The sequence below is a fragment of the Flavobacterium sp. genome (genome assembly GCF_025352015.1).
Classification (GTDB): Bacteria; Bacteroidota; Bacteroidia; order Flavobacteriales; family Flavobacteriaceae; genus Flavobacterium.
In genome coordinates this window covers 1-50,063 of record NZ_JANXUG010000109.1, presented here as the reverse complement: position 1 = coordinate 50,063, position 50,063 = coordinate 1, and the positions used below count along the sequence as shown (strand labels likewise).

The following is a 50,063-nucleotide window of genomic DNA, read 5'->3' as shown; positions in this document are numbered from 1 at the left end:
GTTCTACTTTTTCTCCATCAATAGATACTAATTTATCACCTGTTTTTAAGCCGGCTTTCTCTACTACTGGATTTGTTATCCAAATACCGTCTTTAACTTCGCTATTGGCAATATATTGTTCGCCATAAAAGAATGTCATCCCGATATAAATAATAAATGCCAGAATAAAATTCACAGTAACACCACCCAGCATAATAATTAATCGCTGCCAGGCTGGTTTTGAACGGAATTCCCAAGGTTGTGGCTCTTTTGCCAACTGCTCGGTATCCATACTTTCGTCAATCATTCCAGCTATTTTTACATAGCCTCCAAGGGGCAGCCAACCGATACCATATTCGGTTTCACCGATTTTCTTTTTTAGTAACGAATATTTGACGTCAAAAAACAAATAGAACTTTTCTACTCGTGTTTTAAATAATTTGGCAGGAATAAAATGCCCTAATTCGTGAAGTATTATTAATATTGATAAACTCAATAAAAATTGAGATAGTTTGATTGCAATTTCCATTTTGTATTGTATCGATTTCTTTTAAACGCACAAAAGTAAGGTTTCCACCTTACGCTCACACATATTATTTGATTAAGATTATTTTTTTATGAATTTTTTATGATACATCCCATCCGCAGTTTGGATGTCAATGTAATGAACACCTATGGGCAAAGCTGCTGTAGAAAAGTCTAAACTAGAATTTTCCATAACTTTCTGACCCATATTGTTGTAAACAATTACCTTTTGCAATGTTGTAGTGGTTGGTATTTGAATGTGCAAAACATCTGAACTCGGATTAGGGTATATCGAAACTAATTTGTCATAATCAAATACTTGATTCCCCAACGTAACCGTCGAAGAAGCACCAGCAATAAGGTGTCGTTGTGGATCAAACGTTACACCTGCAACCAGAAAAGGAACACTTGTTATAATTTGTTCTCCGTTAAAAGTATTGTTCAATACAATATCTGCCTGTTGCCCAAGTGCTCCGTAAATCCGAACGGGTACAGGCATTTTAAAATAAGAAACCGAAGGATCTGACTGTGTTTGAGTTATTACAAATTTAGCTTGTCCCAATCCCCAGTTTTGTGCCGTGATGGTATACGTTGGATAACCTTGATTGTAAATCCAATTGTTAAGAAATTCAGTTAAACTTTGTCCAGAAACGGCTTCTAAATGAGCTTTCAAATTGGGAGTTACCGCATATTTGTATGCCAAATTTTGGTCTGCCAAATAATTTTTTAACCCTTGAAAGAAAGCAGCATCTCCCAGTTTAAACCGAAGCATTTCCAGTACCATTGCTCCTTTATTGTAGCTAAATTGACTACTGAAAATTCTGTCTACACTTGTAGCTTGCGCATCCGTCAAATAAACATTTCCATTGGGAGTAGAGGTAATATAATCGATCATATTTTGTTTTTCAGTGACAAAAGCATCAATACCATCAAAATTTTCTATAACCAAAGTAGCCAAATAAGTAGCAAAACCCTCGTTTAACCAAATGTCGTTCCAAGTTCCGCAAGTAACTTTATCACCAAACCATTGATGCGCCATCTCATGCGCAATCAATTGCCGGTCAAAACCTACCATAAACGAAACCGTAGTATGTTCCATTCCGCCACCCCAACCAAACTGCGCATGACCATATTTTTCATTGTGAAAAGGATACACTTCAAACAACGATTCATACAAATTCAAAATAAGCGGCGTTTGATCTAATTGCGGCTGAACCGCCGCTAAATTTTCGGGATAAATATAATTTACAATGGGGTAAGTATTGGGCGAAGTTCCGGCAGTTTGATTGTAAACACTGTAGTTAGTACAAGCAATAGCTACTAGATAAGCAGGTATCGGATAACCATGATGAAAATGAGTCGTTTTATTCGCTCCTGAAATTACTGGCGCAGTAGTTTCTACACCGTTTGACACACTTATGTACTGTGATGGTGCTGTGATGTAGACATCAATGCTGTTTATTTTGTCATTCAAATCTTGTTTGCATGGCCACCAATCTCGAGCACCAAATGGTTCGGAAAGTGTCCAAATAACGGGGCTACCATTATGGGTTGTTTGCACAAACGAATCAAAACCATTATTAGGCGGCACACCAGAATAATTAATTTCGATAGTTGCCGAGGTGCCAGCTGCCTGTGTGGCTGGTAAGGTAATAATCAACTCATTATTTGTGTTTTCTACAAAAGTCAAATTTGCACTTCCTTTTTTTACAGAACTTACCGTCAACGGATTTGCAAAATCAAACGTTATAGTATTCATGTTTGACAAAGCGGTGTAAGTTGTAGTGACTTTTCCTGAAATAAACTTTACATTAGGATTTATTGTAAATTCCAACTTATGATAGGTTATATCATAATTGGCAGTGTTAGGATTGACTTGAAAATTTAATAATCCAGAAGCCGATTTCAGTTCTGCTTGAGCAATGGTATTTGTTTTGTTAAAATTGTTTTGAGCAAAAACAAAAGAAATACAAAAAAAAAGAAATAAAGTGTAGGCGTTTTTCATAGTATTTTGCATAATTTTTGCGAATATAATAATTCTTGAAGTAAGCTTGTCCCAAAAAAATTATAAATTATAATTCTAGTCCACTGATTTTAATTTGTTTTAAAAAAGTAAGTTTTTTGGTAACCCAAAGGTTTTATCAAACATTTCATTAAATTTGCGCTCTTATATACAAAACGCCATGTTACAAATAAGTTACATCAGAGAAAATAAAGAAAAAGTTATCAAGGCTTTGTCAAAAAAACATATCGATTCTAAAACTATTGTTGAGCAGGCAATTCAATTAGACGAAAGCAGAAGAAATACTCAAGTAGCTCTAGATACTGTTTTGGCTGAAGCCAATAAATTAGCGGCAGCTATTGGCGATTTGATGAAAAATGGTGAAAAAGCAAAGGCAGAAATCCTAAAATTAAAATCGGTACAACTGAAAGAAAGCAGCAAAGAATTTTCAGAAAAACTAGAATCATTTGTAGCAGCATTACAACAAAAAATGTATTTGTTGCCCAATATCCCTGCGGAGATTGTTCCTGAAGGGAAAACACCCGAAGAAAATGTAAATGTTTTTGAAGAAGGAGCTATTCCCGTTTTGCACGAAGGATCGCAACCTCATTGGGAATTAGTAAAAAAATATGACATTATCGATTTTGAATTAGGTGTCAAAATTACTGGTGCAGGTTTTCCTGTATACAAGGGCAAAGGAGCTAAATTACAGCGCGCTTTAATTTCTTATTTTTTAGATAAAAATACCGAAGCAGGTTATCAGGAAATTCAAGTACCACATTTGGTCAATGAAGCCTCGGCATATGGAACAGGACAATTGCCCGATAAAGAAGGACAAATGTATCACGTGGGGATTGATGATTTATATTTGATACCAACGGCTGAAGTTCCGGTGACCAATATTTTTCGTGATGTGATTTTACAGGAAAGCGAATTGCCAATTTTATGCACAGGTTACACACCTTGTTTCCGTCGCGAAGCAGGATCGTATGGCGCACACGTTCGAGGCTTAAATCGTTTACATCAGTTTGATAAAGTAGAAATCGTTCGTATAGAACATCCTGACAACTCTTACCAAGCGCTTGACGGCATGGTCGAACATGTAAAAAACATTATGCGCGAATTAAAATTACCTTTTCGTATTTTAAGGCTTTGTGGTGGCGACATGAGTTTTGCGTCAGCATTGACTTATGATTTTGAAGTATTTTCAATAGCTCAAGACAGATGGTTAGAAATATCATCTGTTTCTAATTTTGAAACTTTTCAGTCCAATCGTTTAAAATTGCGTTATAAAGGTAAAGACGGCAAAATGCATTTGGCACACACTTTAAACGGAAGTTCATTAGCATTACCAAGAGTTTTAGCTGGCATTTTAGAAAACTATCAAACACCAGAAGGCATCTTAATTCCTGAAGTGTTGCGAAAGTACACAGGATTTGATATCATCAACTAAAAAGTTAATCTTTTTTAAACATTGCACTAATTGGACACAAAAAGGGGTACTTTAGTGCATTGTTTTTTATAAAAATCATGAAAAATTTTTTTAGACTTTCATTCTTATTGTTGAGTTTTTTATTAAGTGCTCAAAATGAGCAGTTGGCAAATAATTATTTTGACCGAGGCGAATTTGAAAAAGCTTTGACAAGCTATGAAGACTTGCTAAAATCACAAGAAGGGAATTCTAATTATTTTCAAAGAGTAATCGAATGCTATCAGCAGCTACAGCAATTAGATAAAGCTCAAAAAGCATTAGAAGATAGATTAGACAAGTACAAACAAGGTACTAATTTGGTAGAACTTGGATATAATTATCAACTTCAAAAAAACCAAGATAAAGCAAATAAGTACTATAATCAAGCAATTGATAAAATCAAGAAAAACGCTAATGAAGTATACGGAATTGCCTATGTTTTTGAAAAAAAATCTTTGGTTGATTATGCCTTACTAGCATATAAAACCGCAATTGGAATTGAGCCTAAAATGAATTTCAATTTTCAAATGGCCGTTTTGTATGGTCAACAAGGCAATAAAGATTTGATGATAGATACCTTTTTGGACGAAGCTTATAAAAACCCGCAAAACCTTCCAATTGTTCAAAATCAATTGTCGCGGTTTATGACCGAGTATGTAGATGTAAATTTTAATGAATCTCTAAAAAAAGCACTGCTTGTAAGAGCACAAAAAACCCAAGATATTTTTTGGAATGATTTTTTGAGCTGGCTTTTTGTTCAGCAAAAAGAATATGGCAAAGCCTTTATTCAACAAAAAGCTATTTATAAAAGAAATCCCGAATCATTTGCCAATATTGTGAATTTAGGACAAATGGCAATTGAAGACAATGATCAAGTTTCCGCTGAAGATATTTTGACTTTTGTTTTAGATAACACTAAAGATTTGGAGCTGTTAATTAGAGCACATTCGTATCTTTTAGACATGAAAATTAATCATGCTCTTGAAAAAGATTACCCCGTAATCAAAACAGAAATAAATGGTTTGATAAAAGAATTCGGGGAGAGTCCTTATACACTTTCGCTATTAAAATTGCAAGCCAATTTTGAAGCTTTTCATTTAAAAAATCCTGAAAAAGCCAAAGACATTTTAAAAAATGCTATGGAAATGCCTTTGAATAATTATCAATTGGCCGAGGTAAAAATGCAACTAGCCGATATATTATTATTTGAAGAAAAATTTAATCAAGCCTTAATTTATTATTCGCAAATTAATGAGGACATGAGCGGTGATGTAATCGGTCAGGAAGCGAGTCTTAAAACAGCCAAAACAAGTTATTACAAAACCGATTTTGAATGGGCTTCACATCAATTAAAAGTATTGAAATCGGCTTCATCGCAATTGATAGCCAATGATGCTTTGGATTTATTTTTATTGATAAGCGACAACACCGTTGGGGATTCTTTGCAAGTGGCATTGAAAAAATTTGCGCATGCGGATTTTCTTTTATTTCAAAACAAAAAGCAAGAAGCATTGTCACAATTTCAAGCCATTTTAAAAGACAACAAAGGTGATGCTATCGAAGCGGTAACCTTATTGCGTATAGGCAAGATTTATGAAAAAATGGGCGATTTTACAAATGCATTAGCAAACTATAATGCCATAATTACCCAGCAAAAAGAAAGCATTTATATTGACGAAGCTCTTTATTTTTCAGCCGAAATTTATAACACGCAATTAAACGATACCGAAAAAGCAAAACCGCTTTATGAAGAAATGATTTTCAAACATGAAGACAGCATTTATTATGTAGATTCACGAAATAAATACCGAAAAATTCGAGGAGACACAAATCTCTAATTTCTAAATTTTCAAATTCAGCAAAATGATACTCTACAACGTCACTACCAATATTCATCAAACTATTCATGATCAATGGATGCAGTGGATGCAAGAAAAGCATATTAAAGACGTGCTTGCTACAGGAAAATTTACTTCGGCACGAATGGTAAAAGTTTTGATAGAAGAAGAAATGGGAGGAACAACCTATTCTATTCAATATACTACAGATAGTAAAGAAACGCTACAAAAATATTATGAAGAAGATGCGCCAAGACTTCGTGAGGAAGGATTGCGATTGTTTGGAGACAAAATGCTCGCTTTTCGAACAGAATTGGAGTTGATTAGCGACCATTAAAAAAAATACAGTTTTTGGTTTATAGTTGACTGATTACAAACCCCGAATTACAAACCCAGAAGCCAAAACCATGAACCAAGTAAAAGCCAAAAAACACCTCGGACAACATTTTTTAACCGATGAAACTATTGCTTCAACTATTGCTGACTCATTAAGTTATGAAGGTTACGACAATGTTTTGGAAATTGGTCCAGGAATGGGAGTTTTGACCAAATATCTCCTAGAAAAATCTATCACAACATACGTTATTGAAATCGATAAGGATTCGGTGTCCTATTTAGATACACATTACCCAAAACTGCAAGGTAAAATTATTTCAAAAGATTTTTTGAAATTCAACATCAACGAGGTTTTTAATGGAAAACCTTTTGCGATTATTGGCAATTTCCCTTATAATATTTCAACCCAAATTGTATTTCGATGTTTAGAATTACGCGAACAAGTCCCCGAATTTTCGGGCATGTTCCAAAAAGAAGTGGCCGAAAGAATTTGTTCCAAAAAAGGCAGTAAAGTTTACGGAATTTTATCGGTTTTAGTACAAGCTTTTTATGAAGCAGAATATTTATTTACAGTGAATCCGGAGGTTTTTAATCCGCCACCGAAAATAAAATCGGGCGTTTTGCGTTTGCGTAGAAAAGTTGATTTTCATTTGCCTTGTAGCGAAAAAATGTTTTTCAGTGTTGTAAAAACAGGGTTTCAACAGCGTCGTAAAACCTTAAGAAACAGTTTAAAATCATTTGGTTTATCAGATAATTTAAAAGAAGATACTATCTTTGACCTCAGACCAGAGCAGCTCTCTGTAGAACAATTCATTGAGCTTACTCAAAAAATAGAAGCCAATGCAGTTTAAAATCAGCAAAGAACTTTTAGAGCAAATTGAAGAACTTATTCATAATAAAAACGATCTACAGATTGAAATATTATTGAATGATTTTCATCATGCTGATATTGCTGAAATCCTTGAGGGTTTAGACTTTAATGAAGCTTCCTATATTTTCAAACTTCTTGATAGTGAAAAAACAGCTGAAATTTTATTAGAAATAGATGAAAATCTTCGAGATAAAATTTTAAGCAAATTATCCCCAAAAGAAATAGCAGAAGAATTAGACGAGTTAGAAACTAATGATGCTGCTGATATTATTGCAGAACTATCCAAATCCAGAAAACAAGAAGTAATATCAGAGCTTGAAGATGTTGAACATGCGAAGGATATTGTTGATTTGTTGCGTTATGATGAAGATACTGCCGGTGGAATCATGCACAAAGAGTTAGTTAAAGTAAATGAAAACTGGAACGTTCTCACTTGTGTAAAAGAAATGCGAATTCAAGCAGCTAATATCTCTAGAGTACATTCGATTTATGTAGTAGATGATGAAAACAGATTGCTGGGGCGTTTGTCGCTAAAAGATTTATTGACAACTTCTACCAAGACACCAATTAGTGAAGTTTATATCAGAAAATTAAACTTTGTAAAAGTCGATGATGAAGATGTAGAAGTAGCTCGCATCATGCAAAAATACGATTTGGAAGCGATACCTGTGGTAGATGAATTAGGAAGGCTTGTAGGTAGAGTAACTATTGATGATATTTTAGATGTAATTGAACAACGAGATACAGAAGATATTCAAAAATTTGGGGGGACTGAAGGTTTGGATTTATCGTATACCAAAACAACACTTTTTGAATTGGTTCGAAAACGAGCTACATGGTTAATCATTCTTTTTTTAGGAGAAATGTTAACCGCTTCGGCGATGGGTTATTACGATGTTGAAATTTCTAAAGCTATCGTTTTAGCTTTATTTGTTCCTTTAATTATCTCGAGTGGCGGAAATTCAGGTTCTCAAGCAGCATCTCTAATTATTCGTGCCATGGCACTTAAGGAATTGCAATTGTCTGATTGGTGGTATGTAATGAAAAAAGAGATTTTTTCAGGGCTTTTACTGGGTTCATTTCTCGGAATCATCGGGTTTATACGAATCATGGTTTGGCAAAAAACGGGCATTTATGATTACGGTATTTACTGGGTTTGGATTGCAATGAGCGTTTCCTGTTCCTTGGTTGCAATAGTATTGTGGGGAACATTAACGGGTTCTTTAATTCCTTTTATTTTACGAAGAATAGGTTTAGATCCCGCTACTGCATCGGCTCCGTTTGTTGCAACTTTAGTTGATGTAACAGGACTAATAATTTACTTTTCTATTTCGGCACTATTTCTTTCTGGGAAATTGTTATAGTTCTAACTAGTCCTAAATAATCTGTCTCGTTATTTCTTCACAAAAACAAAATTAATCCAGTCATTGCTACAGGGTCATTTATTATTACAACTAATAATGTTTTTGGTATAATGATTTACTTTTCAATTGCTAAATTGATTCATGGACTTTAAGACTTTACAAAATTATTATTCTGAAAAAACTGCTATAGCTGGTAATACTTTGTTGTTAAAATCCCAAAGTGACTGATTTTCCCATGGTGAACCATTTGTTGATTGAGTACCTCTAAACGCTACCCATTCAGTACCCCAATAACAAAATCCAAACCCCATTTGTGTTTCTTTTATCTTTGATTTTAAAGCAAGTAAATAGGCTTTTTGTCCAAGAGGAGTAGCGCTATACAACGGTATGATTTGATCGTTTGAACCTAAAACATTTGCAGTCAAATCCTCAAAATTTAGCGTAAATGGATAAGCGGTTTCGGCAATAATAACTTTTTTATTATATGCTTGCCCCAATGTGTTGATAATTGATTTAACTTCTTCAAGGTTTTTACCGTGCCAAATAGGATAATATGATAATCCAATATAATCATAATCGATAGCCGCAACTTTGTTGAAAAACAAACTTGCATCATTGCCGATGCCTGCATAATGAAGCAATATTTTTGTGTTTGGCGATTGTGATCTAATTGTATTACTTGCAGCTGAAAGTAGTGCTAAAAAATCGGTTTCATTAGAACTTAAATCTGCTCTTGGCCACATAAAACCATTATTTATTTCATTGCCAATTTGAATAATATCAGGTTTAATTTGATTTACTACAGTTGAAGTGTAATTAATAAAAGCAACCTTAAAATCACTATAGGATAGACTTGCCCATTCCGCTGGAATTGTTTGTGCACTGGGATCTGCCCAAGTATCTGAATAATGAACACACAACCACACTTTCATACCAGCGCTCCTTACGCGTTGTGCTAACAATTTCACCTCATTTATAGTTGAAAGGTTTTGTGGAGAATTTTTCCAAAGTCTAATTCTAATCGTATTACAGCCTGCATTTTTGAGGGTAATTAATGCATCTTCGATTTGATTATTTGCATTATAATATTTTGTTCCTTCGCCTTCAATCAAAGGTAAAAAAGACATATCCGCTCCCTTAATAAAAAGTTCTTGACTTGATTCAATAGGTACAGAATTTTCCTTTGAACAGGAAATGAAAACAAATAATACTAGACAACAAAATACTACTCTCTTTATCATATTTCAAAGTTAAACAAATTTCACAGAAAATCTAAAACAAAAAAGCCTCTCATTTATGGAGAGGTTTTTAAAGTATCCGGAACGGGATTAAATAAAAAAGTTTGACTTCAGCCCATAAAAAAACTCTTCTATTGAAGAGCTTTTTGTACCCGGAGCCGGAGTCGAACCGGCACGGTTTCCCACAGGTGTTTGAGACCAGCGCGTCTACCAATTCCGCCATCCGGGCAGTAATGAATGACTTTCCTTTTGTCTAATTTTTAGAAAAATTAATTAAAGTTATCGCCATCTGGGCTTGACAGACAAAACCAACAACAGTTGGCTTATCGCAAAAAATAAACAACATAGGCACTGCTTATCTTAAAACACGTAGCAAATGTAAAAAATAAAATAACATTTTCTAAAAAAATACTCTAAAATATCCTTTCAGAGTTGGATTTAATTTCTAAATTTGCACCTCGGTAAAACGAAGCACAACTAACTAACTACAAAACAACAAATTACAATGTCGCAATTTGAACCAGAAGCAAAGATATTTGCATGTTCGCAAAGCGTCAATCTTGCGGAACAAATAGCCAAAAACTATGGTGTTCCGCTGGGTAAAGTTACGTTCTCAAAATTTAGTGATGGTGAATTTCAACCTTCTTTTGAAGAATCAATAAGAGGATTACGTGTTTTTATTGTTTGCTCCACATTTCCTAGTGCCGACAATTTAATGGAACTTTTGTTAATGATTGATGCTGCAAAAAGAGCATCGGCCAGACACATTACTCCCGTAATTCCATATTTTGGTTATGCAAGACAGGACAGAAAAGACAAACCAAGAGTTCCGATTGGAGCAAAACTGATAGCAAAATTATTGGAAACTGCGGGAGCTACCAGAATTATGACGATGGATTTACACGCCGATCAAATTCAGGGGTTTTTCGAAATGCCGGTCGATCATTTATTTGCATCGACTATTTTTTTGCCCTATGTTAAGAGCCTCCAGTTAGACAATTTAACAATCGCATCGCCAGATATGGGTGGTTCAAAAAGAGCGTATGCTTATTCTAAATTTTTAGAATCGGATGTTGTAATTTGCTACAAACAAAGAAAAGCTGCTAATACAATTGACACCATGGAATTGATTGGTGAAGTGAAAGGGCGAAACGTAATTCTGGTTGATGACATGGTTGATACTGGAGGAACATTGGCCAAAGCGGCTGATTTAATGATTGAAAAAGGAGCATTGAGCGTGAGAGCAATTTGTACGCATGCGATACTTTCGGGTGATGCTTATGAAAAATTAGAGAAATCTAAATTATTGGAATTAATTGTTACCGATTCAATTCCGTTAAAAAGAGAATCAAATAAAATAAGAGTGGTGAGTTGTGCGCCTCTTTTTGCAGAAGTAATGAATATGGTTCAGCACAACAATTCCATCAGCGGGAAATTCCTGATGTAAAAGTTGAGAGTTTCCAGTTGAGAGAAAACAACTGACGACTAACAACCAACAACTAATTTTTTATTAACTATATATTTTTACAATGAAATCGATTACAATTAAAGGATCACAAAGAGAAAGCGTAGGCAAAGTTGCAACTAAAGCGGTACGTAATGCTGGAATGGTTCCTTGCGTTATTTACGGAGGAAGTCAACCAGTACATTTTGCAGCAGAAGAAAAAGCATTCAAAAGCTTGGTTTACACTCCAAACGCACACACAGTTGTGATAGATTTGGATGGGAAAACTACCAATGCTATTTTGCAAGACATTCAATTTCATCCAGTTTCAGACAGAATTAATCATATTGATTTTTTCCAATTGAGTGATGATAAGGAGATAATCATGGAAGTGCCAGTAAAAGTAACAGGAACTTCTCCTGGGGTACTTTTAGGTGGTGTTTTGAATTTAAATCAACGTAGATTAAAAGTCAAAGCATTACCAAAAAACTTGCCTGATTTTATTGAAGCCAACATTGATGAATTACAAATGGGTAACAAATTATATGTTACAAAATTAGAAGCAAAAAACTTCAAATTAATGCATCCAGACAATACTGTTGTTGCACAAGTTAAGATTTCACGTGCGGCTATGAAAGCTGCGCAAGAAGCGGCAAAAGCAGAAAAAGGTGGAGCAAAAAAGAAAAAATAATTAATTCTTTTTTTTATTACCTAAAAACATCAGTTCGCGCTGGTGTTTTTTTTTGAAATTAATTGAGGAATTGCTGAAGGATTAAAAATTTTAAATTATCTCATTATCTCATTTTCAAATTAGTTTACTTTTGCATCATGAACTGATTGTCCAAATTATTTATTATAAACAAAACTACGGAAAGCGCTGCGGGAATGAAAAAATACCTAATTGTTGGTCTTGGAAATATAGGAGCCGAATATGCTAATACGCGCCACAACATTGGCTTCAAAATATTGGATTATTTTGCTCAAAAGGAAAGTTTATCTTTTGAAACCGCGAAACATGGTGCTGTTACAAACTACACCGTAAAAGGGAAAAAACTTATTTTGCTGAAACCTAATACGTATATGAATTTGAGCGGAAAGGCAGTAAAATATTGGATGGAAAAAGAAAATATTGCAATAGAAAATATTTTAGTAATCACGGATGATTTGAATTTATCTTTTTGCACGATAAGAATAAAAGCCAAAGGAACTGATGGTGGTCACAACGGATTAAAAAACATTCAACTCTTTTTGAATACTGCTGAATACCCACGATTTCGTTTTGGGATAAGCGATGAATTTAAAAAAGGACAACAAGTAGATTATGTACTTGGCGAATGGAAAGATGATGAAAAAGTAAAACTTATGGAGCGTTTTTCAGTAGCTAAAGCCATTATAGAATCCTTTGCTCTGGAAGGATTAAATGAAACGATGAATACTTTTAACGGAAAATAAAAAAGTCCCGAATTTCTATAGTTAGAATCGAGACTTTTATGATATTATTTTTAAAATTATTGAATCACTAATTTTTTTGTTACAAGACCTTTGTCACTTTTAATATTCACAAAATAAACACCACTATTAGCCTGATCAAGGTTGATAGTTTGCACTAAATTTGAGGATTGAGCAAAATTATTTTCATAAATTGTTTTACCAGTAACATCAAATACTTCAACAGAATAACTGTTTAAACTATCTTTAAACGCAATTGTAAAACTACCTTTAGTAGGATTTGGGTACAAGCTGAATTGATTTTGTAAAAATTCTTCGTTAGCTAAAACGTTCGTTTTAAATTGACCTGCTATAGAATTATACCACGCCTGCATTCTGGTCGCTTGACCAGCGGTAAACATGTACATACAAGAATCCTCTGCATAATCCATATAATTCATCGTTAACTGCAGGAAACCGCAAGTAGTTAAAGGTGGATTTCCACCACCTGGAGTTGGAGGATTATCTGCTGCATTGCAATCGTATCGTGGTTGATTACAAGAAGGTGTGTCGCAAACTCTGTCTCCGGATGTATTACAATCGGCGCCATCACAACTAACAAAAGGGTGATCTAAATTGAAGTAATGACCCAGTTCATGCGTTAAAGTTCGTCCTAAATTATAAGGAGCTGTGGGAACATATCCTGTGCAACCACTTCCTGAACCGAAAGAAGCTTTACTTATTACCACACAATTACCTGCTGTAGGCGAGCCGCCAAGAGGAGAATAACCTAAAATCCCACTTCCTGCATTTCTGCATACTAAATTCAAATAACCAGACCACGTACTATCGGTATCGTTTGTGCCCAAGAAATCAGTTCCAAAGGTTACTGCCACAGTTCCTTCGGCTATGCCAGAACCAGCTGGATGATTTTGTGTGGCTAATACAAACTGTACTTGTAAATTTCCAGTATTAGTATCAGGATAATTCGCACTTACAGAGGCCCAATTAGAGATATCAGCATTTGCGCCATTATAATCAGCATTTAAAACATTAATTTGTGATTGTGCCAATGCTCTAAAACAAGCTTTTATCGTAGAAGTTGTTGCAACAGCAGGAAAGTGAACTGCAACAGGAATTATAATCACAATATTCGCATTTCTAAAAGCGTTGGATTGTATTTTTTGCAGTTCAACGTCAAACTTATTTTGCTGGTCTAAATAAACTTGTCTTTTAATAGGATCATTCATTATGGCCTGCAATTGTTGTTGCATTCCACATGTTCTATGTTGTGCAAAACTAACTTGAATAGCAAGCAGTACAAAAAGTAATTTTAATTTCATTTTTTTGGAGTATTAAATTTTAGCTAGCTCAAATTTAAACAAATGTTTGGCATAATATAATTTTTAACATAAAAAAAAGGAAATCTAATAATAGACTTCCCTTTTTTTAACTACTTATCTTTCAATTGACTATTCAATGGCAATTCGTTTTACAACTTTTCTATTACCATCCGTAACGGTCAACAAGTATATTCCTGTTTGAACATTACTCAATTGAATATTTTCGTTGAAAGTGGCTTGGCTAGAATATGTGTTTTCAAATAATGATCTTCCTCTTATGTCAAAAACACTCACTTTAATTTCGTTTGAAATTGGATTACTAAACTGTATATTAAAACTTCCGTTGCTTGGATTAGGATAAACCGAGAAATCAGCGAGTTGATCGGAAGGAGTCGATAAAGAGGCTGTGAGTCCACAAATTTCAATTGACCAATTGTTAATTGTTCCCGTATCACCGTTATAATTATCGGTAGCTTTTAAGGTCCAAGTTCCGTTCATGTCTTTACCATTAAATGCTGCTAATGCTTGGTTTGGCGCATAGGTACCGCTTAAAAAAGAAGCACATACAATGGCTGGAGATCCATCATTAAATAAAATATTAAATCCTGTCGAAGCTTGATTACAATTTCTATTCAAAAGTTTTGTTTCTGTTCCATCTGGATGCACCAAGGTTGTAATTAAGTCCCAATTGTAGGGATGTACTCCTACAAGAGTAACATTTACATCAGAAATTGTACCTGAAGCGGGAACTGATATCGTTTTTGAAACTTCAGCGCCAGGAATATTTGCTCCAGCCCCATCTGGAACTGGTAAAGGCGTATTGTTTGAATACGTTGTACATGTAGAATTAAAAGTATATCCTAAACCAATATTTTTAGAAACAGCATAGAATATATTCCCAACGGCCTCAATAAGAATTCGACAAGAAGGCGATGGAAAGGTAGGTAACGTTACCGTTTCTGTACCATCATTCGCTGTATTAGAAGCTAATACCGTTGGAAATGTAGCACCGCCATCTGTAGAGAAAAGTATGTTTACATTAGAAGTATTAATTCCATTGGCAGTTGTACCAGCAACATTCCATGTTATTGTTTGGGTAGAGCCTGTATTCCATGAAACATTATCTGTAGCTGGGTTTGAGATTGCAAATGCACCTCCGCCATCTACTACAGTAACATTAGTAAGGGCACTATTGGTTTGTCCTCCTCCGAGTACGTTATCCCTTACAGTCAATACAAAGCTCAAAGTTCGTGCTATAGAAGAAGTGGTTTCCCAAGCTGGGGCTAAATTTCCGTTTAAAACGTCTGCAAATGGGGGCATGTATCTAACCGGAGAGGTACTTGGTGGACGAGATCTCCAGTTTGGGCCGTCAGTTTTTGTTGGAGAAGGAATACTAGCTGCTGGACTTATTATCGTAGCATCATCATTTTCTTCCCAACAATAGGTTAATACTTCACCCGAAGTTCCTGTTCCTGTTCCTGTTAATTTGAACGCAGTACTAACAGGGATTGTGTAAGCTGAACCTTGTACCGCCACTCCTGGTTTTGGATTGGTAACAGATATATTTGTACTTATAGGACATGTTTTGGTTGCCATGTTTGATTGTATTTGTGCAATACTTTTATAGGCAAAATAATCATCAGAATGCGCTTGTATATCGGTGCCGTTGCCTCCAATACCTGCGTAACTCATAATTGTTGTTCCGGAACCTGGTTCAACGTTTACAGCATTGTCTTCTGTGCCGTTAACTCCACCATAAGCAAATGTATGATTTCCTCCCATTTGATGTCCCATTTCATGAGCAACATAATCTATATCAAAATTATCTCCTTGAGGTATGCCATCCGCGGGTGAGGTAATACCGCTTCCTTTTGAAGCATTAACGCAGACACACCCAATACAACCCGCATTTCCTCCGCCACCAGTAGCTCCAAATAAATGTCCAATATCATAATTTGCGGCACCAATTACGCTCGTTAAAGTTGCTTGTAATTCCCCATTCCAGTTTGCCATATTAGCCGAAGGCGAATAAGGATCGGTCGATGCGTTAGTGTATATTACTAAATTATCATTGGCAATGATTAATAATTTAATGGCTAAATCTTTTTCAAAAACACCGTTACATCTAGTCATCGTGGCATTCATAGCCGCTAACGCACCACTTACGGTGCCTCCATGATACACGCCATATTCACCAGTACAAGATAAAGCCAGTCGCATCGTTTTGTATGATTGAGCGCTAGATTGCATGCTGTTTACAAGTTTATGAGATAAAGTTTGACCTATAGAAAAGTCTTCAGTACTGCAAGTAAAAGGTAATTGACCTCTGAATCTTGTTGCAGAATCAAAAACAATATAAACTGATGCATCTTTAGTATAAGGTTCTATAAATTCTGTTCCTGTTTTAGATCTAAAAATCATAGTCTGAATGCCTTTTGGATCCACACTGAAATTTAAAATCGCTGAAGGATCTGTAATTCCTTTTCCAATATAAGCTCTAATTTCAGGAAATTGAGCTTGCAACGCAGGTTCAAAGTTTGAAGATTCCCAAACTAGAAATTTTTCTAATTGTCCAGTTACGTTCGGCAACTGAATTTCAATTCCCGCTTTTCCAGATGATTTTTGAGCAACGTTGACAAGTTTTTGACTGAATTGGGTTGCGTTGAACTCAATTAATCTTTGATTTTCAGAATAAGGAGTTTGTCTTATTTTTTCTGAATTAATAGTTTTTCGGGAATCCCAAAGCTTCCAAACACTGTTTTGTGCAAATGAAAATGAAGCCGAAAGGATAAAAACAACTACAAGTAAATTTTTTTTCATGGTATTGTTGGTTTGTTATAAGTATGTAAAGATAGTTATGTTTAAATAATCTGCAAATCATTAGTAGAAATATTAAATAATAACTACTTAATTTTGACATAGTAGCGGTTTTTCTTCGAGCTCAAGAACCATTTTTGTAATTTTTTATTTATAAGATATATTACATAATTAAAAAGTGGCATGGTCTTTTCCTATATTTGTTATAACTTTTTAAATACATAAACATGCGCTTTTTTAAAATCTCCGTATTATGTTGCTTGTTTTTAGGTTTATCTTTTTGTAAAACGGCTACAATGGTAAGCCAAGAAAAAACACTTTTGAAAGTAGATTCTTTGCCCAATGGCTCCAAGAAATTACATTTTTTTAAAAACAAAAAGCTCCAGGTAATGAACGCCAATGGTTTCTTGTCTTACACCATGCTTCCCAGCGATTCGACAAATGTTGTACAGTATGTATATGCCATAAATCAAGAACAAGCAGCTTATGACGGTGGTTACAGAGAAGAAATTCTTTTTGAAATTCCTGCTGACACGTTAGAACAAAACTACACTAATAAAGAATTGCAAAAGACCAAAATGCTTTTTGGAAGGTATTGCTTTTGCCGAGGTAAAACAGGATTATATAAAGTTAATGAAGGAAAATTGCATGTAAATGCATGCAAAAAAGAAACTCACTTTGATTTGCAATTTAAAATAAATGAAGTCCCGCAGGTTACTACTAAAATAAGTTACTAAAGACAACTTTTTACATCACCGAATTTAAATCGTAAAAATTATTATTTTCAATATGTAAAACATATTTTTGCGATATACATTTTACACATCTTTGAAAATTTTCCATTCCATACCGTCATTCTCTTCCCACAATCAAACCGTGGTAACCATTGGTACATTTGATGGCGTGCATCTTGGACATCAAAAAATATTACATCAAATTACAACTAGCGCGCAAGAATTAAAGTGCGAAAGTTTGGTGCTTACTTTTTTCCCGCATCCCAGAATCGTGTTGCAAGAAGGCACTGAAATGAAACAGTTAAACACGTTAGACGAAAAAAAGCAACTTTTAAATAATTTAGGCATTGATAACTTGATAATTCATCCCTTTGACAAAGATTTTTCACGTTTAACTGCTGAACAATTTGTCAAGAATGTTTTGGTCGACGTGTTTAAAATCAGGAAAATAATTATCGGTCACGATCATCGCTTCGGAAGAAATAGAACCGCCAACATTGATGATTTAATTTCTTTTGGAGAAATTTATGGCTTTGAAGTCGAACAAATCTCGGTACAGGAAATAAATGCTGTTTCTATTAGTTCTACTAAAATTAGAAACGCACTTCTAGAGGGAGATGTTGAATTAGCGTCTAATTACTTAGGATATGATTATTCTTTAACGGGCATCGTTTCCAAAGGGAAACAATTAGGGCGAACTATAAATTTTCCGACTGCAAATATTACAATACAAGAAAGCTACAAACTTATTCCTTTAAACGGAGTTTACATAGTTAAAAGCATTTTTGAAAATACAATTGTTTATGGCATGATGAATATCGGAACGAGACCCACCGTGGATGGAACAACTCAAACTATTGAAATTAATTTTTTTGATTTCGATAAAGATTTGTACACTATAGAAATTACAGTTTGCTTGCTGAAGCGAATTCGTTTTGAACAAAAATTTGAATCTGTGGAGGCGTTGAAAAATCAATTATCTTTGGATAAAATCACCTCTCATGACTACATTCGATTACTGAAATAATTATTTTTTTATTTATCAATTTGTTAATAATGAATTTTCATTTTTTTTCTAAAATGATTTATTTATCGAAGATATTTTCTTAAATTTGGTACTATTCGTTAAATAATCACCAAATTTTTTTTAAGATGAAAATAGCAAAAGAACTTTCAAACGGGATTATAATTTTTGTTGGTATTGGCATTTATTTTTTAATCATTGAATTTTTCGGATTATCACACTTACTTTTTTTAAAAATGTTGAACACGCTATTTGTTTTTTATGGTGTTAACAGAACTTTACAAGCCAATTTTGCATCGGGAAAATCAGGTTATGTTTCTAACTTGCTTTCGGCAGGAATAACCGCAATTTTAGGAGTTGTATTGAGCGTAGGGGGTTTGCTTTTTTACATTTATTTGAGAGGCGGCGATAGTTACCTTGACACACTATCAAAAGATTTTTTATTTGGCGGTAAACCTACAGCTAATCAATACTGCATAGGAGTTTTATTTGAAGGCTTAGCATCGGCTTTAATTGTAGTTTTTGTAAGCATGCAATATTGGAGAATAAAAACATCTACTGCCGATTTATAAAAGTTTCATTAAAGGTTCACAAAATTGTAACTTACATACAATTTAACTACTTTTGGTTCACTATAAAATTGTACCTATGAGTATCACAAAACATAATTGGACCAAGGAAGAAATAATTGCTATTTATAACAAACCTATGATGGATTTGCTTTATGAAGCAGCAACAATTCATAGAGAACAACACGATCCAAACGTAGTTCAAGTTTCTACATTATTATCAATAAAAACAGGGGGATGTCCAGAAGATTGCGGGTATTGTCCGCAAGCCGCTCGTTATCATACTAATGTTGAAGGTAACGATTTAATGACCGTTAGTCAAGTGAAAGCACAAGCTTTGCGAGCAAAATCTAACGGTTCTTCTAGAGTTTGTATGGGTGCAGCTTGGCGTAATGTAAAAGATGGCGAAGATTTTGATCAAGTTTTAGAAATGGTAAGAACCATAAACAAACTGGATATGGAAGTTTGCTGTACTTTGGGTATGTTAACCGAAAATCAAGCCAAACGATTAGCCGAAGCTGGATTATATGCCTACAACCACAACCTAGATACCTCCGAAGAATATTATAAAGAAGTCATTTCGACTCGTGGTTTTGAAGATCGCTTAAATACTATACAAAATGTTCGAAAAACCAATGTAACAGTTTGCAGTGGTGGAATTATTGGAATGGGCGAAAGTATTGAAGACAGAGCAGGAATGCTAGTGGCACTTTCTACTTTAAAACCGCAACCAGAATCAGTACCAATAAATGCTTTAGTCGCTGTTGAAGGCACTCCTATGGAAAATGAAAAACCTATCGAAATTTGGGAAATGATTCGGATGGTTGCCACAACCAGAATTGTTATGCCCAAAACGCAAGTTCGACTTTCGGCCGGACGAACAAATATGTCTCTAGAAGGTCAAGCGATGTGCTTTTTTGCTGGCGCCAATTCTATTTTTGCTGGCGATAAATTATTAACGACGCCAAATCCTGATGTAAACGAAGATATGAAGATGTTTCAAACGCTTGGATTGGTCGCTCAAAAACCATTTATAAAAGTAATGCAGCCCACAACAGTTGAAGCTAAAGATTCGGAATATCAATCATTAGGAGAAAAACCAAAATGGACAAGGCCAAGCCATAGTATAGAAAGAAATTTAGAGGCATCAACAAAAGGAAAATAGGGAGTACTATTTTACTAAATGAAGCAAAAAAAGGCTGAATTATCAGCCTTTTTTTTTAGTTCTAAAATCTAAAGAATAATCTTTCTAGTGACGATTAGTCCGTTTTCCAATTTGATTTTCACAATCAAAGCTTGTTGACTATTAGTAATATTAGAAATTTTAAAGTCATTGCTGCCAATTGATTTGGCTTCAAACAATTGTCTTCCTAAAATATCAAATACAGTTACATTTTCAAGCAATTTGATATAAGATTTAATAGTAATTTGACCATGATTAGAGGTTAAAATTACATTATTATCCACTACTTCAAAATCAGGATTTTTTAATGTGCTTCTGTTATATCTTAATACAAATCGATCGTTTATGATGCCTGCTGTTGCATTAAAAATATAGGGGTTCTGTCTTAAGTCATAAATGACTCCTAATAATTTGTCTTCTAAATAAATGTTTTGAGTTATTTGAGAAAACAAACCATCAACTGCAGCAATGGCTATTTTATATTCTCCATTCTGCATGATGCGAACACCAATCGGAACTTGATCATCACTGTCAAATGGCACTGGTCTTCCTTGTATGGTAAGTGTTTCATTTTGGGCAAGAGAATAAATATTTAATCCATTTGCAGTATTTTTATACGCATCGTACAATCTGTCGAGTCCTAAAGTAGCTTCGGACACATATCCTACGAGTGTTCTTACCGTTTGATTGCTTGCATCGAGTATATCTAACCAAATTCTATGCTTTTCGTCTGTAACTTGCGAAGTTCTGTAAAACTGACTGTTAGCATAAGTTTTATTACGCATGCTGTTTTTAAAATTCACATTTTGAGTTGCAGTAGGATCGGGAGATCCGGGGCCATCATTCATCGACACTAAAAATCCTTGTCCTGAAGCAATATAACCATTAAAACCCGCAGGACCGCTTGTTGTACCAGTTCCATTATAAGCTATATAATCATTGGTGGTATAATTGTAAGCAAACGAATTATAAAACGAATTAGTTGTAGAAACAGGTGCTGTGCCATGAGTCCATAAATAAACAAAACCTTGTATATTGGTATTAAAAGTCAAAAAGTCTAAAGCTTTTATAGACGAGGGATATGGGTTTCCCACTAAATTCCAATTGTCATCAAATTTTGTAACAGTTACAGTATTGGCTCCAGCATAATTAGCTCCCGTGTAAGAACCTCTGCTAATGGTAGCAGGGACAATTCCGCTATTGACAGCACCAGTAAAAATGCTAGGAATAGGGGATGCAGCCATAGTAAAGGTGCTCGAACCTCGAACAATATAACCAGTTCCAGCAGCCATTATTCCCGTTGCAGGTTGCCAAGTTCCCGAACTTGTAGGGCTATTAATATTGGGAGCCAAAGGATTCCATTTATAAATTGGGCCAGGAGCTGGACTAGAGTATATAGTATCTACAAATTGTCCTGTAACTGGTGATGACCAATAAACATAGTCATAGCCTTTTATTCCGGCGGCGGTTCTTTTAACTTGAGTAGTACCGGTATTCGTCACAACTCCATTGTCATCAATCATAACTAAAGACCCGTTATTTTCAATGTTTAGGTTTCCTGTTACGGTCAAATCATTCTGAATGTTGACATAGTCATTGGCCCTGATGGTTACTGTTTTTCCGCTATTGATCGTTAAACTACAAGCATCAAAGCTAGGGGAAAAACCATTTGCAGTATCATAATCATTATTAATAATAACCGCTGTGTTTAGGGTTGGAACCAAATTAGACCAAGTGTTTCCAGCCTGCCATGTGGTACTTATAGATGAGGTAATTTTAACTGCATTACTGGCTATGTAGCAGGTTGCAGTGTTTTCTCTTACTTGACAATAAAATTGATAATTAAGCAGTGTAGCAATATTAGAAATAGTTAAAGCATTGGTGGTAGCTCCTGAATAGACACCTCCATCGGAAATTAAATTCCAAGTATTAGAACCATTTTGAACCGCATACCAAGTATATACCAAAGGATTACCTCCCACAAACCCTTCTGTGCCAGTAACTGTTAAAGTTGTTGCTTTGCAAGTAGGCGTATATGTTAGCGGGCTCACCGTTGGCGGAATTCCTGCTCTAAAATTGTAAATACCTATATCTGAATAATCATTATTAGCACAATACGCAGGTCCTGTTCCTAAAAAGTCAATAATATTCCAATCAGCATTAGAGTAGATAGTACTTGGTAAAGTGGCTGTATTCTTTCTTCTGAATGTTGCTCCTTCTGTTCCGATAAATGCTGGAGCCCAGTTATTGCTACCAAAAACGCCCCAACTATCTATTTGTAATACGCCATTAAATAATGCATAATGGTCATGTCCGCCAACAGCAAAATTAATCGAGCTTGCTGCGCTGGTTTGTGCTGCGTAAGAACCATTTCCGCCTGGATTTGCACAGAAACTGTCATTCCCTAGAGCCACAACATAAGTACTTCCTATTGGCAGAACTACATTGTTCAAGGTCATAGCCAAAGTATAAACTCCCCCATTATTGGCAACTTTTATAGAATAAGTACTTAAGTTTTTAGCCGCAGTAGTACCGTTATAAATCTCGATATAGGTAAGCGCGCCGTAATTCGAGTCGGTAACCTCACTCATAAACAATTCGCTTGCAGTCGAGCCACCTTGACAAGAGGTAGCAATATTGTCTAATACGGTAAAGACATTAGATCCCTGACAACCAAGATTATTAGTAGTGATTAAAGTTCCCGAAACTGCTGTGGCAGGAATAATTGCTTTGATTACAGTAGCAGTAGCCATTGCGGGTGAATAATTTGAAATAGTTGCAGACACACCATTAATGCTTGCCGTAGCATTATATAAGGTATTGGCAGTAGCTGTGATAGTTACTTCGGTACCTACTGGACCAGAGGTAGGCGTAATAGTATTGCTTGGTACCGGAGAACAATCTCCCGTTCCGTCAACCACAAATGTATAAGGGTTTTCATTACCGTCATTATTGGCAATGCTTACAGTGGCTGTTCTATACCCAGCATAACTTGGTGTGAACGTAATCGTAAAGGTTGTGCTTGATTCAGCAGTTACAGGAGATGCTGGCGGGAGGGTTACTACAAAATCACCAGGATTCGCGCCAGCAATTGTTATTGCACCGATGGTTAAATTTAAACCGCCAACATTAAATATAGTATAGGTTTTTGAAGTAGGTGTACCAATAGTTTGTGTGCCAAAAGCTGTTCTGTTTAAACCATTTGTGGTGGTTGCACCACTTACAATAACATTTCCACCACCTCTTATATCTATTTCTTGGTCACGAATGGCTGCAGAAATATGGTTTGCGATTGGCGATACATTATTTACGGTACATCCCGTTTTTACTAATGACGTTGCTCCAATAGTAGTACCACCATTAGTCCAATCAGAAATAGAACCATCCCATTGATTAGATTTAAAATAAGTTGAGATTCCTCCTACTACATCGGCAGCGGGAAAGGTGGCAGAAAAATCATAAGTTGGCGTTGTTAATCCTGAAGTTGTTATAGACCAATAGCGATTCAAATACGCTGTTGTAGCAAAATTCCAATTTGGATTAACAGTGTTTTTTACTGCCATTCCAAACGTAGCCGCGGAAAATGTTCCAGCGCTAAAGTTTACCGTGGCTGGTGAATACCCTCCAAGTCCAACCGGAAAAACATAAGCAGTTCCTGTCGCAGTTACCACTTTACTTAATACTCCACCAGAAACTGTTGCGTCGGCAATAACATAGCTGTTGGATGATGCGGTAAAACTGTTGCTGCAAGTAGATGCCAAGGTCATGGTGTTAGCTACTAAATCAATCAACCCATTGGTTAAAACTAAACTGGTATTAACGGTTAAGGCTGAACCCATCGCACAACCAATAGCAGCAGCAGACCTGTCAATAGTAAATGTGCCAAGGTTTGTATTGGAAGCAAATTTTAAGCTACCAATACTTCCAGTTCCTAACAATGTTAAGTTCGAGGTAGTACTTCCTTTAAAACTTCCTGCATTTGAAATTGTATTAGCAACTCCAGCAGTTCCAATAGTTAAAGTATTTCCGTTGAGGTCAAAAACATCTGATGCGTTTGCCATAGTAAGTGCTACTCCGCCATTAACAGCTGCGCTTGGTGAGGTTATGGTTAAGTTATTTAACAATTGAATTGTAGTTCCTGAACCAGAAGTTAAAACATAAGGGAATACTAACGGGGATGCTGATAAATTCTGTACCGTTTGAGTTCCTGTTTTACTGAAATAAATTGATCTGTTTCCGCCAGTGAAAATACCTGTAGCCGTGTTACTAAAGTTGCCTCCTAATAATAAATTGCCTCCAGTAGTACCAGAACTTGATAAGGTAACTGTACCGCTATTGGCAAGCGTATTGCCCACTGTTAAATTTGAAGTGGTAACAGTTGATAAATCAAGCGTAGAGCCATTATCTATTGTTAGATTTTTATCAATAGCGCGTGCCGCAACATTGCTGTTATAATTTAAAGTAGTATTGCTGCTTATTTGCACATTATTGGGATAACCCGCAGAACTACCTATTGTTCCAACACCAGTAAAAACCCATTCTACAGACCTAGATGTTATAGCAGCAGTATTGTAAAGCAAAAGTGAGTTAGAGCCATAAATTGGTGCAGAAGCGTTAATACCGGTGATAGCACCTCCATTATTGATTTGTAAAGTGCCATTGATAGTAAGGTTAAAACCACTGGCAGTTGTTATCCCTGCTGATGCTTTTGTCGCGGTTGTCAAAACTCCTGCAATTGTTCTGCTAGCGTTCATCGTTACATCACCAATAACATTTACATTAAATGGCCCGCTTGCCGTTGGCCAATAAATATCTGTAGTTGCAACTGATTTTCCTGTAGGAGTATTTGCTGCAGTATTTGCGAAATTTAAAGTCCCTGATGCTCCATAAACAAAAGTACCAGTTCCCGCTACGGTACTATTTTCTTCTAGTCTAAAAGTTCCATTAATATTGGTTGTGCCATTATTAGTGTAGACATTCGCATTGGCTACGCCACTGTTTGCAGTTGCAAGAGTGCCACCAATAGCTACTGTAGTTGTAGTTAAAGAGTTCCTTGTCACATTGCCTGTTAAAAAAACAGTGTAGGGCGATGGTATTAATACATTGCTATTTGCAGGAGGAACAGCACCCTTGTCCCACGTAGCGGGTGTTGACCAGTCTCCATTGGCAACAGCAGTATATAATGGCACCGCTGTAATCGTGATGTCGTCCAACCCAAATTCATCTCTACTTCCCGACCCTCCAATATCATTTGTAGACCATCTAATATAAAAGAAACCACTAGGGGCGATACTTAATCCTGAAATTGCTGTAGATCTTGATGGTGATGATCCTACTTGAACCCAACCTAATCCATCTGCAACAGCAATAGAGGTGTAATCCAATGCTGCAACTGGTGTATAAGTTAAATCATCTGGAGAATAAGAAAAATTAAAACTATTGGAACGCCCTTGGTCATTTCTTATGTAAAGATTATAAGAAATAGCCAAATCAGTAATAGTAGTGGTCCCATTATTTTGAATTTTTAATGTCATATATCCTGGAGTAAGATCACTTGTTCCTGGTTGAATCATAAAACAAGGATTGACGGCTGACCCTGGTGCACCAGTAAAAGAATAAAAGCCACCTATCCCAACTGCTAAAGCAGTCAGTCCTCTGGTATAATCAGTTGAAGCTGTAATTCGAGTTCCTCCAAAAGCCAAATTACCATCGCTCCAGCCATTAACTGCCCATGCATTTGAGTTTAATTGCCCTACAGCTGGAACAGCTTGAAAACCTGCAGCTGTATATGCCCCATTTCCAACAGTAGCTTGCATCGAAGCTGAAAAGTCAATCGTGCTGGATGGGCTTACATTAGTTAAACTAACTTGTCCATAACACGATATGTATTGTATTATTAGTACAACAAAAACAGAAAGTAATTTTTTATATTTCATAATAATAATATATCTTATTAATTTCCATAGAATTAAGCACTTATTTTTTGTGTACAAAAAAAGATTAAGACAAATCAGGTAAATTGTGGGTTTGTAAAATTACAGCTAAATTACTATAATACAAGATAGTTAGATTAAGAAGTTATTAATAAAATGTGTCTTTTTGTGCATATTTTTGTTGTCATAAGCTAATAAGGTGATTTTATTTACGGATTTATATATTTGAAGGGTTTTAAACCCCTGCGCTTCATGGGTATAATCTTAATTAATTTAATCATTTAAAAAAATCCTTTGTAATTTATAACTTTGATTAAAGATTTTAACCAAAAAAATGAACAATAAATTAACGGTAATTCAAGCTCAGCTTAAATTAGAATACTACTGTTCTTATCAAGAACGATGTCATCAAGAAGTAGTACAAAAAAGCTATGAATTGGGGTTAAAACCCAATGAAGTTGATACAGCTATAGTGCATTTATTGCAAAATAATTTCTTGAATGAGGAACGTTTTGCCCGAAGTTTTGCTCGAGGAAAACATTGCATAAAAAAGTGGGGAAAAATCAGAATTGTAAACGAACTCAAACTACGCCATATCTCGGCATCCAATATTAAATATGCGTTAACCGAAATTTTGGAAGAGGAGTATCAAGAAAACTTTGATTATTTAGCCAAAAGACATTGGGAAACCATTAGAGAAAGCAATGTACTAAAAAAGAAAAAAAAATTTTGCGATTATCTCTTGCGCAAAGGCTGGGAAAGTAATTTAATTTATGAAAAGTGGCAAGAAATCAGCATTGAAAAGTAAATTATGTATCGCGTGCCAGGAACCGAAAAGTGCGTAGAAAGAACTATTTAGACAGCAGTATACTCACGGCATTACCGCCAAAACCAACTGCATTTATCAGTATATTTCTAATAACTTTTCTAGGATTTTGTTCTGTTACAAAAGGAACGCCAATAAACTCTTGATGGCTTATCATTAATAGGGCAAGTTCTATATTGAGCATTCCAGAAGCTCCAAAAGTGTGCCCAATTTTCCATTTGTTGGTGGTCAGCATCGGAAGATTTTTCCCAAAAACTTTTAGTATAGCTTTGTATTCAGACAAGTCTCCTTTTATAGTTCCCGGTGCATGCATTACAACAGCATCTACATCAAATGGATTTAATTCTCCCAATGCCATCTTCATTGATTTCTGAAAACATTCTGCCTCGTCTGTTATAGAAATACTGTGTTGCAAATCGTCCGTTGCATGCCCAAATCCGGTAATGTAAGCCAAAGCGTTTTGGTTTTCGCCAAGTTCCAAACACGCCATTGCGGCGCCTTCACCCAACACCATAGTGTTTTTGTTTTTATTCAGATCTAAAGCGCGACAAGGAAATACAGCATTTGTTTTAGCATAAATTTTTAAAGCTTGCATTTGGGCAATGGTAAAAGCCGTTAAGGGCGCTTCGCTTCCGCCAACCAAGAATTTATCGGACATTCCTGCTTGCAACCACGCAATGCCGTTTAATAAAGCATGAAGTGCGGTAGAACACGTTATTGAATGTGATAATTGAGGTCCATTTGATTTTAAATCATGGGCAACCCAAGTAGAAATATTTCCTAATGTGGTGGTAGGAGAGGTGAGTGTGGCAACTTTTCCTGATGCTAAAAATTCGCGATAATGCTTTTCAAATAATTGAGTAGCACCACGAGAGGAACCTATATTTATTCCAAATTTTGAGTCGTTCCATCCTGCATTTTTTACCGCTTCTCTTGATGCTAAAATGGCATAAAGAACAGAATTGTCCAACGGTTTATATTTGGTATCCGAGTTTCGTATGGCTTGAACTTCTTGTGCTAAATCATTAGATAAAGGAGCAACTAAAAAAGTGGTATCGCCAATTTTTCTTTCAACGATTAAGGATTTCGGGCTTAAATATTCACACCAAACTTCGTCAGCAGTTTTTCCTAAAGAAGAAAATGAAGCGATAGAAGTTATGGCAATTCTTGTTTTTAGCATTATGGTAAATTAGAGCGCAAAGGTCGCAAACTTTTGGATTTATTACACAGAGATTAATACAGAAAAAGTCAAGATTCACAGAGTCTAAAATATTTAAAAAATTATCCGTGAATCTCTGTGAAATCTTCGTGTATCTCTGTGTAACGTTTACAAAATTATACTATTTCTAACGCTTTTTCCACAATAGTATATACTTTTTCTAATTGTGCATTAGTAATAACATAAGGTGGCAAAATATACACAGTACTTCCCACAGGTCGAAGGATTATTCCGTTTTCTATAAAGAAATTATATAGTTTGTTTCGCATTGTTCCATAATAACTTTCTTGGTTTTCTGTTTTGATTTCCAATGCAAAAATAACTCCCAAAACGCGTGTCGTTTTTATTCTTGGATGCGTTTTTATTTTAATTTCAAAATCCAAATGTAATTGATGGATGCGAGCAATATTATGTTGCATTTCGACAGTTTGCAACAAATTGATACTTGCCAAAGCTGCTGCACAACCTGTTGGGTTTGCTGTAAAAGTATGTCCGTGAAATAATGCTTTATTGGTGTTATCGTCATAAAATCCGTTAAAGATTTCTTGCGTAAAAGTAGTTATTGCCATAGGAATTGTTCCACCAGTCAATGCTTTAGATAAGCACATCATGTCTGGTTTATGCATTAAGTAATCCGAAGCAAAAGTTTTTCCCGTTTTACCAAAACCTGTCATCACTTCGTCGGCAATGGTGAATACGTTATTGTAGTTGCAAATTGCAATCATTTTATCTAAAACATCTGGTTGATACATGACCATACCTGCTGCTCCTTGTACTAATGGTTCAAAAATGAACGCCGCATATTCATTGGTTTCAACCAAATCTTTTAAAATTTGGATACTACTTTCTTCGTTTCCTTTTGTTGGTACCGGAATACGAACGACTTCTAACAGTGACCCCTGGAACGCTTCCGTAAAAAATGTGATACCGCTCGAAGCCATGGCTCCAAAAGTATCACCGTGAAAGGCATCGTGAAAAGCGATAATTTTAGATTTTTTAATTCCTTTGTTATAAAAATATTGCATTGCGGCTTTCAACGCCACTTCTACGGCAGTGGAACCATTATCAGAATAAAAAAGTTTTTTTTGATTGTTAGGTAAAATCTCCATCAACTTTTCGGCTAATAAAACGGCTTTGTCATGGGTAAAACCTCCAAATAAAACATGCTCTAAAGTAGTGAGTTGTTCGTAAATAGCATTGGCAATGATGGTGTTTGAATGCCCATAAGGATTGACCCACCAAGACGCAATGGCATCAATATATTCCTTGCCATTTTCATCCCAAAGTAGCGCATCTTTGCCTTTTACAATTGCTGGAAAGTTGGCAGCCGTTTTATGTTGTGTGTAGGGATGCCAGTTATATAATTTATCTCGTTCGGAAAGCGTCATTTTTTTTTAGATGATAGATGACAGACTAAAAGATGATAGATTTTAATGGATAAAAATGCCTATTATCTATCCGTCTACTCTCTATTTGTCTTTACAATTTTAATAGATTTTCTCTAAATTTTTCGGCATAATAAGTAATTACAGTATCGTCAAAATAAGGTTCGGTGTCAATTCTTCCTATAAATTTTGCGTCGGTTTTCATTAAAATAATTTCTTCAGTCGCTTTGTTTTCATCGCCAGAAAAAATGATTCCAGCTACAGCAATTTTTCGATTTTTTAAGGCTTCAAGGGTTATTAAAGTATGGTTAATGCTGCCTAAATAATGTCTAGAAACCACGATGACTTTGTATTCTTTTTGAATTAAATCAATCACAAAATTGGTATCATTTAAGGGAACTAAAACACCGCCAGCACCTTCAATCACAAGATGATTTGTTGTAAATGGTTCTTTAATTTGATTTAAATCTATACTAATTCCATCAACCTGTGCGGCATAATGCGGACTTGCAGGAGTATTTAGGGCATAAGCATTTGAATGAAATTGCGATTTATCATTAGACACCAATGTTTTTACTTTATGGCAATCTGAATTATGCAAATCGCCCGCTTGAATAGGTTTCCAATAATCGGCTTGTAATGCTTCGACCACAATTGCAGCAGCCATAGTTTTACCTACATCGGTACCGATACCTGTTAAAAATAGTTTCATTTAATTAAATTCGAATTGACAATTTTGACATTTGTATTTGTGCTTTGTGAAAAATGGTGCGATGGAAAGAAGCAGGAATATAAGGAAGCAAAAAAATGATTTCAAATCTTTTATAGAAGTAACCATGTCGATTTGTGTTGAACCGCATTTAGGGCAATTTATAGGTTGATTGTCATCGTCAACAGAATATAAACTAACATCTCCTAGGATTTCAACTGCTTTCTCAAAATCTTCTGTTTTGACGTACAATTTTACGCCACCCAGCAAATTACTGTATAACGGATTGGAATCAATGGTGTTGTTATCTCTCAAAAAAACGGCAATTCCTTGGCTCTCTAATTTGCCTTTATAAATAATGGCTTCACTTGAATATTGAAAGCGACGTAATAATGTAAATTTTTCTTCTTGCATGATAAAACATAGCTGTTTTTAATTTTGGGTCACTGATAATGCGGATCTAACAGATTATCACTGATTTTTTAAATTCTTTTTTTCTATCATTTGTATAAATGATCCTTTTAAATTCTGGTTCTTCACCGAAATTCAACAAAAGTCAAACTTCAATTTCAGTCGCTTTTAGGTAGTTCATTAATTGAGCAACGTGAACATTCATCAATAATTCACAGGCTTTTAGTTCGATAATTACATTGTCTTCAATTAATATATCTGCATAATATTCTCTATATAATTGGTTCCTAAAATATACTTTTATCTGTTTTTGAGCTACGACATTATACCCTAAAGATTTTAATTCAAAATACATTGCTTTTTGATAAACTTTTTCAAGAAAACCATAGCCTAGTTAGTTATAAACATCGTAATAAGCTCTTAAAACAACATCCGTTATTTCCTTATGTAATAAATTGCTCATATAAAATCGGTGTCAATTGGTTTTTATCATTACAATCTGTGGGCTAACAAACAAAAGTACTTAAGAATTGCAGTACATTCGAGATTTAATTTTCACAGAGATTCACTGCGGTTTTTTAGAGTTTCACGAAGCTACTTCTTTACGTAATTAAAAAACAAAAGTAGCTAACAATTGCAAAACATTCAAGATTTCCTTTTCAGTATTATAATTATGTATGCAAAAACGCAGTCTTTCTTGTCCTTCTGGCACTGTAGGCGAGAGAATGGGTTTGATATCAAATCCTTTTTCTTGCAGTTGAACAGCAATATTTTTTACTCTTTCATTGCCAGGAATAATGGCGGATTGAATGGCAGATTTGCTATAGATAAACAACGGTTTTAATCCCAAACGCATCTTTTCCCGATTGAAAATGGTGAAGTTGCTTTTTAGCGAATTAATTTCATTTTTTGCAGTGGTTAAATGGTGATAGCTCATCAAAATGGTTGCGACCGAATGCGGCGATAATGCTGTGGTATAAATAAAACTTCGTGCAAAATTGACTAAATATTTTTTTAGTTCTTCACTTCCTAAAATCGCTGCGCCATGGCAACCCAATCCTTTTCCGAAGGTCATAATTCGGGCAAAAACCTTGTCTTGCAATCCTAAACTTTGCACCAATCCTTCCCCGCTTTCACCAAAAACTCCAATTGCATGTGCTTCATCAATAACTAAATAAACACCGTATTTGTCACAAAGGTTTGTGAGTTCTTCTAAGTTGGGGCAATCCCCGTCCATGGAGAAAACACTTTCGGTAACTAAATATATTTCAAATAAAGCACCTCGAATGCGCTCGGTGTGACAGGACTTTAATCTTTTCTCCAAATCTTCCAAGTCGTTATGCTGAAATTTATACGATTTAGCATTGCTGGTTTGTATTCCATCGCGAATTGAAGCATGACATAGTTCATCGAATAAAATTACATCATTGCGTTGCGGAACGCAGCTAAAAAATCCAATATTTGCATCATAACCCGAATTGAGAATAAGTGCGGAATCAGCGCGATGAAATTTGGCAATAAAATTTTCGGTTTCATTATACAAAGCGTGATTTCCGGAAAGTAAACGTGATCCCGTGGCGCCATTTACTGGTATATTTTTATCTAAAAGAATTTGATGTGTTTCGTGAAAGATAGCTTCATTTTTGGCAAAGCCAATATAATCATTAGAAGCAAAATCAATTAAACCATTGGTAACGGGCAAGTCGCGCAAGGCATTGTTGGCTTCTCGCTGATTGAGTTTTTGTTGAAGTGATTTTGGGAGTTTCATTAGTACAAATATAGTAAACCAAATTTTAGTGTTTTGTAAATATATTATTGTTTTATTGACATTTATTATTGTTTATCAATAATTTATTTATATTTGCTCTGAACTTAAATTTCTTTATTATGAAAAAATTAAATTTACTAAAGACCATTGTAGACTTTACTTGGATTTTATCAGTCATTTTTTTTCCTTTAGTTATCGTACTTTCGATTATGATAATAATTGATAAGGAAACTTTCGACATTCCAGTTACTTTTACCACTGGGACGATTGATTTAACAAACAGTTTTGGTAAAGTGTCTTTGGTTTTAAATGTTCTTAATTTTGGAGTGGTTTTATATGCAGTACATTTTTTTAGGAAACTTTTAGGCAGCTTTGTTAAGCGAATTATTTTTGAAGATAAAATAAGTATTTTGTTAGATAAGATTGGGGGCTTAATAATTATCGCTTCCATTTTTCAATTATCTTCGGATTTTACTACAAAACTATCCAAACACGAGGTTGGAATTGAATTTGGTTACGGTCCCTTTGTGTATTTGTTAGTTTTAGGTTTATTTTTTAAAGTGTTGTCAGAAGTATTTAAAATGGCTATCAACATAAAAGAGGAAAACGAATTAACGATATAATTATGCCAATCATTTTAAATCTTGACGTGATGTTAGCGAGGCGAAAAATGCGGTCTAATGAACTGGCAGATAAAATAGGAATAACTACCGCCAATCTGTCTATTCTTAAAACGGGTAAAGCAAAAGCGGTTCGATTTTCAACTTTGGAGGCCATCTGTGAAATATTAGAATGTCAACCAGGCGATATTTTAGAATATGTAAACGAAATAAAATAATAAATTATGAAAAAAGATTTAATTATCCTGATAGTAGGAATGATACTTGTAATTGTTGGAGCCTTTATGAAGATTGAGGGGTATAGCTTATCACAATATGTTTTGATTATTGGATTAGTGTTGGAAGCTTATGTGTTGGCTTCGCTTGTTATCAAATCGCTTAAAAAGTAGAATAAAAAAAGCTCAACAATTTTGTTGAGCTTTTTTATTATTTGTAATCGTATTAGTCAGCTAATATAATCACTTTATTGTCTTTCATTTCAATTGTTCCTGAATTGATTTCCAGAAGATAGTTTTGGTCATTTACTTTTGTAAATTTATCAACTACTTCTTTATTGATAGCAAAACTAGCTGCCTCAATTTTAACAACACCATGTTTTAAGATAGAAACGATAGGTGCGTGGTTATTCAAAATTTGAAACGAACCATTTACTCCAGGCAAGGAAACCGAAGTAACTTCTCCTTTAAATAATGTAGCTTCGGGCGATACTATTTCTAAAATCATAATTGTGAATTGTGAATTGTGAATTGTGAATTGTGAATTGGCAATATTTCATTTACCATTCATCATTTACCATTCACCATTAATTAAGCTTCCGCTAACATTTTTTGACCTGCTTCGATAACATCTTCAATAGTCCCTTTAAGGTTGAAGGCAGCTTCTGGCAAGTGATCTAATTCGCCATCAATAATCATGTTGAATCCTTTTATGGTATCTTTAATATCAACCAATACGCCAGGAATACCTGTAAACTGCTCTGCAACGTGGAAAGGTTGAGATAAGAAACGCTGAACACGACGTGCTCTTGATACTGATAATTTATCTTCTTCGGATAACTCTTCCATACCAAGGATGGCGATGATATCTTGTAGTTGTTTGTATTTTTGAAGAATTTCTTTTACTCTTTGTGCACAATCATAGTGTTCATCACCTATTATTTGAGCGGTAAGAATTCTTGAAGTAGAATCCAATGGATCTACCGCTGGATAAATTCCAAGTTCAGCAATTTTACGAGATAATACTGTTGTGGCATCAAGGTGAGCAAATGTTGTTGCTGGTGCTGGATCTGTTAAGTCATCCGCAGGTACATATACCGCTTGAACTGATGTAATAGATCCTTTGTTTGTAGAGGTAATTCTTTCTTGCATCGCACCCATTTCTGTTGCTAATGTTGGTTGGTATCCTACCGCAGATGGCATACGACCTAAAAGAGCCGAAACTTCTGAACCTGCTTGAGTAAAACGGAAGATATTGTCAACGAAGAAAAGAACATCTTTGCCTTGATCTGAACCAGCTCCATCACGGAAATATTCAGCGATTGAAAGTCCAGATAACGCAACACGGGCTCTTGCTCCTGGTGGCTCATTCATTTGTCCAAAAACGAAAGTAGCTTTCGACTCTCTCATTCCTGGTTTGTCCACTTTAGATAAATCCCATCCTCCATTTTCCATGGAGTGCATGAAATCATCACCATATTTTATGATTCCTGATTCCAACATCTCACGAAGCAAATCGTTTCCTTCACGGGTTCTTTCACCAACTCCTGCGAATACAGAAAGTCCGCCGTGACCTTTGGCGATATTGTTGATTAATTCTTGAATCAATACTGTTTTACCAACTCCAGCTCCTCCGAACAATCCAATTTTACCACCTTTTGAGTAAGGTTCAATCAAATCGATAACTTTAATTCCAGTGAATAAAACTTCAGTAGAAGTTGATAAGTCTTCAAATTTTGGTGCCTGACGGTGGATTGAAACTCCGTTTGCACCGTCTTTAGGTAAATCTCCTAAACCATCAATGGCATCGCCAATTACGTTGAACAAACGCCCATAAATATCAGCACCAATAGGCATTTTGATTGGAGCTCCCGTAGCATTTACTGCAGTTCCTCTGCTCAAACCATCAGTTGAATCCATAGAAATGGTACGTACTGTGTTTTCACCAATATGTGACTGCACTTCAAGTACTAGTATGGAACCATTTTTGTTGATGATTTCTAACGAGTCATAAATTTTTGGTAATTCAACATCTTTAGTATCAAATATTACGTCTACTACTGGGCCAATGATTTGAGAAACTTTTCCTATTGCTTTTGACATTGTTTATATGTTTATTAAATAACTAGTATGGTTTATTAAAAGACCTCTTTTTATCAGAGCGCAAAGATAATTTTTAAAAACCGAAAAATCAATAAATATTTTAGAAAAAAAGTAGAATTTTTAAGGCTACTATAAATTAAAAACCATCTCGGTTAAGGAGATGGTTTTTAGTGATAAAAAGATTTTTTTACAAAGACCCAGGATACAATATTTGGTATTGTCCTAAATTAACTCCTTTAAAATTAGAACCATATTTAGCATTAATGGCTTCTAAAAATTTGTTGGCAATCAAGGCATATCCTTTTGGACTTGGATGCACGCCATCAAGAGAAAATGAATTACCAGTGACATAAGTCGAAGTCATAGTGTAGCCATTGCTAACAAGGCCACCATTGTTTACTTGATTTAAAATTGCATTTGCATCTACAAATGCTAATCCTTTGGCGGAAGCTAACGCTGCAATGGATGCATTAAAAGCTGTTGTTGCCGTTACAATTTCTGCGTTTTCAGCAGCAGTTAGCACTGTACCGTCTTGCATAGGATTTGAAACACCTATCACATTGAAAGGTGCTGGTGCACCTGATTGATATGTTCCAATTATTCCTCTGGAAGTTAGCAAAATATAATCACTATTACCCACGGTGTTACTCGCATGCCTTGCTCTGCCATATAAATTTCCGAGATAGCCAGCAGTTGGTGTAGGATAACCAGCATTTATTAATGCTGCAGTAATTTGGGCTGAAATATTTATTAAACTTTCATCAATTATTAAAAGAGGGTTTCTTTCTGTTGTAGCAGGATTTCCATCATCAGCAAGTATAGTTGCAAACCTGCCTGGCAAACCTGCTCCAGCTAATGCGGCATTAATTCCTCCAAACAATTGATTTAACTGTCCCGCTTGTGCAGGGGATAAACCTGGTATCGGATTTGTGGGTACTGTTGTAAAGAACGGAACAGAACTTACATAAGGTATATTTGCCACCACTCCTTTTGCTCCATTAGCTGTTAATTGATCTAAAAGTGTGGAATAAACATTAGCAAATACAGTAGGATCAGTTATGTCATTTCCGCCGTAAGTTGCAAGGTTAACATTGCCTAGTTGGTTAACCCCTACTCCTCCTGATGTTGCATATGCCAATACATCATTATTTCCTATCCACAAAGAAAAGAAAGTTGGGTTTTGAGCAACGGCATCGCCAATTATTGTTGCAGAAGGTGAAGATGCAAATCTTACAAAATAAGGATTTGCTTGTCCTAATGCTACGCCAGCAATATTTCCGTAATTTGCGGCAAGCAGATGAAAACTTTTTGCTCCTGGAACACCCATATTATTAAACGGACCGGTCAAAATATTTGTGATATCGGTGGTAGTCGTGCCACTTACAGGAGTGGGCACATTTCCCGGAGCCAAGTATAATCTTGGGCCTTGAATTTGTATTCCTCCTAACAATAATCCTCCAACATTATCATTCATGTAGGGTATTTTAAATTCGCCACCACCAACAAGCGCAAATTGTTTAGACAAGATGTTAGGGTAAGAGTTTTCCTGACCAGCTTTGAATAAACCACCATCACTGTATCCGGCGCACAAAGAATTACCAAGAGAAACATATTTAGAAAAATTTGCTGAACCAGCCGTCAATGGTAAACCGTCAGAGGAGTTTGAAACAACGGTTGTATCGTTGTTGCTAGTACATGCTACAAAGGTTATCGAAACCAATAATAGCCATTTTAAATTTTTTATCATAACTTTTAAATTATTAATTATTGATTACTATGGATTAATTGTTATTGAGGCAAACCATTGTTGTCCAATAGCCCCAGCCCCGATTACTTGTATGTAATCTTTTCCAAACAGATTATTGGCTCCTACTTTTAAAACTGATTTTAATTTTGGAATAGCATAGTTAATTTGTGCATCAAAAACTACATTCTCCGGAACCATTCCATCTGCAAAAGAAGACTGCCATAAATATTGCGTATTCCATCTTACATTAGTATTAAATCCAAAGTTTTTAAACAATTTTTGATTTCCCAATGAAGCTTTAACTCTGTGTTTAGGAGTATTAAAACTTGGAATAAAACCAGGATCTTCGGCTTGATTAAAAGTATACTCGGCATAATTATAATTAGCACTCAATTCAAAATCTTTATATACCTTTTTGGACAAGCCAGCACCAAACCCTAATGAAGTAACTTTCGATTTTGAATTATCATAAACCTGGTAAATTCTTCTATCACCATTTACTAATGCTGCGATTGCATTTGCTGGGTCTGAAACCACATTACCGTAGTAAGGCGTTACAACTCTAGATTGATTCAAAAAGTCATTATAAATATTATAATAACCGCTAATATCAACAGTTAAATCATTTTTGATTACGGAGCGATAACCAACATCAATTGCCTGAACTCTCTCTGGTTTTACCAAATTTATGTTAGCTACTTGTAAATCAGCTGGATTAAGTGTTTGTCCAAATGTTTGAACAGACGTTAAAGTATAAGAATTTGTGTAAGCATCAACTCCATTTAATGTTTTTGTAGTCGAACCAGATATTATCTGACCTGCAGCACTTACCGGTAGTGTTTCTGTAAATCTTGTTAGATTGTCTGGAGCAGAACCAATTAAAGCAAATGGGCCTAAATTCAAACCAATGTACTGGTCTTGCGTTGTAGGGTTTCTAAAACCTGTTTGATAAGAGGCTCTAAAGTTATGTTGTTTTTTATCACCTGCAGAATAAACAAAAGAAACTCTGGGTGAGTAAAATCCATCAAAATTTTGTGATTTATCATAGCGAACAGAACCTGTAAATTTCAGGCGATTGTCTTTCATAAGTTTCTTTTGAACTTGAGCATAAGCTCCGTATTCATCATATTTTATAGGGCCGTCATAATCGGTAAAAATAGTTCCATCAGAATTCATTACGTAGCGTCTGTAGGAACCACCTAACTGAATTTCGGCAATTTTAATTAAATCCTTAAAATTATAGTTTACGTCGGCGTGATACAATTTTGATTTGTCTTTAAATTTTGAACCTGTAACTAAATTTGGATCTGCAATCACACTCGCTAATGCACTTGCGAATTCTGGTGAACCTGGTAAAAATCTTCCAGTATCAGCAGTTGCTCTACCAGCGGCATGAGCTTGTTCTGGAGTTGCGCCAGCTAAAGTAGATTGAATAAAGGCACCAGCATATTGACCAAACCAAGTTTTGTCATCTTTCCATGCTCTATTTACATTCCACGCAGCAAAACGCATATCGTAAGAATCTCCAGCATTTTCATTAGTCATATATCCTCTAACAAAATAATTTTTACCTTTAAATTCCAATTTTGTTTGATTCATAAAGAAATTTTTCAAAGAATATCTGTTGGCTCCTTGATAAATAGTATTTCCTAAACCAACTTTGTGTTGAAAGATAATTTCATTGTCATCAGCCCAAGGTTTGAAATGTAACGAAAAATCAGCTTTTACACTTTTAACGGTGTTGTCATTTAAGTCTCTTTCATCATAACCTGTTCTAGCTACATTGTAATTGGGTAATAAATTAACGGCCGATTGAGGAATTAAACCTAATCCTGCCAAACTTTGTCCCACGCCTTTTATATTGGTCGAAACTTCATCGCCATATACATTTAATCCGTCATAATTTGGATTTACCGATGAACCCGAAAAATTTGTAGCTATATCTCTTTTATCGGCTGCAATCCATTCTGTTCCTTTCAGGAAAGTAAAGTTGGCTTTTGCCGCAAAGTAGGGCGAAAAAGCATGTGCTGCTCTTATTCCAAAATCATAATAATCATTTGTTCCAGCAGCTTGTTGTGTTGTTTGTCCGTATTTAAAATAAAAGCTTAACCCTTGATTGGTAAAAGGACTTTTGCTATTCATAAACAAAATCCCGTTAAAAGCGTTAGCTCCATATAATGCTGATGATGCTCCCGGGAGAAGCTCAACATTTGCAACATCTAGTTCAGATACGCCAATTAAATTTCCTAATACAAAGTTCAATGCTGGAGAAGAATTATCCATACCGTCAACCAATTGCAAAAAACGAGTATTGGCAACCGTTGCAAAACCTCTTGTATTGATTGATTTGAATGATAAACTGCTTGTGTTGAAATGTACTTCTTTTAGGTTTTCTAATCCATCATAAAACGTTGCAGCAGTAGTGCTTTTTATTTCTCTCAAATTCATTCTTTCGATAGTTACCGGTGATTCTAAAACTCTTTCTGGTGTTCTAGATGCAGCGACAACGATTTCATCCAGCTTGGTTTCTTCATCGGTTAACGCAACCGAAACTTTTTGATTGTTTGCCGTAATGGCAATTTTTTTCATACCATTACCCAAGTTCGATACCTCAATGTCAAAAGGTGGCTTTTTTGTGGTTGATAAAGTGAAATTTCCGTCACTATCTGTAACGGTTCTTGAACTCTCGCCAGATATTTTGACATTGGCACCTGGTATAGGTTGGTTTTTTGTGTCTTTTACCGAACCCGATATTGAAGTTTGCGCAAAGGTTATTCCGCAAAAAAACAATGAAACGATAAATAAATAAATCTTCATTTGGTTTTAATTTTTGTTGGTTTAAGTAGCCAAAGTACAAATATTTTTGATTGTATTAAAAAAAGCGAGATTTTTTCTCGCTTTTTTTAATTTATGACTGTTTTTTTAATTATTCTACTGTTACCGACTTTGCTAAATTCCTTGGTTGGTCCACATTACAACCTCGTAATACTGCAATATGGTACGATAATAGTTGTAGTGGAATTGTGGTAATTAGTGGCGACAAGGCATCTGAAGTTTCAGGAATTTCTATAACATGATCCGCCAATTCTTGTACCTGCGTATCACCTTTTGTGACGATGGCAATAATTTTACCACTTCTTGATTTAATTTCTTGAATATTACTCACCACTTTATCATAATGCCCTTGTTTTGGTGCAATGACAATTACGGGCATTTGTTCGTCAATCAAAGCAATTGGACCGTGTTTCATTTCTGCAGCTGGATAACCTTCTGCATGAATATAAGATATTTCTTTTAGTTTTAAAGCCCCTTCTAAAGCTACTGGAAAATTGTATCCTCTGCCTAGGTATAAACAGTTCGTTGCATCTTTAAATTTCATAGCTATCTCTTTGGCTTTTTCGTTGGTTGATGCTAAAGCTTCTGCCACTTTTTCTGGAATGACTTCTAATTCTTGAAGGTATCTATGGAAATCAGAGTTTGATAAGGTTCCTTTGGCTTTCGCCAAACGCAGCGCAATCATGGTTAATACGGTAATTTGCGTCGTAAAAGCTTTGGTAGATGCTACTCCAATTTCTGGACCAGCATGAGTGTATGCCCCAGCATTAGTTTCTCTAGAAATAGAAGAACCAACAACGTTACAAACTCCAAATACGAAAGCTCCTTTTTCTTTTGCCAACTTAATAGCGGCCAAAGTATCAGCAGTTTCACCCGACTGTGATATGGCAATTACAATATCATTTTTATTGATTATGGGATTTCTATATCTAAATTCTGAAGCATATTCTACTTCAACATTTATTCTGGCAAATTCTTCTATAACATATTCGGCTACTAATCCGGCATGCCATGAAGTCCCACAAGCTACAATGATAATTCTATCTGCATGTAGAAATTTTTCCAAATTATCTTCAATCCCAGCCATTTGAATGATTCCGTCATTAGCATGAAGTCTTCCTCGATAAGTATCTTTGATAACATTGGGTTGTTCATAGATTTCTTTCAACATAAAATGATCATAACCTCCTTTTTCAATTTGCTCCAAATTCATTTGAAGTTCCTGTACATAAGGATCAACCAAAGTATCGTCCTTAATTTTTCTTATTTTTAAAGGTTTATGAAGTCTTATAATTGCCATTTCTTCATCTTCTAAATAAATAGCATTAGAGGTGTATTCTATAAAAGGGGAAGCATCAGAAGCAATAAAAAACTCATCTTCACCAACGCCAATTGCTATTGGACTTCCTAATCTGGCTACTATAATTTCGTCTGGATTTTCTTTATCAAAAACACAAATAGCATAAGCACCGACTACTTGATTCAAAGCAATTTGAACTGCTTTTCCAAGTTTTATATTTTCTTTCTTTTTTACATCCTCTATAAGGTTTACCAAAACTTCGGTATCAGTATCAGAAGTAAAAATGTATCCTCTTTTAAGTAATTCTTTTTTTAAGGGTTCATAATTTTCAATAATTCCGTTGTGGATGATTACTAAGTTTCCAGAATTTGAAACGTGTGGATGCGAATTAATATCATTTGGAACACCATGGGTTGCCCAGCGGGTGTGTCCCATTCCTATTGTTGCTTTAGAGGAAGCAATAGATTTAGACTTTTCTTCTAGGTCAGAAACTTTACCTTTTGTTTTAGTAATTTTAAGGTCATTTCCATCGTGTAGCATTATCCCAGCGCTATCATATCCTCTGTATTCTAATCTTTTTAAACCTTTAATTACGATTGGATAAGCTTCTCTAAATCCAATATAGCCAACTATTCCACACATAATTTTAGATATTAATTAGGTTTTGTGTAATAAATTTCAAGTTTTAATTTTTTGTCTTCGGGTAAAGTAGGAGTTGTTGGTCCTGTCCCGTATAAAATAGTTCCTAAAGGACTTAAAACCGACATAGTTGGCGCAACTGTAGCATTGCTATTAGCTGTTTTTAATTTTGAAAGACCAACAATATTTATATTTTCTGATACCGATAAACCGAGTCTTACGTTGATAGAATCATTTTTAATTAAATTTCTAACATAATTCGTAATTCTGATTTTATATTTAGATCCTTTATTAGCTATCATACCGTTATTATCTTTTATTTGCTTAACAATGGTATTGTCATCATTTAAAAGAATTCCGCCAAAAATATATTTATTTAATTTTGGATAAGTGCCATTGCTGGTAATATCATAGCTGTAATCGACGATTGCTTTTTTATGGGTTAAATCATAAAGATAAATTCGATTTGGTTCTACCGTTTTAGTATCAGATAAAGTTGGCTTGTTTATATTAAAAGTTAGATTAGCTTCATTGATAAGCCAGCCGTTATATTTAATGTCATCAATTTCATCGGAAATTCCGTTTGGTCCGGTGAGGGTATACTTGGGGTTAGCTGAACTAATAGGTAAGTTAGAATTATAAGCTGTGTTAAGAACATATCCTTTGGTATCTGTTGAACCAAATAAATCTATAATTGCCATCGATCCTTCGCCACCTTTTAAATAAAGTTGAGACGCTTCCTGCGTGCTGCTGGCTGCAGATAAATAATCAGGACTTTCATTAGAATTCTTTAATAAACTGATACTGTTTCCATTAAGATTTAGCACAAACGTTTTGTAAACTCTTTCAACTTTATATTCGTTAACAGTTGTTGTAGTCAAATTATCGGGAGTTACTTTATCTTCATTATAATACAGTGTTATTTTACCTCCTTTAAAATTAATCAGAGCCATGTTATTGGTCAGCCCATTTTCAACTTTAAAATATAATCCTCTAAAATAATTTTTGAAAGTAACATTATCTGCTAAACTTCCGCTTGGCGCGTTCAATATTAGATTAGTAAAAATGGTTTTGTTTAAGTGTAATCGCATAGAGGGAATACTTCTACTGTAAATAGGGGTTACACCATCATCATTTAAAGTTTTTGTACGGTGCTCTCTTTTGTCAAAATAAAAATTGGTGTTTTCGTGACCATCGGCGTTTTGTAAGCCAAGTAATGGGTCGTCAACAAGTGACGCATCATTTAATAAAACCGAAATTTTATTGTTATCAATAACATCATCTTGATTTTGACCAGTATAATAAAGTTGTTGCTCCACCAACGATTGATTAGGATCTAAATCTCTTAAAAAATAATTAGATTGGTAAATACTTAATTTAAACTTAGACTCATTAACCCCAAAAATAGAATCTAATCTATAAGTATTAGTTTGATCCGCGTTAACTGTTTTTAATGTCTTAAAATAGGGAATTTCTATAATCACGCTATCAATAGCCGTCACTCCATTTGGATGATCAGAAACTACAGAACCATTGTTAAACACGGGATTTGTTGACGCCATTTCGAGCTGCGTTACAAAATTTGCTTGCGTGGTGCCAAAAGCTGGATTAGTATAAAAACCAAGCGCATTGATGGGCAAATTATTGGATGCTATTTCGTTCAGTTTTTGATTGTACGCTTTGACTGTAGCGTCAGTATATTTTTCAAAACCAAAGTGGTCATCGCCCACAATATTGGTTCCTAATTCATTAAAATCTTTATCGCATGATGCAAAAAGAATAGCAACTAATCCAAATAAAATGTATTGTGATACTGATTTTTTAAACATAAAAATAATTGTTTTTAGGAAAGCATATTTCTATAAAAGTTGGTATATGTTTCGGAGAATTTTTCTTTAGCGGCGAAAGGTAAAAAAGGTTTTCCTGAAGATTCTATAAATTTTGTTAAACTTGGCGATACATTTTCAGAAGCAATAATAACACCATCTGAATGTTTAACAGCAGCTTTTATAAGGTTTTCATAGTTAGGTAATTCTAATTCCTCAATAGCCTCTTGAGGGACACCGTCAAATTTTATTTTGTTGATCATTTCAAGATCTAAACTGCCTTCAAATGACTGTCCGTAAACTGAAGTCAAAATTTTAGTCTGCGAAAATAATGCTTCGTCCTTGTAATAATGTTTCATATAAATAGGCAACAAACTGGCCATCCAGCCATGAACATGTATGATATCAGGAACCCAATTCAATTTTTTTACGGTTTCTACAACTCCTTTAGCAAAGAAAATAGCTCGTTCATCGTTATCTGCAAAAAGCACACCTTCTTCGTCGCTAAAAGTGGCTTTTCTTTTAAAATACTCATCATTGTCAATAAAATAAACCTGAATTCTTTCTTTCGGGATTGATGCCACTTTAATTATTAAAGGCATATCCAAATCATTTACTACCAAATTCATTCCCGATAATCGGATAACTTCATGCAACTGATGCCTTCTCTCATTGATATTTCCATATCTTGGCATAAAAATTCTTATTTGTCCGCCTTGATCATTAATCATTTTTGGAACATCATAAGACATCAAAGAAACCTCATTTTCAGCCAAATACGGCACCACTTCAGATGATACATATAATATCCTCTTATCTTCCATAATCTATTTTACTTTACTTATTGGCACTAAAAAACAGGCAAAAGTACAAAAATTTATGCAGTTATTTATGAAAATGGTATGTTTGCAACTCATTTATCGAAAGCCAATGCTCATTTTTAACACCCAAAATGAATTAGTATCTCATTTGAATTTTGTTTCGAATGCTACTACTACAATTGGTTTGGTACCCACAATGGGAGCACTTCATCTGGGACATCTTTCTTTATTATTAGAAGCATTGCAACATAATACGCTTGTTGTGGTTAGTATTTTTGTAAATCCAACACAATTTAATAACCCCGAAGATTTAGCGAAATATCCTAGAACACTAGAACAAGATCTCGAAAAAATTAAAACAATTTCAGAAAAAATTATTGTATTTGCACCGAGTGTTAATGACATTTATGAAGGGAAAACAATGGCACAGCACTTTGATTTTGATGGATTAGAAAACCAGATGGAAGGCAAGTTCCGACCTGGTCATTTTGAGGGAGTTGGAACAATTGTAAAAAGACTCTTTGAAATTGTCCAGCCTACCAATGCTTATTTTGGCGAAAAAGATTTTCAGCAATTGCAAATCATTAAAAAGATGGTGCAAATAACCAATTTAAGTGTGAATATTATTAGTTGCCCAATATTCAGGGAGCAAAACGGATTAGCCATGAGTTCGCGTAACGAAAGACTAACCAAAAACGAGAGAAATGAAGCTGCCATTATTTTCAAAACCTTATTGCAGTCCAAAAATCTTTTCAAGACTAGGTCAAGTAATAGGATAACGAAATTTGTTATAAAAACATTTGAAAACAAAAAAAACTTTGATTTAGAATACTTTCAAATTGCTGATGAATCTTCCCTGTTGCCTTGTGTCCGAAAAAATAAAACAAAAAAATACCGCGCATTCATTGCAGTTTTTGTCAACAATATCAGATTGATAGATACGATTTCATTTAATTAATTTACTTTTACCCAATGCAAATTGAAGTTATAAAATCAAAAATTCATCGTGTAAAAGTAACAGGTGCCGACCTAAATTATATAGGAAGCATAACCATTGACGAAGCCTTAATGCAAGCAGCAAATCTTATAGAGGGCGAAAAAGTAGCTGTGGTGAACGTTAATAATGGCGAACGATTTGACACTTATGCCATCAAAGGGAATAAAAACTCGGGCGAGATTACGCTCAATGGACCTGCAGCCAGAAAAGTACACAAAGGAGATATAATTATTATCATGTCCTATGCTTTGATGGATTTTGAAGAGGCAAAAAACTTTAAACCTTGGTTGATTTTTCCCAACGAAAACACTAATTCACTCACCTAAACTATCTTGAAAAAACATGTAGTCAAATGGCTGACAATTTTTGTTCCTTTTTTAATAGGAATAGGAATTATATATTATCAGTTTAACACCTTGTCATCAGAGGAAATAATAAAAATTAAAATTAGTTTCGAAAAAGCAAATTACTATTACATATTATTGTCTTTAGTAATTGCTTGCCTTGGCTATTGGTCCCGTGCTTACAGGTGGAAATTTGCCTTAAATCATTTGGGTTATCAAACCAAATTTTACAATAATTTCTTTACCGTTTGCGTTTCCTATTTAGTGAATTTAACCGTTCCTCGTTCGGGAGAAATTTCGCGTGCTGCATTGCTAAAAAAATACGAAAATGTTCCTTTCGATAAAGCATTCGGAACCATTGTAGCAGAGAGAATAGTTGATTTGCTCATCTTTTTTTTATTCGTAATTATTGGATTTGTTTCCCAATTTGATAAAATATATCAATTTCTTTTAAGTCAAAACGTATCGTTACAAGCATTGTCTATGGCGGCTCTGGTAGGTTTAATTATGTTTTTCGTTTTTGTTTTAATTTGGATTTATGCCGAATGGAAAATAATTTTAAAACTAAAACAAAAAATGTCTGGCTTAATTGAAGGTATCACAACCGTATATAAAATGAAGGATAAATGGAATTATATTTTTCATTCTTTTTTCATTTGGTTTTCATATTTTGTAATGTTTTACGTGTCTGTTTTTGCCTTGCCAGAAACCACCAAAATTAGTTTTGACATTGTCATTATGGGATTTATTTTTGGCAGTCTTGCCGTAGGTTTTTCTAATGGTGGACTTGGAGCTTATCCTTTTTCTATTGCCTTAATTTTTTCGCTTTACGGAATTACCAAAGACGTTGGAACTGCTTTTGGATGGCTTGTATGGACTTCACAAACCATTTTGGCAATACTACTCGGATTGATTTCCTATGTTTTGCTTCCACTTTTAAACAGGAATAAATAATTTCGTTATATTGCTAGTCAATTTAATAAAAGTGCCATTTAATCCAATGCTAACAGTTATGAAAAAAAGTATCCTGTTTTTATTTTTTGTTTGTTCCAATGCCCTATTTTCTCAAAAAGTAACCGACTCGATTTCGTCCAAAAAACTTAATGAACAAAGGCAAATAACCATCGGTCTGCCACCATCGTATGAAAAACATCCGAATCAAAAATATCCTGTTTTAATCCTTCTAGATGGTGATTTTCTTTTTGACCCGTTTCAAGGTGCCATGAGCTATGGCTACTATTGGGACGATTTGCCCGAAGTAATTATTGTTGGGATTATCCAAAATAAAAAAAACGTACGTGAAACAGATTGTGCTTTAGACAAAACTACTGGTTTACCCACCGAAAAAGGAGAAAGCTTCTTTGAATTTATAGGAATGGAATTGTTGCCCTATATTGAAAAAAAATATAGAACGGCACCGTTTAAAATGATTGCTGGATTGGATACGACAGCCAGTTTTTTAAACTGTTATCTCTACAAAGACAATCCAATTTTTGATGCTTACATCTCTATGAGTCCAGAACTTCCAACAGGTATGGAAGAACAAATTCCAGATAGATTGACCGCCATTCAAAAACCTATTTTTTACTATCATTCCTCTGCCGATGGTGATGTAAAAAAAATGCGCAACCGAATTCTAGCATTAGACGAAGTAGCTAAAAAAATTAACAAACCAACACTTAATTATCGGTTTGACGATTTTAAAGGAGCATCGCATTATTCGTTGGTTTTAAATTCTATTCCAAGTGCTTTGTATCAAATATTCTCGGTGTACCAGCCTATTTCAACTACCGAATTCAATGAAAAAATTGCTACTTTAACTTCTGGATATGTTGATTATTTAGCAAAAAAATATGATGTAATAGATAAATCGTATGCGCTAAAATTGCCAATACGGTTAAATGATTTTAAAGCCATAGAAGCAGCAATCTTAAAAAACAAAGCTTACGATGAATTTGATAAATTAGCACAGTTAGCCAAAAAAAATTATCCAAAATCAATGCTCGCTGATTACGAAATGGGTCAAATGTATGAGAAAAAAGGTGATAATGCCCGCGCTGTAAAATCTTATATGAGTGCTTTTCAACGAGAAGAAATTGGAGATTTAACGAAAGAGATGATGATTGATAGAGCCGATGATTTGAAAAAAAGTTTACCAAAAAAAGGCAAAAAAGGCAAAGACGAACCTGTAGTTGAAGAGACACCTCCAACCGATTCGCCACCATCAGAAGTAATTCCGACAGATGCACCAGCTACCGACACGCCAAAACCAGTTAAAAAACCATAAGAATAGCTCGTAAATTTTGCATAAATGTCAAAAATAAAAACAACTTTCTTTTGTCAAAATTGTGGTGCCCAATATGCCAAGTGGCAAGGACAATGCAATTCTTGCAAAGAATGGAATACCATCGCTGAAGAAATTATCCAAAAAGAAGAAAAAGCAAGCTGGAAGACCTCGACTACCGATTCTAAAAGAGTTTCAAAACCGATGCGAATAAATGAAATCGATGCTACGCAAGAAGTGCGAATGAACACTACAGACGGCGAACTGAATCGTGTACTTGGTGGCGGTATTGTTCCAGGTTCCTTAATACTTCTCGGCGGAGAACCTGGCATTGGAAAAAGCACGTTGCTTTTACAAATTTCATTAAAATTGCCATACAAAACGCTCTATGTTTCGGGCGAAGAAAGTCAGAAGCAAATAAAAATGCGCGCAGAACGCATCAACCCAAATAGTGACAACTGTTACATTTTGACGGAAACAAAAACCCAAAATATTTTTCGTCACATTGCAGAAACTGAACCCGACATTGTTATAATTGATTCGATTCAAACATTGCATACCGACTATATTGAGTCAACACCAGGTAGCATTTCTCAAATAAGAGAAACTACAGCCGAGTTAATAAAGTTTGCAAAAGAAACTAATATTCCGGTACTACTGATTGGTCATATTACAAAAGACGGCACAATTGCAGGACCAAAAATTTTGGAACACATGGTCGATACTGTTTTGCAATTTGAAGGCGACAGAAATCACGTATATAGAATTCTTCGGTCGCTCAAAAATCGTTTTGGATCAACCGCTGAATTAGGAATTTATGAAATGCAAGGCAGCGGTTTGCGTGAAGTTTCAAATCCTTCAGAAATTTTGCTTTCGCACCGAGAGGAACAATTATCGGGAACGGCGATTGCTTCGACACTCGAAGGTATGCGGCCTTTGATGATAGAAATTCAAGCCTTGGTTTCGACCGCAGTATATGGAACGCCGCAACGCAGTACGACGGGTTATAACGCCAAACGATTGAACATGATTTTGGCGGTGTTAGAAAAACGCGCTGGTTTTCGTTTAGGAACAAAAGATGTTTTCTTAAACGTTACTGGCGGAATTTCTGTAGACGATCCGGCAATAGATTTAGCAGTTGTTGCTGCCATCTTATCTTCTAACGAAGATATCGCAATTGGAAAACACTATTGCTTTGCTGGCGAAGTAGGTCTTTCTGGTGAAATTCGGCCAGTAAATAGGGTAGAACAACGTATTCAAGAAGCTGAAAAATTAGGTTTTGATACTATTTTTGTATCTAAATACAATAAAATAGCTATTAAAAATTCGGCAATAAAAATTATTTTGGTTTCAAAAATCGAAGAAATTGTAGCGCAGTTGTTTGCCTAAAATAAGTTTCACACAATAAAAGTTAAGTTAATTCGTTTTTAATTAAACCTAACTTTTATGAAAGCAAAATCCCTACTCTTAATTGGGTTGTATTTTATTTTAATTTCCTGCAATTCCTCGAGTACTTTTCATAAATTTGATAAAATACCCGAAAATAACCGTTGCTAAAAATCAGCTCCCAAAACCTATGAATTTGAGATTAAAGACGATTCAAAATTCTATACTATAACTTTCAAATTCAGCCATGTGTACGATTATCAATTTGCGAGTGTTCTTATACAATATGTTATGGAAATTCTTGATGGAAAAACAGAAAATGTAACTATTGATTTGGCTATCAAAGATGCGTCGGGGAAACAACTTGCCTAGTGTGGTGGCGATATTTTCGATTTGAAATACCCGATTAAAGAAAAAAAAACTCGAAAAAGGAACGTATAAAATCGTCATTTCGCATAATTTCAAAGGTGCTACCTAACCTTCCTAATGTTATCGGGATTGGATTGGATGTTGACCTTGTAAAATAAAA

Annotated in this window: 40 protein-coding genes, 1 tRNA gene and 1 pseudogene; 22 read left to right on the top strand and 20 right to left on the bottom strand. The window is 34.9% G+C overall.

Annotated elements, in window-relative coordinates; all coding sequences use genetic code 11:
- Window positions 1-508, bottom strand: a 508-nt coding sequence (locus Q0Q96_RS11080; protein WP_293875350.1) for a site-2 protease family protein, incomplete at its 3' end; no start/stop codon positions are given.
- Window positions 509-586: 78 nt separating this feature from the next.
- Entirely contained in the window at window positions 587-2,509 is a 1,923-nt protein-coding gene (locus tag Q0Q96_RS11075) for a M1 family aminopeptidase (RefSeq protein WP_293875348.1), read from the bottom strand.
- Window positions 2,510-2,687: 178 nt separating this feature from the next.
- Here Q0Q96_RS11075 and serS point away from each other — a divergent pair, with 178 nt between their 5' ends.
- From serS to mgtE, 5 genes are all read left to right on the top strand, one after another.
- Window positions 2,688-3,959, top strand: coding sequence for a serine--tRNA ligase (gene serS / locus Q0Q96_RS11070; protein WP_293875346.1), 1,272 nt, complete (start codon window positions 2,688-2,690; stop codon window positions 3,957-3,959).
- Between the two features lie 77 nt (window positions 3,960-4,036).
- Window positions 4,037-5,815, top strand: coding sequence for a tetratricopeptide repeat protein (locus tag Q0Q96_RS11065; RefSeq protein ID WP_293875344.1), 1,779 nt, complete (start codon window positions 4,037-4,039; stop codon window positions 5,813-5,815).
- A gap of 25 nt (window positions 5,816-5,840) precedes the next feature.
- The gene (locus Q0Q96_RS11060; protein WP_293875342.1) at window positions 5,841-6,152 is read left to right on the top strand and encodes a DUF4286 family protein; all 312 of its coding nucleotides are present in this window, start codon (window positions 5,841-5,843) and stop codon (window positions 6,150-6,152) included.
- Window positions 6,153-6,222: 70 nt separating this feature from the next.
- Window positions 6,223-7,002: a 16S rRNA (adenine(1518)-N(6)/adenine(1519)-N(6))-dimethyltransferase RsmA gene (gene rsmA, locus Q0Q96_RS11055; protein WP_293875340.1), complete on the top strand. Its 780-nt coding sequence runs from the start codon at window positions 6,223-6,225 to the stop codon at window positions 7,000-7,002.
- Window positions 6,992-8,386, top strand: a complete 1,395-nt coding sequence (mgtE, locus tag Q0Q96_RS11050; protein ID WP_293875338.1) for a magnesium transporter — start codon at window positions 6,992-6,994, stop codon at window positions 8,384-8,386. Before rsmA ends, mgtE begins: the two co-directional genes overlap by 11 nt.
- 167 nt (window positions 8,387-8,553) lie before the next feature.
- Here mgtE and Q0Q96_RS11045 read toward each other — a convergent pair whose 3' ends face one another.
- Window positions 8,554-9,627, bottom strand: a complete 1,074-nt coding sequence (locus tag Q0Q96_RS11045; protein WP_293875336.1) for a glycosyl hydrolase 53 family protein — start codon at window positions 9,625-9,627, stop codon at window positions 8,554-8,556.
- A gap of 146 nt (window positions 9,628-9,773) precedes the next feature.
- Window positions 9,774-9,853: transfer RNA gene (locus Q0Q96_RS11040), tRNA-Leu, on the bottom strand.
- A 276-nt stretch (window positions 9,854-10,129) separates the two neighbouring features.
- On the opposite strand from Q0Q96_RS11040, the gene Q0Q96_RS11035 reads away from it, so the two are divergent.
- The 3 genes from Q0Q96_RS11035 to pth all read left to right on the top strand — a co-directional run bounded on the left by Q0Q96_RS11035 (window position 10,130) and on the right by pth (window position 12,520).
- On the top strand, window positions 10,130-11,071 hold the full coding sequence (locus Q0Q96_RS11035) for a ribose-phosphate pyrophosphokinase (RefSeq protein WP_293875334.1): 942 nt from the start codon (window positions 10,130-10,132) through the stop codon (window positions 11,069-11,071).
- Between the two features lie 82 nt (window positions 11,072-11,153).
- Window positions 11,154-11,759 carry a 50S ribosomal protein L25/general stress protein Ctc gene (locus tag Q0Q96_RS11030; protein WP_293875332.1) on the top strand — a complete coding sequence of 202 codons (606 nt, stop codon included), beginning with the start codon at window positions 11,154-11,156 and terminating at the stop codon, window positions 11,757-11,759.
- 194 nt (window positions 11,760-11,953) lie between these two features.
- Window positions 11,954-12,520, top strand: coding sequence for an aminoacyl-tRNA hydrolase (gene pth / locus Q0Q96_RS11025; RefSeq protein WP_293875330.1), 567 nt, complete (start codon window positions 11,954-11,956; stop codon window positions 12,518-12,520).
- A gap of 56 nt (window positions 12,521-12,576) precedes the next feature.
- Here the strand turns inward: pth and Q0Q96_RS11020 are convergent, their stop codons facing one another.
- Together Q0Q96_RS11020 and Q0Q96_RS11015 are read right to left on the bottom strand one after the other, a co-directional pair.
- Window positions 12,577-13,839 (bottom strand): zinc-dependent metalloprotease, encoded by a 1,263-nt coding sequence (locus Q0Q96_RS11020; protein ID WP_293875328.1) that lies wholly within the window; start codon window positions 13,837-13,839, stop codon window positions 12,577-12,579.
- Window positions 13,840-13,968: 129 nt separating this feature from the next.
- Window positions 13,969-16,659, bottom strand: coding sequence for a reprolysin-like metallopeptidase (locus Q0Q96_RS11015; protein ID WP_293875326.1), 2,691 nt, complete (start codon window positions 16,657-16,659; stop codon window positions 13,969-13,971).
- A 293-nt stretch (window positions 16,660-16,952) separates the two neighbouring features.
- Here Q0Q96_RS11015 and Q0Q96_RS11010 point away from each other — a divergent pair, with 293 nt between their 5' ends.
- From Q0Q96_RS11010 to bioB, 4 genes are all read left to right on the top strand, one after another.
- Window positions 16,953-17,393, top strand: coding sequence for a hypothetical protein (locus Q0Q96_RS11010; RefSeq protein WP_293875324.1), 441 nt, complete (start codon window positions 16,953-16,955; stop codon window positions 17,391-17,393).
- A 91-nt stretch (window positions 17,394-17,484) separates the two neighbouring features.
- Complete coding sequence (locus Q0Q96_RS11005) at window positions 17,485-18,417, top strand: bifunctional riboflavin kinase/FAD synthetase (protein WP_293875322.1); 933 nt, start codon at window positions 17,485-17,487, stop codon at window positions 18,415-18,417.
- A 125-nt stretch (window positions 18,418-18,542) separates the two neighbouring features.
- Window positions 18,543-18,986, top strand: a complete 444-nt coding sequence (locus tag Q0Q96_RS11000) for a hypothetical protein (protein WP_293875320.1) — start codon at window positions 18,543-18,545, stop codon at window positions 18,984-18,986.
- A 76-nt stretch (window positions 18,987-19,062) separates the two neighbouring features.
- Window positions 19,063-20,148 carry a biotin synthase BioB gene (gene bioB, locus Q0Q96_RS10995; RefSeq protein WP_293875318.1) on the top strand — a complete coding sequence of 362 codons (1,086 nt, stop codon included), beginning with the start codon at window positions 19,063-19,065 and terminating at the stop codon, window positions 20,146-20,148.
- Window positions 20,149-20,216: 68 nt separating this feature from the next.
- Here the strand turns inward: bioB and Q0Q96_RS10990 are convergent, their stop codons facing one another.
- Window positions 20,217-26,102, bottom strand: a complete 5,886-nt coding sequence (locus Q0Q96_RS10990; RefSeq protein WP_293875316.1) for a choice-of-anchor D domain-containing protein — start codon at window positions 26,100-26,102, stop codon at window positions 20,217-20,219.
- 331 nt (window positions 26,103-26,433) lie between these two features.
- Here Q0Q96_RS10990 and Q0Q96_RS10985 point away from each other — a divergent pair, with 331 nt between their 5' ends.
- Window positions 26,434-26,907, top strand: coding sequence for a regulatory protein RecX (locus tag Q0Q96_RS10985; RefSeq protein ID WP_293875314.1), 474 nt, complete (start codon window positions 26,434-26,436; stop codon window positions 26,905-26,907).
- A 43-nt stretch (window positions 26,908-26,950) separates the two neighbouring features.
- On the opposite strand, the gene Q0Q96_RS10980 is transcribed toward Q0Q96_RS10985, so the two are convergent.
- The 6 genes and pseudogenes from Q0Q96_RS10980 to Q0Q96_RS10955 all read right to left on the bottom strand — a co-directional run bounded on the left by Q0Q96_RS10980 (window position 26,951) and on the right by Q0Q96_RS10955 (window position 32,417).
- Entirely contained in the window at window positions 26,951-28,105 is a 1,155-nt protein-coding gene (locus Q0Q96_RS10980) for a beta-ketoacyl synthase N-terminal-like domain-containing protein (RefSeq protein ID WP_293875312.1), read from the bottom strand.
- Window positions 28,106-28,260: 155 nt separating this feature from the next.
- Window positions 28,261-29,532: an adenosylmethionine--8-amino-7-oxononanoate transaminase gene (gene bioA / locus Q0Q96_RS10975; RefSeq protein ID WP_293875310.1), complete on the bottom strand. Its 1,272-nt coding sequence runs from the start codon at window positions 29,530-29,532 to the stop codon at window positions 28,261-28,263.
- A 91-nt stretch (window positions 29,533-29,623) separates the two neighbouring features.
- Window positions 29,624-30,241 (bottom strand): dethiobiotin synthase, encoded by a 618-nt coding sequence (gene bioD, locus Q0Q96_RS10970; RefSeq protein ID WP_293875308.1) that lies wholly within the window; start codon window positions 30,239-30,241, stop codon window positions 29,624-29,626.
- Window positions 30,242-30,652, bottom strand: coding sequence for a DUF2007 domain-containing protein (locus tag Q0Q96_RS10965; protein WP_293875306.1), 411 nt, complete (start codon window positions 30,650-30,652; stop codon window positions 30,242-30,244). It abuts the gene before it with no gap.
- A gap of 142 nt (window positions 30,653-30,794) precedes the next feature.
- Window positions 30,795-31,031 (bottom strand): annotated as a pseudogene (locus Q0Q96_RS10960) (GxxExxY protein); the annotation flags it as partial.
- A 228-nt stretch (window positions 31,032-31,259) separates the two neighbouring features.
- A complete protein-coding gene (locus Q0Q96_RS10955; RefSeq protein ID WP_293875304.1) occupies window positions 31,260-32,417 on the bottom strand; it encodes a pyridoxal phosphate-dependent aminotransferase family protein in 1,158 nt (385 codons plus the stop codon).
- Between the two features lie 119 nt (window positions 32,418-32,536).
- Between Q0Q96_RS10955 and Q0Q96_RS10950 the strand changes: the two genes are divergently transcribed.
- The 3 genes from Q0Q96_RS10950 to Q0Q96_RS10940 are packed head-to-tail and all read left to right on the top strand — an operon-like array spanning window position 32,537 to window position 33,426.
- On the top strand, window positions 32,537-33,040 hold the full coding sequence (locus Q0Q96_RS10950; protein WP_293875302.1) for a DUF2975 domain-containing protein: 504 nt from the start codon (window positions 32,537-32,539) through the stop codon (window positions 33,038-33,040).
- Window positions 33,041-33,042: 2 nt separating this feature from the next.
- Window positions 33,043-33,255, top strand: coding sequence for a helix-turn-helix transcriptional regulator (locus tag Q0Q96_RS10945; RefSeq protein WP_293875300.1), 213 nt, complete (start codon window positions 33,043-33,045; stop codon window positions 33,253-33,255).
- A 6-nt stretch (window positions 33,256-33,261) separates the two neighbouring features.
- Window positions 33,262-33,426, top strand: a complete 165-nt coding sequence (locus Q0Q96_RS10940; RefSeq protein WP_293875298.1) for a hypothetical protein — start codon at window positions 33,262-33,264, stop codon at window positions 33,424-33,426.
- A 52-nt stretch (window positions 33,427-33,478) separates the two neighbouring features.
- Here Q0Q96_RS10940 and Q0Q96_RS10935 read toward each other — a convergent pair whose 3' ends face one another.
- The 7 genes from Q0Q96_RS10935 to Q0Q96_RS10905 form a co-directional block, all read right to left on the bottom strand.
- Window positions 33,479-33,760, bottom strand: coding sequence for a F0F1 ATP synthase subunit epsilon (locus Q0Q96_RS10935; protein ID WP_293875296.1), 282 nt, complete (start codon window positions 33,758-33,760; stop codon window positions 33,479-33,481).
- Between the two features lie 83 nt (window positions 33,761-33,843).
- Complete coding sequence (gene atpD, locus Q0Q96_RS10930; protein WP_293875294.1) at window positions 33,844-35,355, bottom strand: F0F1 ATP synthase subunit beta; 1,512 nt, start codon at window positions 35,353-35,355, stop codon at window positions 33,844-33,846.
- 187 nt (window positions 35,356-35,542) lie between these two features.
- Complete coding sequence (locus Q0Q96_RS10925) at window positions 35,543-37,102, bottom strand: G-D-S-L family lipolytic protein (RefSeq protein ID WP_293875292.1); 1,560 nt, start codon at window positions 37,100-37,102, stop codon at window positions 35,543-35,545.
- Window positions 37,103-37,129: 27 nt separating this feature from the next.
- Complete coding sequence (locus tag Q0Q96_RS10920) at window positions 37,130-39,919, bottom strand: TonB-dependent receptor (protein WP_293875290.1); 2,790 nt, start codon at window positions 39,917-39,919, stop codon at window positions 37,130-37,132.
- 109 nt (window positions 39,920-40,028) lie between these two features.
- On the bottom strand, window positions 40,029-41,879 hold the full coding sequence (gene glmS, locus Q0Q96_RS10915) for a glutamine--fructose-6-phosphate transaminase (isomerizing) (RefSeq protein ID WP_293875288.1): 1,851 nt from the start codon (window positions 41,877-41,879) through the stop codon (window positions 40,029-40,031).
- 11 nt (window positions 41,880-41,890) lie between these two features.
- Complete coding sequence (locus Q0Q96_RS10910; protein WP_293875286.1) at window positions 41,891-43,705, bottom strand: DUF4270 domain-containing protein; 1,815 nt, start codon at window positions 43,703-43,705, stop codon at window positions 41,891-41,893.
- Between the two features lie 14 nt (window positions 43,706-43,719).
- Complete coding sequence (locus Q0Q96_RS10905) at window positions 43,720-44,526, bottom strand: glycogen/starch synthase (protein WP_293875284.1); 807 nt, start codon at window positions 44,524-44,526, stop codon at window positions 43,720-43,722.
- A gap of 106 nt (window positions 44,527-44,632) precedes the next feature.
- Here Q0Q96_RS10905 and panC point away from each other — a divergent pair, with 106 nt between their 5' ends.
- The 6 genes from panC to Q0Q96_RS10875 all read left to right on the top strand — a co-directional run bounded on the left by panC (window position 44,633) and on the right by Q0Q96_RS10875 (window position 49,906).
- Window positions 44,633-45,481, top strand: coding sequence for a pantoate--beta-alanine ligase (gene panC, locus Q0Q96_RS10900; RefSeq protein WP_293875352.1), 849 nt, complete (start codon window positions 44,633-44,635; stop codon window positions 45,479-45,481).
- 14 nt (window positions 45,482-45,495) lie between these two features.
- Window positions 45,496-45,846 (top strand): aspartate 1-decarboxylase, encoded by a 351-nt coding sequence (gene panD / locus Q0Q96_RS10895; protein WP_293875282.1) that lies wholly within the window; start codon window positions 45,496-45,498, stop codon window positions 45,844-45,846.
- Window positions 45,847-45,852: 6 nt separating this feature from the next.
- Window positions 45,853-46,818, top strand: a complete 966-nt coding sequence (locus tag Q0Q96_RS10890) for a lysylphosphatidylglycerol synthase transmembrane domain-containing protein (RefSeq protein WP_293875280.1) — start codon at window positions 45,853-45,855, stop codon at window positions 46,816-46,818.
- Window positions 46,819-46,876: 58 nt separating this feature from the next.
- Window positions 46,877-48,151, top strand: a complete 1,275-nt coding sequence (locus Q0Q96_RS10885) for an alpha/beta hydrolase-fold protein (protein ID WP_293875278.1) — start codon at window positions 46,877-46,879, stop codon at window positions 48,149-48,151.
- Between the two features lie 24 nt (window positions 48,152-48,175).
- Window positions 48,176-49,537 (top strand): DNA repair protein RadA, encoded by a 1,362-nt coding sequence (gene radA / locus Q0Q96_RS10880; protein ID WP_293875276.1) that lies wholly within the window; start codon window positions 48,176-48,178, stop codon window positions 49,535-49,537.
- A 246-nt stretch (window positions 49,538-49,783) separates the two neighbouring features.
- Window positions 49,784-49,906: a hypothetical protein gene (locus tag Q0Q96_RS10875; RefSeq protein WP_293875274.1), complete on the top strand. Its 123-nt coding sequence runs from the start codon at window positions 49,784-49,786 to the stop codon at window positions 49,904-49,906.
- Window positions 49,907-50,063 lie beyond the last annotated feature (157 nt).

What these genes read in the sequence shown, in the direction of transcription:
- Q0Q96_RS11075 (WP_293875348.1), bottom strand. Translation starts at nt 2,509, where the DNA reads ATGAAAAACGCCTACACTTTATTTCTTTTTTTTTGTATTTCTTTTGTT.
- serS (WP_293875346.1), top strand. Translation starts at nt 2,688, where the DNA reads ATGTTACAAATAAGTTACATCAGAGAAAATAAAGAAAAAGTTATCAAG.
- Q0Q96_RS11065 (WP_293875344.1), top strand. Translation starts at nt 4,037, where the DNA reads ATGAAAAATTTTTTTAGACTTTCATTCTTATTGTTGAGTTTTTTATTA.
- Q0Q96_RS11060 (WP_293875342.1), top strand. Translation starts at nt 5,841, where the DNA reads ATGATACTCTACAACGTCACTACCAATATTCATCAAACTATTCATGAT.
- rsmA (WP_293875340.1), top strand. Translation starts at nt 6,223, where the DNA reads ATGAACCAAGTAAAAGCCAAAAAACACCTCGGACAACATTTTTTAACC.
- mgtE (WP_293875338.1), top strand. Translation starts at nt 6,992, where the DNA reads ATGCAGTTTAAAATCAGCAAAGAACTTTTAGAGCAAATTGAAGAACTT.
- Q0Q96_RS11045 (WP_293875336.1), bottom strand. Translation starts at nt 9,627, where the DNA reads ATGATAAAGAGAGTAGTATTTTGTTGTCTAGTATTATTTGTTTTCATT.
- Q0Q96_RS11035 (WP_293875334.1), top strand. Translation starts at nt 10,130, where the DNA reads ATGTCGCAATTTGAACCAGAAGCAAAGATATTTGCATGTTCGCAAAGC.
- Q0Q96_RS11030 (WP_293875332.1), top strand. Translation starts at nt 11,154, where the DNA reads ATGAAATCGATTACAATTAAAGGATCACAAAGAGAAAGCGTAGGCAAA.
- pth (WP_293875330.1), top strand. Translation starts at nt 11,954, where the DNA reads ATGAAAAAATACCTAATTGTTGGTCTTGGAAATATAGGAGCCGAATAT.
- Q0Q96_RS11020 (WP_293875328.1), bottom strand. Translation starts at nt 13,839, where the DNA reads ATGAAATTAAAATTACTTTTTGTACTGCTTGCTATTCAAGTTAGTTTT.
- Q0Q96_RS11015 (WP_293875326.1), bottom strand. Translation starts at nt 16,659, where the DNA reads ATGAAAAAAAATTTACTTGTAGTTGTTTTTATCCTTTCGGCTTCATTT.
- Q0Q96_RS11010 (WP_293875324.1), top strand. Translation starts at nt 16,953, where the DNA reads ATGGTAAGCCAAGAAAAAACACTTTTGAAAGTAGATTCTTTGCCCAAT.
- Q0Q96_RS11000 (WP_293875320.1), top strand. Translation starts at nt 18,543, where the DNA reads ATGAAAATAGCAAAAGAACTTTCAAACGGGATTATAATTTTTGTTGGT.
- bioB (WP_293875318.1), top strand. Translation starts at nt 19,063, where the DNA reads ATGAGTATCACAAAACATAATTGGACCAAGGAAGAAATAATTGCTATT.
- Q0Q96_RS10990 (WP_293875316.1), bottom strand. Translation starts at nt 26,102, where the DNA reads ATGAAATATAAAAAATTACTTTCTGTTTTTGTTGTACTAATAATACAA.
- Q0Q96_RS10985 (WP_293875314.1), top strand. Translation starts at nt 26,434, where the DNA reads ATGAACAATAAATTAACGGTAATTCAAGCTCAGCTTAAATTAGAATAC.
- Q0Q96_RS10980 (WP_293875312.1), bottom strand. Translation starts at nt 28,105, where the DNA reads ATGCTAAAAACAAGAATTGCCATAACTTCTATCGCTTCATTTTCTTCT.
- bioA (WP_293875310.1), bottom strand. Translation starts at nt 29,532, where the DNA reads ATGACGCTTTCCGAACGAGATAAATTATATAACTGGCATCCCTACACA.
- bioD (WP_293875308.1), bottom strand. Translation starts at nt 30,241, where the DNA reads ATGAAACTATTTTTAACAGGTATCGGTACCGATGTAGGTAAAACTATG.
- Q0Q96_RS10965 (WP_293875306.1), bottom strand. Translation starts at nt 30,652, where the DNA reads ATGCAAGAAGAAAAATTTACATTATTACGTCGCTTTCAATATTCAAGT.
- Q0Q96_RS10955 (WP_293875304.1), bottom strand. Translation starts at nt 32,417, where the DNA reads ATGAAACTCCCAAAATCACTTCAACAAAAACTCAATCAGCGAGAAGCC.
- Q0Q96_RS10950 (WP_293875302.1), top strand. Translation starts at nt 32,537, where the DNA reads ATGAAAAAATTAAATTTACTAAAGACCATTGTAGACTTTACTTGGATT.
- Q0Q96_RS10945 (WP_293875300.1), top strand. Translation starts at nt 33,043, where the DNA reads ATGCCAATCATTTTAAATCTTGACGTGATGTTAGCGAGGCGAAAAATG.
- Q0Q96_RS10940 (WP_293875298.1), top strand. Translation starts at nt 33,262, where the DNA reads ATGAAAAAAGATTTAATTATCCTGATAGTAGGAATGATACTTGTAATT.
- Q0Q96_RS10935 (WP_293875296.1), bottom strand. Translation starts at nt 33,760, where the DNA reads ATGATTTTAGAAATAGTATCGCCCGAAGCTACATTATTTAAAGGAGAA.
- atpD (WP_293875294.1), bottom strand. Translation starts at nt 35,355, where the DNA reads ATGTCAAAAGCAATAGGAAAAGTTTCTCAAATCATTGGCCCAGTAGTA.
- Q0Q96_RS10925 (WP_293875292.1), bottom strand. Translation starts at nt 37,102, where the DNA reads ATGATAAAAAATTTAAAATGGCTATTATTGGTTTCGATAACCTTTGTA.
- Q0Q96_RS10920 (WP_293875290.1), bottom strand. Translation starts at nt 39,919, where the DNA reads ATGAAGATTTATTTATTTATCGTTTCATTGTTTTTTTGCGGAATAACC.
- glmS (WP_293875288.1), bottom strand. Translation starts at nt 41,879, where the DNA reads ATGTGTGGAATAGTTGGCTATATTGGATTTAGAGAAGCTTATCCAATC.
- Q0Q96_RS10910 (WP_293875286.1), bottom strand. Translation starts at nt 43,705, where the DNA reads ATGTTTAAAAAATCAGTATCACAATACATTTTATTTGGATTAGTTGCT.
- Q0Q96_RS10905 (WP_293875284.1), bottom strand. Translation starts at nt 44,526, where the DNA reads ATGGAAGATAAGAGGATATTATATGTATCATCTGAAGTGGTGCCGTAT.
- panC (WP_293875352.1), top strand. Translation starts at nt 44,633, where the DNA reads ATGCTCATTTTTAACACCCAAAATGAATTAGTATCTCATTTGAATTTT.
- panD (WP_293875282.1), top strand. Translation starts at nt 45,496, where the DNA reads ATGCAAATTGAAGTTATAAAATCAAAAATTCATCGTGTAAAAGTAACA.
- Q0Q96_RS10885 (WP_293875278.1), top strand. Translation starts at nt 46,877, where the DNA reads ATGAAAAAAAGTATCCTGTTTTTATTTTTTGTTTGTTCCAATGCCCTA.
- radA (WP_293875276.1), top strand. Translation starts at nt 48,176, where the DNA reads ATGTCAAAAATAAAAACAACTTTCTTTTGTCAAAATTGTGGTGCCCAA.